Origin of the sequence: Chryseobacterium sp. MYb7 (genome assembly GCF_002979455.1) — a bacterium.
Taxonomy (GTDB): Bacteria; Bacteroidota; Bacteroidia; order Flavobacteriales; family Weeksellaceae; genus Chryseobacterium.
In genome coordinates this window covers 1-57,671 of the sequence record NZ_PCOU01000024.1, presented here as the reverse complement: position 1 = coordinate 57,671, position 57,671 = coordinate 1, and the positions used below count along the sequence as shown (strand labels likewise).

Annotated in this window: 56 protein-coding genes (1 of these 56 running past the window's edge); 28 read left to right on the top strand and 28 right to left on the bottom strand. The window is 36.3% G+C overall.

Annotated elements, in window-relative coordinates; genetic code table 11:
* From CQ046_RS17540 to CQ046_RS17510, 7 genes are all read left to right on the top strand, one after another.
* Positions 1 to 1,522, top strand: partial view of a reprolysin-like metallopeptidase gene (locus CQ046_RS17540; RefSeq protein ID WP_105703521.1) — the end only. 1,544 nt of this gene lie to the left of the window's left edge; the window shows 1,522 of its 3,066 coding nt (coding positions 1,545-3,066); the start codon falls outside the window, past its left edge; the stop codon is at positions 1,520 to 1,522.
* Positions 1,523 to 1,660: 138 nt separating this feature from the next.
* Positions 1,661 to 3,781 carry a methylmalonyl-CoA mutase gene (gene scpA / locus CQ046_RS17535; protein ID WP_105703520.1) on the top strand — a complete coding sequence of 707 codons (2,121 nt, stop codon included), beginning with the start codon at positions 1,661 to 1,663 and terminating at the stop codon, positions 3,779 to 3,781.
* Positions 3,782 to 3,823: 42 nt separating this feature from the next.
* The gene (locus CQ046_RS17530; protein ID WP_105703519.1) at positions 3,824 to 4,810 is read left to right on the top strand and encodes a M28 family peptidase; all 987 of its coding nucleotides are present in this window, start codon (positions 3,824 to 3,826) and stop codon (positions 4,808 to 4,810) included.
* A gap of 408 nt (positions 4,811 to 5,218) precedes the next feature.
* The gene (locus CQ046_RS17525) at positions 5,219 to 5,953 is read left to right on the top strand and encodes a hypothetical protein (RefSeq protein ID WP_105703518.1); all 735 of its coding nucleotides are present in this window, start codon (positions 5,219 to 5,221) and stop codon (positions 5,951 to 5,953) included.
* Positions 5,954 to 5,980: 27 nt separating this feature from the next.
* On the top strand, positions 5,981 to 7,372 hold the full coding sequence (locus CQ046_RS17520; protein WP_105703517.1) for an RtcB family protein: 1,392 nt from the start codon (positions 5,981 to 5,983) through the stop codon (positions 7,370 to 7,372).
* Between the two features lie 67 nt (positions 7,373 to 7,439).
* Positions 7,440 to 8,138 (top strand): peptide chain release factor H, encoded by a 699-nt coding sequence (gene prfH / locus CQ046_RS17515; protein ID WP_105703516.1) that lies wholly within the window; start codon positions 7,440 to 7,442, stop codon positions 8,136 to 8,138.
* On the top strand, positions 8,125 to 8,631 hold the full coding sequence (locus tag CQ046_RS17510; protein ID WP_105703542.1) for a tetratricopeptide repeat protein: 507 nt from the start codon (positions 8,125 to 8,127) through the stop codon (positions 8,629 to 8,631). The genes prfH and CQ046_RS17510 overlap by 14 nt, the downstream gene beginning before the upstream one ends.
* Before the next feature lie 49 nt (positions 8,632 to 8,680).
* Here the strand turns inward: CQ046_RS17510 and CQ046_RS17505 are convergent, their stop codons facing one another.
* Positions 8,681 to 8,968: a c-type cytochrome gene (locus CQ046_RS17505; RefSeq protein WP_105703515.1), complete on the bottom strand. Its 288-nt coding sequence runs from the start codon at positions 8,966 to 8,968 to the stop codon at positions 8,681 to 8,683.
* 21 nt (positions 8,969 to 8,989) lie between these two features.
* Positions 8,990 to 9,283 carry a c-type cytochrome gene (locus CQ046_RS17500; RefSeq protein WP_105703514.1) on the bottom strand — a complete coding sequence of 98 codons (294 nt, stop codon included), beginning with the start codon at positions 9,281 to 9,283 and terminating at the stop codon, positions 8,990 to 8,992.
* Between the two features lie 199 nt (positions 9,284 to 9,482).
* Here CQ046_RS17500 and meaB point away from each other — a divergent pair, with 199 nt between their 5' ends.
* A complete protein-coding gene (meaB, locus tag CQ046_RS17495) occupies positions 9,483 to 10,475 on the top strand; it encodes a methylmalonyl Co-A mutase-associated GTPase MeaB (RefSeq protein WP_105703541.1) in 993 nt (330 codons plus the stop codon).
* On the opposite strand, the gene CQ046_RS17490 is transcribed toward meaB, so the two are convergent.
* On the bottom strand, positions 10,472 to 11,020 hold the full coding sequence (locus CQ046_RS17490) for a DUF4251 domain-containing protein (protein WP_105703513.1): 549 nt from the start codon (positions 11,018 to 11,020) through the stop codon (positions 10,472 to 10,474). The genes meaB and CQ046_RS17490 overlap by 4 nt on opposite strands.
* 105 nt (positions 11,021 to 11,125) lie before the next feature.
* On the opposite strand from CQ046_RS17490, the gene CQ046_RS17485 reads away from it, so the two are divergent.
* Entirely contained in the window at positions 11,126 to 11,932 is an 807-nt protein-coding gene (locus tag CQ046_RS17485) for a M48 family metallopeptidase (RefSeq protein ID WP_105703512.1), read from the top strand.
* Positions 11,933 to 12,018: 86 nt separating this feature from the next.
* A complete protein-coding gene (locus CQ046_RS17480; protein ID WP_105703511.1) occupies positions 12,019 to 12,330 on the top strand; it encodes a hypothetical protein in 312 nt (103 codons plus the stop codon).
* A gap of 37 nt (positions 12,331 to 12,367) precedes the next feature.
* Here the strand turns inward: CQ046_RS17480 and CQ046_RS17475 are convergent, their stop codons facing one another.
* From CQ046_RS17475 to CQ046_RS17420, 12 genes are all read right to left on the bottom strand, one after another.
* Complete coding sequence (locus tag CQ046_RS17475; protein ID WP_105703510.1) at positions 12,368 to 12,979, bottom strand: outer membrane beta-barrel protein; 612 nt, start codon at positions 12,977 to 12,979, stop codon at positions 12,368 to 12,370.
* Positions 12,963 to 13,778, bottom strand: a complete 816-nt coding sequence (locus CQ046_RS17470; RefSeq protein WP_105703509.1) for an ABC transporter ATP-binding protein — start codon at positions 13,776 to 13,778, stop codon at positions 12,963 to 12,965. The genes CQ046_RS17475 and CQ046_RS17470 overlap by 17 nt, the downstream gene beginning before the upstream one ends.
* The gene (locus CQ046_RS17465) at positions 13,778 to 14,530 is read right to left on the bottom strand and encodes an MlaE family ABC transporter permease (protein ID WP_105703508.1); all 753 of its coding nucleotides are present in this window, start codon (positions 14,528 to 14,530) and stop codon (positions 13,778 to 13,780) included. Before CQ046_RS17465 ends, CQ046_RS17470 begins: the two co-directional genes overlap by 1 nt.
* A gap of 103 nt (positions 14,531 to 14,633) precedes the next feature.
* On the bottom strand, positions 14,634 to 16,004 hold the full coding sequence (locus CQ046_RS17460) for an exopolysaccharide biosynthesis polyprenyl glycosylphosphotransferase (RefSeq protein WP_105703507.1): 1,371 nt from the start codon (positions 16,002 to 16,004) through the stop codon (positions 14,634 to 14,636).
* A gap of 42 nt (positions 16,005 to 16,046) precedes the next feature.
* Positions 16,047 to 16,676: a 7-carboxy-7-deazaguanine synthase QueE gene (locus CQ046_RS17455; protein WP_105703506.1), complete on the bottom strand. Its 630-nt coding sequence runs from the start codon at positions 16,674 to 16,676 to the stop codon at positions 16,047 to 16,049.
* A gap of 7 nt (positions 16,677 to 16,683) precedes the next feature.
* A complete protein-coding gene (locus tag CQ046_RS17450) occupies positions 16,684 to 17,568 on the bottom strand; it encodes a bifunctional 5,10-methylenetetrahydrofolate dehydrogenase/5,10-methenyltetrahydrofolate cyclohydrolase (RefSeq protein ID WP_105703505.1) in 885 nt (294 codons plus the stop codon).
* A gap of 20 nt (positions 17,569 to 17,588) precedes the next feature.
* Entirely contained in the window at positions 17,589 to 18,413 is an 825-nt protein-coding gene (locus tag CQ046_RS17445) for a class I SAM-dependent methyltransferase (protein WP_105703504.1), read from the bottom strand.
* A 3-nt stretch (positions 18,414 to 18,416) separates the two neighbouring features.
* Positions 18,417 to 20,057 carry a glucose-6-phosphate isomerase gene (pgi, locus tag CQ046_RS17440; protein ID WP_105703503.1) on the bottom strand — a complete coding sequence of 547 codons (1,641 nt, stop codon included), beginning with the start codon at positions 20,055 to 20,057 and terminating at the stop codon, positions 18,417 to 18,419.
* 207 nt (positions 20,058 to 20,264) lie between these two features.
* Positions 20,265 to 20,870, bottom strand: a complete 606-nt coding sequence (locus CQ046_RS17435) for a hypothetical protein (protein ID WP_105703502.1) — start codon at positions 20,868 to 20,870, stop codon at positions 20,265 to 20,267.
* Positions 20,860 to 21,294 carry an RNA polymerase sigma factor gene (locus CQ046_RS17430; protein ID WP_410493691.1) on the bottom strand — a complete coding sequence of 145 codons (435 nt, stop codon included), beginning with the start codon at positions 21,292 to 21,294 and terminating at the stop codon, positions 20,860 to 20,862. The genes CQ046_RS17435 and CQ046_RS17430 overlap by 11 nt, the downstream gene beginning before the upstream one ends.
* Before the next feature lie 99 nt (positions 21,295 to 21,393).
* Positions 21,394 to 22,269 (bottom strand): TraB/GumN family protein, encoded by an 876-nt coding sequence (locus CQ046_RS17425; protein ID WP_105703500.1) that lies wholly within the window; start codon positions 22,267 to 22,269, stop codon positions 21,394 to 21,396.
* A gap of 156 nt (positions 22,270 to 22,425) precedes the next feature.
* The gene (locus CQ046_RS17420; protein ID WP_105703499.1) at positions 22,426 to 23,337 is read right to left on the bottom strand and encodes a DUF4349 domain-containing protein; all 912 of its coding nucleotides are present in this window, start codon (positions 23,335 to 23,337) and stop codon (positions 22,426 to 22,428) included.
* 208 nt (positions 23,338 to 23,545) lie between these two features.
* Between CQ046_RS17420 and CQ046_RS17415 the strand changes: the two genes are divergently transcribed.
* The gene (locus CQ046_RS17415) at positions 23,546 to 24,904 is read left to right on the top strand and encodes an acyl-CoA dehydrogenase family protein (protein WP_105703498.1); all 1,359 of its coding nucleotides are present in this window, start codon (positions 23,546 to 23,548) and stop codon (positions 24,902 to 24,904) included.
* Positions 24,905 to 24,964: 60 nt separating this feature from the next.
* On the opposite strand, the gene CQ046_RS17410 is transcribed toward CQ046_RS17415, so the two are convergent.
* Complete coding sequence (locus CQ046_RS17410) at positions 24,965 to 25,342, bottom strand: DoxX family protein (RefSeq protein ID WP_105703497.1); 378 nt, start codon at positions 25,340 to 25,342, stop codon at positions 24,965 to 24,967.
* A 151-nt stretch (positions 25,343 to 25,493) separates the two neighbouring features.
* On the opposite strand from CQ046_RS17410, the gene CQ046_RS17405 reads away from it, so the two are divergent.
* Positions 25,494 to 25,748 (top strand): bacteriocin-like protein, encoded by a 255-nt coding sequence (locus CQ046_RS17405; protein WP_105703496.1) that lies wholly within the window; start codon positions 25,494 to 25,496, stop codon positions 25,746 to 25,748.
* A 123-nt stretch (positions 25,749 to 25,871) separates the two neighbouring features.
* On the opposite strand, the gene CQ046_RS17400 is transcribed toward CQ046_RS17405, so the two are convergent.
* Positions 25,872 to 26,984 carry an AI-2E family transporter gene (locus CQ046_RS17400; protein ID WP_105703495.1) on the bottom strand — a complete coding sequence of 371 codons (1,113 nt, stop codon included), beginning with the start codon at positions 26,982 to 26,984 and terminating at the stop codon, positions 25,872 to 25,874.
* A gap of 205 nt (positions 26,985 to 27,189) precedes the next feature.
* Positions 27,190 to 29,595: an endopeptidase La gene (gene lon, locus CQ046_RS17395; RefSeq protein ID WP_105703494.1), complete on the bottom strand. Its 2,406-nt coding sequence runs from the start codon at positions 29,593 to 29,595 to the stop codon at positions 27,190 to 27,192.
* A gap of 260 nt (positions 29,596 to 29,855) precedes the next feature.
* Here lon and CQ046_RS17390 point away from each other — a divergent pair, with 260 nt between their 5' ends.
* From CQ046_RS17390 to serS, 11 genes are all read left to right on the top strand, one after another.
* Complete coding sequence (locus CQ046_RS17390; protein ID WP_105703493.1) at positions 29,856 to 32,009, top strand: SurA N-terminal domain-containing protein; 2,154 nt, start codon at positions 29,856 to 29,858, stop codon at positions 32,007 to 32,009.
* Between the two features lie 129 nt (positions 32,010 to 32,138).
* Positions 32,139 to 33,089, top strand: a complete 951-nt coding sequence (locus CQ046_RS17385) for an MlaD family protein (protein ID WP_105703492.1) — start codon at positions 32,139 to 32,141, stop codon at positions 33,087 to 33,089.
* An 8-nt stretch (positions 33,090 to 33,097) separates the two neighbouring features.
* Positions 33,098 to 34,435: a (Fe-S)-binding protein gene (locus CQ046_RS17380; RefSeq protein ID WP_105703491.1), complete on the top strand. Its 1,338-nt coding sequence runs from the start codon at positions 33,098 to 33,100 to the stop codon at positions 34,433 to 34,435.
* A gap of 89 nt (positions 34,436 to 34,524) precedes the next feature.
* The gene (locus CQ046_RS17375) at positions 34,525 to 35,310 is read left to right on the top strand and encodes a (Fe-S)-binding protein (RefSeq protein WP_105703490.1); all 786 of its coding nucleotides are present in this window, start codon (positions 34,525 to 34,527) and stop codon (positions 35,308 to 35,310) included.
* 20 nt (positions 35,311 to 35,330) lie between these two features.
* Positions 35,331 to 36,467 carry a hypothetical protein gene (locus CQ046_RS17370; protein ID WP_105703489.1) on the top strand — a complete coding sequence of 379 codons (1,137 nt, stop codon included), beginning with the start codon at positions 35,331 to 35,333 and terminating at the stop codon, positions 36,465 to 36,467.
* A 108-nt stretch (positions 36,468 to 36,575) separates the two neighbouring features.
* Positions 36,576 to 37,064, top strand: a complete 489-nt coding sequence (locus CQ046_RS17365; RefSeq protein WP_105703488.1) for a hypothetical protein — start codon at positions 36,576 to 36,578, stop codon at positions 37,062 to 37,064.
* Positions 37,065 to 37,162: 98 nt separating this feature from the next.
* Entirely contained in the window at positions 37,163 to 38,293 is a 1,131-nt protein-coding gene (locus CQ046_RS17360; RefSeq protein WP_105703487.1) for a glycosyltransferase, read from the top strand.
* A gap of 9 nt (positions 38,294 to 38,302) precedes the next feature.
* Positions 38,303 to 39,556 (top strand): polysaccharide biosynthesis C-terminal domain-containing protein, encoded by a 1,254-nt coding sequence (locus tag CQ046_RS17355; RefSeq protein ID WP_105703486.1) that lies wholly within the window; start codon positions 38,303 to 38,305, stop codon positions 39,554 to 39,556.
* 66 nt (positions 39,557 to 39,622) lie between these two features.
* A complete protein-coding gene (asnB, locus tag CQ046_RS17350; RefSeq protein WP_105703485.1) occupies positions 39,623 to 41,521 on the top strand; it encodes an asparagine synthase (glutamine-hydrolyzing) in 1,899 nt (632 codons plus the stop codon).
* 38 nt (positions 41,522 to 41,559) lie between these two features.
* Positions 41,560 to 42,078 (top strand): hypothetical protein, encoded by a 519-nt coding sequence (locus tag CQ046_RS17345; RefSeq protein WP_105703484.1) that lies wholly within the window; start codon positions 41,560 to 41,562, stop codon positions 42,076 to 42,078.
* A gap of 66 nt (positions 42,079 to 42,144) precedes the next feature.
* Positions 42,145 to 43,413 (top strand): serine--tRNA ligase, encoded by a 1,269-nt coding sequence (gene serS, locus CQ046_RS17340; RefSeq protein WP_105703483.1) that lies wholly within the window; start codon positions 42,145 to 42,147, stop codon positions 43,411 to 43,413.
* A gap of 56 nt (positions 43,414 to 43,469) precedes the next feature.
* Here the strand turns inward: serS and CQ046_RS17335 are convergent, their stop codons facing one another.
* From CQ046_RS17335 to CQ046_RS17295, 9 genes are all read right to left on the bottom strand, one after another.
* A complete protein-coding gene (locus tag CQ046_RS17335) occupies positions 43,470 to 44,207 on the bottom strand; it encodes a hypothetical protein (protein WP_105703482.1) in 738 nt (245 codons plus the stop codon).
* A gap of 18 nt (positions 44,208 to 44,225) precedes the next feature.
* Positions 44,226 to 44,951 (bottom strand): sulfite exporter TauE/SafE family protein, encoded by a 726-nt coding sequence (locus tag CQ046_RS17330; RefSeq protein WP_105703481.1) that lies wholly within the window; start codon positions 44,949 to 44,951, stop codon positions 44,226 to 44,228.
* On the bottom strand, positions 44,942 to 45,394 hold the full coding sequence (locus CQ046_RS17325; RefSeq protein ID WP_105703480.1) for a FixH family protein: 453 nt from the start codon (positions 45,392 to 45,394) through the stop codon (positions 44,942 to 44,944). The genes CQ046_RS17330 and CQ046_RS17325 overlap by 10 nt, the downstream gene beginning before the upstream one ends.
* Before the next feature lie 10 nt (positions 45,395 to 45,404).
* A complete protein-coding gene (gene ccoG, locus CQ046_RS17320; RefSeq protein ID WP_105703479.1) occupies positions 45,405 to 46,859 on the bottom strand; it encodes a cytochrome c oxidase accessory protein CcoG in 1,455 nt (484 codons plus the stop codon).
* A gap of 94 nt (positions 46,860 to 46,953) precedes the next feature.
* Positions 46,954 to 47,835, bottom strand: coding sequence for a cbb3-type cytochrome c oxidase N-terminal domain-containing protein (locus CQ046_RS17315; protein ID WP_105703478.1), 882 nt, complete (start codon positions 47,833 to 47,835; stop codon positions 46,954 to 46,956).
* A gap of 10 nt (positions 47,836 to 47,845) precedes the next feature.
* Positions 47,846 to 48,046 (bottom strand): cbb3-type cytochrome oxidase subunit 3, encoded by a 201-nt coding sequence (locus CQ046_RS17310; RefSeq protein ID WP_002983870.1) that lies wholly within the window; start codon positions 48,044 to 48,046, stop codon positions 47,846 to 47,848.
* Positions 48,047 to 48,062: 16 nt separating this feature from the next.
* A complete protein-coding gene (gene ccoN, locus CQ046_RS17305; RefSeq protein ID WP_105703477.1) occupies positions 48,063 to 50,324 on the bottom strand; it encodes a cytochrome-c oxidase, cbb3-type subunit I in 2,262 nt (753 codons plus the stop codon).
* Between the two features lie 21 nt (positions 50,325 to 50,345).
* Positions 50,346 to 50,558 carry a cbb3-type cytochrome oxidase assembly protein CcoS gene (ccoS, locus tag CQ046_RS17300; protein ID WP_105703476.1) on the bottom strand — a complete coding sequence of 71 codons (213 nt, stop codon included), beginning with the start codon at positions 50,556 to 50,558 and terminating at the stop codon, positions 50,346 to 50,348.
* Positions 50,559 to 50,667: 109 nt separating this feature from the next.
* A complete protein-coding gene (locus CQ046_RS17295) occupies positions 50,668 to 53,046 on the bottom strand; it encodes a heavy metal translocating P-type ATPase (RefSeq protein WP_105703540.1) in 2,379 nt (792 codons plus the stop codon).
* Positions 53,047 to 53,135: 89 nt separating this feature from the next.
* Here CQ046_RS17295 and CQ046_RS17290 point away from each other — a divergent pair, with 89 nt between their 5' ends.
* The 5 genes from CQ046_RS17290 to CQ046_RS24065 all read left to right on the top strand — a co-directional run bounded on the left by CQ046_RS17290 (position 53,136) and on the right by CQ046_RS24065 (position 56,090).
* Positions 53,136 to 53,849 carry a Crp/Fnr family transcriptional regulator gene (locus tag CQ046_RS17290; RefSeq protein ID WP_034692595.1) on the top strand — a complete coding sequence of 238 codons (714 nt, stop codon included), beginning with the start codon at positions 53,136 to 53,138 and terminating at the stop codon, positions 53,847 to 53,849.
* A 61-nt stretch (positions 53,850 to 53,910) separates the two neighbouring features.
* Positions 53,911 to 54,726 carry a 3-methyl-2-oxobutanoate hydroxymethyltransferase gene (gene panB, locus CQ046_RS17285; RefSeq protein ID WP_047377336.1) on the top strand — a complete coding sequence of 272 codons (816 nt, stop codon included), beginning with the start codon at positions 53,911 to 53,913 and terminating at the stop codon, positions 54,724 to 54,726.
* Positions 54,727 to 54,729: 3 nt separating this feature from the next.
* A complete protein-coding gene (locus CQ046_RS17280) occupies positions 54,730 to 55,044 on the top strand; it encodes a hypothetical protein (protein ID WP_105703475.1) in 315 nt (104 codons plus the stop codon).
* Positions 55,045 to 55,055: 11 nt separating this feature from the next.
* The gene (locus tag CQ046_RS17275) at positions 55,056 to 55,733 is read left to right on the top strand and encodes an RluA family pseudouridine synthase (RefSeq protein WP_077419486.1); all 678 of its coding nucleotides are present in this window, start codon (positions 55,056 to 55,058) and stop codon (positions 55,731 to 55,733) included.
* A gap of 246 nt (positions 55,734 to 55,979) precedes the next feature.
* Entirely contained in the window at positions 55,980 to 56,090 is a 111-nt protein-coding gene (locus tag CQ046_RS24065) for a hypothetical protein (protein ID WP_410493690.1), read from the top strand.
* A 40-nt stretch (positions 56,091 to 56,130) separates the two neighbouring features.
* Here the strand turns inward: CQ046_RS24065 and CQ046_RS17265 are convergent, their stop codons facing one another.
* Positions 56,131 to 57,096, bottom strand: a complete 966-nt coding sequence (locus CQ046_RS17265) for a helix-turn-helix domain-containing protein (RefSeq protein WP_165790544.1) — start codon at positions 57,094 to 57,096, stop codon at positions 56,131 to 56,133.
* Positions 57,097 to 57,671: the final 575 nt, after the last annotated feature.

Genomic DNA, 57,671 nt, shown 5'->3' with positions numbered 1-57,671 from the left:
AAGTTTTCCTCTGGTAATGAATGGTATTCTTACCAATAAAACTGATGCAGCAAATAATCCAAACCCAAATTGGGAGACCGTATCTTATATTCCTAGAACTGTACGTTATGCTATCACTGTAAGGGATCAAAACGCACAAAGACCAATGTTGTCTTCTTCAGAAGTGAATACAGTTATTGGAAATGATGGTCCTTTCAAGTTTAATGGACTTACTACATCATCAGTATTATATAAAAATGCTAATAACATTATTCAGTGGGAAGTAGCGAATACCAACACAGCTCCTTATAATTCACCTAATGTAAAAATAGATTACACATCTGATAATGGAGTAACCTGGACAGATTTGGTAGCTTCTGCTCCTAACACAGGTAGCTTTACAGTGCAGATGCCAAATACTATTACAACACCAATAAAGTTGAGAGTTTCAGCAATTGGTAACGTTTTCTATGCTGTTTCTCCTCTGGTTACAGTTGCAGATGCACCTACTTCTACAACGGCAGCTCCTACCGGGCTTACAACCATAAGTACAGAAGTATTCAAGACAACAGCCAGAGCATCTTGGAATAATGTACCTGGTGCAACGTATTCTGTTAATTATAGAAAACAAGGCGCTTCAAGTTGGTCAAATACAACAAGTACAACGAACTCAGTTGTATTAACAGGTCTTGAAGATGAAACAAATTATGAAGTACAGGTTGCAGCCGTTGTAAATACTGTACCTGGAACATTCTCTAATAATTATACATTTAAAACGAATGGTTTAAAAACAGGTATTGATTACTGTATATTAAATAGCGGAATTTCAGACTATGCAACGGTATATCAAATATCATTGAATGGTACTGTAATTCATACAGATGGTTCTTACAGATCTTATAAAGACCTTAGTGAAAATCCGGCTAAGACCCTTAATTTAGTAAAGGGAACTCAATATAGCTTAGATCTTAGAACAGTAATTTCAAGTGCTTATGGACAAATGCCATCAAAACCGGTAAGAATCAATGCTTGGATAGACTATAACAGAAATGGTGTTTTTGAAACTACTGAAAAAATTTATGGATTAGGAAGTAGTAACGTTTCTGTAAATAGTGCTGTGGGAGCAGCATCAAACTTTACAGTGCCAGCCACTGCTTATGCGGGAGATAAAACCTTAAGAATGAGAATTGTTACTAAATATGGAAATTCAGATTTAGTAGATACATGTGGTGAAATTCCTTCAGGTGCTGGAGGTGTAATGGATCTTCCTGTAAAAATTTCTGAAACGCTTGCCGTAAACGAAACAAATGGAGTAAAATCATCTGAAATTTCAATTTATCCGAACCCAGCAGATACTTTCGTAGAAGTGAAAAATCTGAAAGGAAAAGCAGATTATAAAATCTATACTGCGGACGGAAGATTAGCTCAGGAAGGACAGATTGATGGACAAAGAATCAACGTTGCTTCATTAATCAAAGGTATGTATGTGATCACGATCAAAGATGACAAAAATACTTACAATACGAAGCTTATCAAAAAATAAGCAGACGATATACCAATAAGAAAGGCCGGGCATTTGTCCGGCCTTTTTCTTTCGATAAAATATAGAGAAACAGAACGTTAACATAAGTTTCATGTTTCGCTCAAAAAAATTAACTTTACGGAGACAAAAATAATTGGAATGCGAAAGACAATTTCTGTGAAAAAACCGGATTTTAGTGTATCAGCTCAGGAAAGAGAGATTTACAATTTTGAAAAAGACGGACTTGAACTCAAATCATCCTATGAAAAAAAAGATGTAAAAGATGAATCATTAACGCAGACTTCTCCAGGAATTGCACCCTATCTGAGAGGACCGTATTCCACCATGTATGTTCAGAAACCATGGACAATCCGTCAATATGCAGGATTCTCTACCGCAGAAGAATCCAATGCTTTCTACAGAAGAAACCTTGCCGCAGGTCAGAAAGGACTTTCCGTAGCATTTGACCTTGCAACACACAGAGGATATGATTCTGACCATTCAAGAGTAGTAGGAGACGTAGGAAAAGCAGGTGTGGCTATTGACTCAGTGGAAGACATGAAAATCCTTTTCAATGAAATTCCATTAGATCAGATTTCAGTATCTATGACCATGAACGGAGCTGTACTTCCTATCTTGTCTTTCTATATCGTAGCAGCAGAAGAGCAAGGAGTAAAGCAGGAATTACTGTCTGGTACCATTCAAAATGACATTCTGAAAGAATTCATGGTAAGAAATACCTACATCTATCCGCCGGCACCTTCCATGAAGATCATTGCAGATATTTTTGAATACACTTCGCAAAACATTCCAAAATTCAACTCTATTTCTATTTCCGGATACCATATGCAGGAAGCAGGTGCTACCCCTGTATTAGAAATGGCTTATACTTTGGCAGATGGCCTGGAATATGTAAGAACAGGAATAAAAGCAGGAATGAACGTTGACGATTTCGCTCCAAGACTATCTTTCTTCTGGGCAATCGGGATGAATCATTTCATGGAAATTGCGAAAATGCGTGCCGCAAGATACATTTGGGCAACCCTTTTAAAACAGTTTAATCCTCAGAACCCAAAATCTCTGGCATTAAGAACCCATTCACAAACTTCCGGATGGTCTTTAACAGAGCAGGAACCTTTCAATAATATCACAAGAACAGCTATAGAAGCATTGTCTTCAGCATTAGGAGGAACACAGTCTCTCCATACCAATGCACTGGATGAAGCTATTGCCCTTCCTACAGACTATTCAGCAAAAATTGCAAGAAATACGCAGATCATTCTTCAGCAGGAAAGCGGAATATGTGATGTGGTAGATCCAATGGGAGGTAGTAACCTTGTGGAAAGCCTTACTCAGCAGATGATTGAAGAGGCGATGAGGTATATTAACGAGGTAGAGCAGGAAGGAGGAATGACGAAAGCGATTGAAGCCGGAATTCCAAAAATGAGAATCGAAGAAGCTGCTGCTAAAAAACAGGCTAAGATTGATAGTGGTGAAGAATTCATTATCGGAGTGAATTCATTCAAATCCTCATTAAAGCAGGATCAGATAGAAATCTTAGACATTGATAATACAGAAGTTCGCAGAAAGCAGATTGAGAGATTGAATACCATCAAAACTGTTAGAAATGCCGATGCTGTTGAGCAGATCCTGAATGAAATCCGCGAAAGCGCCAAAACAGGAAAAGGAAACCTGTTGGCATTATGTATTGAAGCTGCAAGAAGAAGAGTTACCCTTGGTGAGATGAGTGATGCTATGGAAGAAACCTTTGGAAGATATAAAGCAAATATTAAAACAATCTCAGGTGTATACGCAATGAATGCCGGTAAAAACGAATACTTCGAAAAAGCCCTTAATCTGACTCAGAAATTTGAAGAAGAAGAAGGACGCCGCCCAAGACTAATGGTTGCTAAAATGGGACAGGACGGGCACGACAGAGGAGCAAAAGTAGTAGCAACAGCATTTGCTGATATGGGATTTGACGTAGATGTTGCACCATTGTTCCAGACACCGGAAGAAGTAGCTAAACAGGCTGTAGAAAACGATATTCATATTTTAGGTGTTTCTTCATTGGCTGCAGGACACAAAACACTAGTTCCGCAGGTAGTGGAAGAACTGGCCAAACTGGGAGCTGATGATATCACGATTGTTGTAGGAGGAGTAATTCCACAACAGGATTACGAATTCCTTTATGCCAACGGTGCCGACTTTATTTTCGGACCCGGAACCAACCTTCCGAAATGTGCAGTGGAAATTCTGGAAAGATTTTTAGAAAAATAAACATAAAAGCTTTAATTTCAGCACTGAAATTAAAACATCACTATGAATCTGAAAAAAATTATAAAGCCTACGAGGAACAAAATATTCCTTCTCGTAGGCTTATTTATTGTTATATGCTTCTTCCTGATAGGTTCGGGGAAGAATAATCTATCGGCACAAAGCTATCCCGTTGTAGCAGACACTGCTTTGGTAAAAAAGCATTTGACAGCACTTACTCAAACTCCCCAATTCCGGAATCATAAGAATATTGACCAGCTGAATACCATCGCAGACTATATTCATCAGAATTTTGCTGCTTACAGTGACAGTACCTCTTTCCAGGAATATAAAGTAGAGGGGAAAGTATACAAAAACGTCATTACTTCCTTCGGAACAGAAAATACCAAACGCATCATTATTGGTGCTCATTATGACGTTTGCGGAGACCAGCAGGGAGCAGATGACAACGCAACCGGAGTTACAGCCCTTCTGGAGCTCGCAAGAATGTTGAAAGGACAGAAGCTTAGCTATAGAGTAGATCTTGTAGCCTACACGCTGGAAGAACCTCCTTATTTCAGAACCGAAAATATGGGCAGCTATATTCACGCAAAATATTTAAAAGACAACAAAATTGACGTCTATGGAATGGCAAGTGTAGAAATGATTGGCTATTTCCGTGACGAAAAAGGTTCTCAAACTTTTCCTGTAGGTGTTCTTTCCTGGATATATGGTGATCAGGGAGATTTCATTACTTTAGTTAAAAAGATCAGTGGAGCAGGCCCTTTTGTAAGAAATTTTATAGGAAATTTCAAAGATTCCGGGCAGATCAAAACAGAAACATTCTCAGCTCCCAAATTTGTAGCCGGAATAGATTTTTCAGACCATCTGAATTATTGGAACTTCGATATCCCTGCCCTCATGATCACCGATACTTCTTTCTTCAGAAATAAAAATTATCACGAACCTACCGATACTTTGGAAACGCTGGATACAAAACGAATGACAAAGGTAATTGATGCCATTTTCCTTAGCATTATTCACCTTAAGTGAAAAAAATATTTTGATTATCAGAAAAATGTATATATTTGCACCTGAAAATCAAGTTTAACCAATTAAAAAACAACGAAGCAATGTTCAATACAAAACAGAATTCTACAGTTGGATTGCCACTTATGGTGGTAAGGCTTCGCGGTTTGGTACATTCTTAGAATAACAGTACAATGAAATATCAAAACCCGAAGTCGTAGAGATTTCGGGTTTTTTATTGCGCAATATTTCAAACTTCAAGTTTCCCCGAAATCTTTTTTAGTGTCATTAAAGACAATACAGAATGAGGTTTACTCTTCAAAACTGTTAGTGTCTATTATTAATCCATTCAACTAGTATTTTAGTTGATTAAAAGTTGTGTGAGATAAAACAATTAAGTTTCTATGATCTCACATCAGACTTCTGTTCACAATGGAAAATGATAACCTTCTGCATTTCCGCCTGAGAAGCGTAAGAAGCAGAAAAAGAACAATTAGAAAAGATGTAGAAAAGCAGATAAGAACAAAATACAAACGTAGTAGAGAACTCTGGAAAATAAGAAGAAATCTTCCGTTGATACCATTAGATAAACCTTATCAAAAAGGATTTGTAAGATTCTTTGTCGTAAGGGATGATGTAAAACAATCCAGGGACGGAGATTTTTTCGAAGGAATTTTAAAGAAGATAAATACCTATATGTATTCTGATAACCGAAAATTTCTAAAAAAGAAAAGAAAGTTCGGAAGAAAGATATATGTAGTAAGAGAACAGAAGCTCAGGTATATTACTTCATTTTCCTGGAATTATCCAAAATGGGAATTTACCGACAAAGAAAGACAATACTTTGAAAAGAAGGATGACTATTGTCCTGTCCGTAAAATATTCGGAACCTACTACAAATTTACCGAACCATGGAGATTTACTCTGAGAGTAAAACCCAACATGATTACCCATTACAAACCCTTGGATCTGGAGCTGGAAAAAGAATATGCAGCACTGAATTCCTATTTGGGACAGCATAAGGTAATAGGGATTATGCATAAAACGATTTTATGTAAGTCAAATACATGGAAAGAAAGGTATCAAAGAGAACTTATCAAAAGCAGGAAATATACACCCTGCACAATGTCTGCAACGGAGATTGCAGAAAGCTTACAGGACCTATGAGTCCAACTGTTATTTAAAACAAAAACAATGGGAAATTTAAAACTAAAAGGAAAAGATATATTAAAACTGGGATATCCAAATAACCAAAGCATAAACGTAGCATTGGAAGTCATGAAAAGAAATTTTGCAACGAAAAATATCCATCACGTAAAATCTCTTTTAAAGGAAATCCTGCTGAATCCGGAAGAATTTGAAAAAGATCTCACCTTCGGACAAATTGCAGAAACCCTGCTTTCATCCAAAAAAACAGAAAAAAGAATGCTGAATTCACAGCGTGCTTCCTTTCAGATTTTTGGAAACAATATTTCAGAAGAGGCAAAAAATCAGTTGTACACTGCTTTGAAACTGCCTATTTCTACTCAGGGAGCATTAATGCCAGATGCCCACAGCGGATATGGACTTCCAATAGGAGGTGTTCTGGCAGTGGAAAATGCGGTAATCCCCTACGGAGTAGGAATGGATATTGGCTGTAGAATGAGCCTCAGTATTTTGGATACACCCATTTCATATCTTGAAGGAGCAAGAGATAAATACGAAAAAGCACTTGCTGAACATACAAAATTCGGAATGTATGAAATGCATAAATCTCACATAGATCATGAGATTTTCGAGAGAGATACATTCGATATGATCCCGATCTTAAGAAGATTGAAGGGAAAAGCCATCAAACAGATGGGATCCTCAGGCGGAGGAAATCACTTTGTTGAATTCGGAGAAGTAGAAATCACCGAAGAAGATGAACAAATTGGCCTGCCAAAAGGAAAATATCTGGGAATACTTTCTCACAGCGGTTCGAGAGGCCTCGGAGCAGAAATCGCACAGTATTATTCAAGAGTGGCAACAGAACAGTGTCCGTTACCGAAAGAAGCTCAAAACTTCGCATGGCTGGACCTTAGTACCCACCTTGGTCTGGAATACTGGACGGCAATGAATCTTGCCGGGGATTATGCTTCAGCGTGTCATGATGATATTCACAGAAGGCTGGTAAAAGCAGTCGGTGGAAGAGTAAAAGCAAGAATTGAAAACCATCACAACTTTGCATGGAAAGAAATCCATAACGGTAAAGAAGTGATTGTTCACCGAAAAGGAGCTACTCCTGCCAATGAAAATGAATTGGGAATAATCCCGGGATCTATGACGGCAAAAGGATTTATCGTTCGTGGTAAAGGAAATCCGGAATCCCTGAATTCGGCTTCACATGGAGCAGGAAGAGCCCATTCAAGAGGAGAATGCAGAAGCCTTTTCACTCAGCATGATATCAAAAAAGAATTGAAATTGAAAAATATCGCGCTCATGGGCGGGAATGCAGAAGAAGCACCTATGGCCTACAAAGACATTAACGAAGTGATGAATGCACAGAGCGAATTGGTAGATATTCTGGGAACATTCCAGCCAAGAATTGTGAGAATGGACAAATAATTAATCTCATACTTTACAACCTTATAGGTTTCAAAAGCCTATAAGGTTTAAAATGTTCAATTAAAAAATGGAAAAATTAATACAGATCACTTCGGGAAGAGGACCTTTAGAATGCCAATGGGTTGTAGCCAAGGTTCTGAAGACCCTTCTTGAAGAGGCAAAACAAAATACAATAGAATACGAAATCATTCATCGTGAAAATGGGGATGAAAACCTGACATTAAAGTCAGTAACCCTTCTTTTAAAAGGAAAAGAACTGTCCTCGTTTTTAAAAAGCTGGCTGGGAAGCGTTTGCTGGATTGGGAAAAGTACATTCAGAAAACTGCACAAAAGAAGCAATTGGTTTATCAGAATTTTTGAATTGGAAAATGTAAAAATGATTGATTTCAATGAAAAAGATATCCGTTTTCAGACTGCGAGAAGTCAGGGGAGTGGAGGACAAAACGTGAACAAGGTGAATACCGCTGTGCGCGCTACTTATATTCCTACCAATGAAACTGTTTTTGTACAGGATTCCCGTTCACAGCTGGAGAATAAAAAACTATCCGTTATCAGACTTAAAGAAAAGGTAATGGCTGTTTATATTCAACAATTGGAAAGAAAGCTGAAAGATACATGGTCTCTTCAGATGCAAGTAGAGCGCGGAAATCCGGTTCGTACATTTTCAGGAACAGATTTTAAAAAGAATTACGAAGACAAGACATTCAAAAAACAAAGAAATGCCTTGAAAAATGAACTCAAAAACTACAGAAATGACCTTAACTAAAAGTAAATATTATTTTGAAGCGCTGGACTACTTCCCATTCAATCTTTCTGAGTGCATGGATGCGCTGAACTATGCCTTATCCTACGAACCCGAAGACGCAGACAGTCTTTGTCTGATGGGAAGAGTGTATTCCGAAGAATTGAAGGACTATGAAACCGCAAAAAGATACTTTGATGAAGCCATGCAGAGTAATATCGGAAATATCAATACCCCCAAATATTACATTGAATGTCTTTTGAGTAATGAAGATTACAAAGAAGCAGAAAAATTAATTGAGTTTGCTCTAAAGCTAAAAGGAATTGACAAATCAGAAATCCTGAACTGTCTGTCCCTTCTTCAGGAAAGAAAATTTGAATACAAACAAGCTTTGGCAACCCTTAAAGAAGCTAAAAAATTTGCTTATAACCGCGCTTCCCTTGAAGTCATCGAAGAAAGAGAAAAGTTGGTTAAAGGAAAAGTAACCAGAACAAGAACTATAAAAAAGACAGAATAATCTGTTTTTGAGTTACTTAATTAAAAGAAATAAGCTTTCGTTAGAAAGCTTATTTTTTATTCATAGAGATCAGATAATCATACACCATTTGATGCTGATCATCAGTAAGCTTAGCCTTTGGAGCCATTCGGCTTAAAGTGTTGATCCATCCCTTATCGTCATGTTTGGTTGGTTCTGGAAGCTTATGACACTTTGCGCAGGAGTTCTCAAAAATGGTCTTTCCTTGTGTCAATTGCTCAGATGAGGTATACTTTGGGCCTGTTACAGCCACACTTTTTGGTCCGCATGACACCAGAAATGCTGATACTGCAATGCCGCTTAAGATAAGTTTTTTCATACCTATTTTTTTGTTTGATGGTTATTTCTTCACAGAAACAATGTAATCATAAACCCATTGGTGCTGCTCATCCGTCAGTTTTGCTTTTGGAGCCATAGAATTCATGATTCCTACCCATTGTACAGGATTGTGTGACGTAGGATCCGGAAGTTTATGACATCTTCCACAGGAGTTTTCAAAAATTGTTTTCCCCTGAGCAATCTGTTCTGCAGTAGATGTAGAGGTTCCTGCAGTAGCAGCGGATGTAGAAGCTTTCGGCGTACAGGAAACCAGCAAAATAGCAGTAAACGAAGCCGCAGCGATGAGTTTTTTCATGTTTCTTCTTTTTGAGATATAACAAATGTAATAAATTCCTTAAGCCGTTGATACAGGGCATTCTAGTTTTAATTTAGAAGAAATAAAAATTAAATTCATGAAAAATTGATAATCTCAAACAAAGACAATTTAGGTCTTTTGTATCATCATTATGATCGAAGTATTGACCATTCCCTTTTTAATTATTAATTTTGAATCAATGAAATTTTCTACAGAAGAGCTAATAGACGGAATACAGTCAGGAAACAAACGCCTGATTGCAAAAGCTATTACATTGGTTGAAAGTAAAAAAGCAGAACACAGAGTACAGGCAGAAGAGCTTCTTAAGAAGATTATGCCCCTTACCGGAAACTCTGTGAGGGTAGGAGTAACGGGAGTTCCCGGAGCCGGAAAATCCACTTTTATAGAAAATTTCGGACGATTGGTTATTGCTCAAGGCAAAAAAGTAGCGGTTCTGGCGATAGATCCAAGCTCAGCCATTAATAAAGGAAGTATTTTGGGTGATAAAACCAGAATGGAAGAATTGGCCAAAGAAGAAAACGCATTTATACGCCCTTCTCCAAGCTCAGGATTTCTGGGTGGAGTAGCCAATACTACTTTTGAAACGATGATGATCTGCGAAGCCGCAGGTTACGATTATATTTTAATAGAAACCGTGGGAGTAGGACAATCAGAAGTTCTTGTGGCCGATATTACCGATGTTTTCTTATTTCTTAAAATTATTGGTGGCGGAGACGAGCTTCAGGGGATAAAAAGAGGGATCATGGAAATGGTAGACCTTATTTTCATCAACAAAGTAGATCAGGACAATCTCCAGAAAGCAAAAAATACAAGACTGGAATTAAAAAGAGCCTTAGACTTTATTCCACCTAAAGAAAAAGATTGGAAAATTCCTGTTTTATTGGGCTCTGCTTTGTTTAATGAAGGATTGCAGGAAGTGTATGATACCATCTTCGAATTTATTGATCTGAAAAAGAAAACCGGGCGTTTTGAAGAAATACGTGTTCAGCAGGCCGAAAAGCGCTTCGAATATTGGGTTCAGGAATATATTTTATCCCTGATGAAAAAGAGCAATGCGGTAGAAGAGGCATATCATATGCATAAAAAAAATGCTTCAGCGATGGTTTCTAATCCAAGCACTGAAGCAAAATTATTTGTAGAAAAGTTTCTATCTAACGAAAACAGACATTAAGGTTTCTCCTTTTCCGGTTTTACTTCCGTTTTTGAAACATATCCGTCATATGTGATCGGTTGTCTGTCGTTACTTCTCATAGAAACGAAAGCTTTACCATTTTTAAAGATCTCGATATTCACTTCATCAATGGTTCTTACATCGTTCGGTTTGAACTTTAAAGTCCATGTTCCTTTTTTATTTTGAGTTTTATTAACTGTAAAATCTTTTGATGTGAATCTGTAACTGTTATCTCCGGCATTTCCATAAGATGGGTTGAAAACCCTTCCGAAATAAGGCAGCACTACATCCAGAGTATTTTTATTGACATCAATGGTATAATCTCCGTTCAGATTCAATATTCTTGTAGCGGTAGCATTAGGCATTGAATTCATGACATTGATAACATCATAATTCGTAGGATTGGCTCTTTCTGCGTGAAATGTAAACTCCTGAGAATTTACTAAAGTGTCCACTGTTTTTGGATCTAATGAGCCTTGTGATGCACAACTTTGAAAAAAGAACAGGAATCCAAAAATCATCAATAAAGAAATATACTTTTTCATAATGAAATAATTATTACATTTAAACAGCAAAATGTATGCAAATATATTCTTTCTGAAATATTTTGGAATAAAAATTGTTAAGGTTGAGTTAATAACACACAAACTATGAAAGTTACACATCTATTAGGAATGGGGGCTATTGCTCTTTCGGCTGTTGCCTGTACTACAAACCCGATTACAGGAAGGTCTTCTTTACAGCTGGCCAACAATTCGGAGATTTTAACGATGTCTTCTCAGGAATACAAGACGACATTGTCTAAAGGTAAAGTGATTACCGGTACGGCAGATGCAAAGAGAGTGGTAAATGTAGGAAACAGAATCAAAAGTGCGGCGGAAAGATATTATCAGAGTATAGGAAGATCAGCAGATCTTGCCAGCTACAACTGGGAATTTAATCTTCTGCAGAGCACCGAGTTGAATGCCTGGTGTATGCCTGGTGGTAAAGTAGCAGTTTATACCGGAATATTACCGGTAACAAAAGACGACAACGGACTTGCCGTAGTAATGGGACATGAAGTTTCTCACGCATTGGCAGGCCACGGAAATGAAAGAATTTCACAAGCAATGGTAGCTCAGTATGGAGGTGCTATCCTTGGAGGAACAATTTCAAATTCACAATGGGCAAGTGTTTTCCAGAAGGTATATCCTATCGGTTCACAGGTTGCTTTATTGAAATACGGAAGAGGTCAGGAATCTGAAGCTGATGAAATGGGGCTTTACCTGATGTCTATGGCAGGATATGACCCGAGAGCAGCAATTCCTTTCTGGAACAGAATGGAAGCAGCATCTACAGGATCAAGACAACCTGAGTTCTTATCTACCCACCCTAACCCGGAAACAAGAATTTCAGATATTAATAAGGATCTTCCGAAAGCTTTAGAATATTATAAGGCTGCGGGAGGAAAAATATAATTAGAATTTTAATCTTGAATAAAGCCTTATTAAATTTTTAGTAAATTTGGTAAGGCTTTTTTATGTAACCACCTAAACACAATATTATGAAGAGTTTATCAATTACCGGACTTATACTTTTAGCCGTTTCTGCATTGCTTTTTTATCTTACAACTGATTTTGCCGTAGAACAAATAAAAATTTCCCACATTATGGGAATGATGGCTGGAGTTGGAATAGGACTTATCATTGGGGGAATGGTAGGATATCTGAGCAAAGGAAGCGCTATGAAAGCGGAACAGAAGAAAAAAGAATTCAAACAGCTGCAGAAAGACAAAGAAGAGCTTGAAAAGCAAGCTGCAGAAATTGCAAAACGCCAGGCTGAGCTTGAAGAACAAAATAAAAACCCTCAAATTTAAATTTGAGGGTTTAAAGTTGTTATTTTCGAAATTTAATTTAGAATTTATATCCTAAACCTACCATAAACAGGTTAGGTCTGTTATCATATCTGATTTCCGAACCGGAAACTTTGTTGATAAAATTTCTTTCGTCTTTACTGAAAGCACCCTCATATCTTGCATTGACAAGAAACTTTTTGATTTCAAGCTGAGCACCAAACTGATATCCTACTGTAAAGTCATTTTTAGCATTCTCTTTAAAGTCGTTGTAAGTATTGTCCTTGTTTAAGTTAAAACTTCCCACAGGTCCTACAAAAACTCCCAGCATATTTCCTAAAAGGTTGTATCCTAAAAGAACAGGAACATCTATACGGTTGCTTTTTACATCAAAAGTAGTATTCTCCGTAGTGAATTCGTTTTTGAAATGAGTATAATAGATCTCCGGCATCACAAACAATGAAGTAGGAAGACCTACCTTTAATGAAAGTCCTACATTGAAACCAACATTGTTTTTCCCTTTTCCATCAATAGCGTCATTCACTGTTCCTTTAATATTGGACCATGAAGGAGAGCCAGTTGGAAAAATGATGTTGGCTTTACCTGCCAGTGAGATCTGTGCAGAAGCCCACATTGAAAACCCTAATAACGCTATACTAAGTACCTTTTTCATTATCGTCTATTTTTGTATTTGTATTTTCAATCGTTTTATTATTCTCAAGTAAATATTCTCTCAGTTCTTTAAACAGTTCTGAAGAATAAACGAAATCAATCAGATTTTTATTGCCTGCGGTAATAAGAATGTCTTTGTTCCCTTCCCATTCTTTGATTCCCAGTCGTAGGTATACAATTTTCTCGCCAATCGTCATCACAGAGTTCATATCGTGTGTATTGATGATGGTGGTTGTATTATATTCTTTTGTGATTTCGTAAAGAAGATCATCAATGATCTTCGATGTGTAAGGATCTAGCCCGGAATTGGGTTCATCACAGAACAGATATTTGGGATTGTTGACAATAGCTCTGGCAATAGCCACCCTTTTCTGCATTCCTCCTGAGATTTCGGAAGGGTATTTTCTGTCCGCTTTATCAAGATGTACTCTTCCTATTACTTCAAAAACCCTTTTCTTTTTCTCTCTGTAGGTGAGATTGGTAAACATATCAAGAGGGAACATAATATTTTCTTCCACCGTTAAGGAGTCGAATAAAGCACTTCCCTGGAATACTGTCCCGATTTCTGAACGGAGATGTTGTTTTTCTTCCCTGTTCATGGTGTTTACATTCCGTCCGTCAAATAAAATTTCACCGGAAGACGGCATATAAACATTCAATAAACTTTTTAAAAAAACGGTTTTTCCAGATCCACTCTGCCCAATGATTAAGTTTACTTTTCCTTTATCAAATGAAGTTGAAATTCCCTTAAGTACTTCAACATCATCAAAACTTTTCTTAAGATCTTTTACCTCAATCATTAGCTTAATATTAATTGGGTTAAAATTAACTCGGAAATGATAATAAATACCATTGTCCATACCACAGCCTGTGTACTGGCTCTACCTACTTCCAGCGACCCTCCTTTTACATTGTATCCGAAATAAGACGGTACAGTAGCAATGATAAAGGCAAAAACGATTGTTTTGGTAAAGGCATAGTAAATGAATAAATTAGGCATATACATTTGAATACCAACGATGTAATCATTTTCTGTCCAGTTTCCAGTTAAAATCCCGGCAATATACCCCCCGCCAATACCAAATACAATACTGATGGCAATAAGAAGAGGATTAAAAAGCATACAGGCAATGATTTTTGGAAATATCAGGAAATTGGGTGAGTTTACTCCCATAATATCCAACGCGTCAATCTGTTCGGATACCCTCATTGTTCCAATACTGGACGCAATATATGAACCTACTTTACCTGCCAGAATCAAACTGATAATAGTAGGTGCGAATTCTAAAACAAGAACCGCTTTCGTAGCATATCCTACAAATGAAGGGGGGATAGGAAAGGAAGAAGCATCAAAGTTATTGAACATCTGAATGGCTACTACAGCTCCCACGAAGATAGACGTGAAGATGACAAGTCCGAAAGAATTTACTCCCAAATCATTAATTTCTCTCATAAACAGCTTCCAGAACACTCTCATTTTCTGAGGCTTCTGCAGGGATTTCCCTAAGAGGATCATGTATTCCCCTATGGCTGTGAAAAACTTTTTTAACATAGTGCTAAATTAGACTTTTTTATTGAATTGGGCTAGAGTCGAGAATAAGACTAAAGCATAGTTTTGTGTTAAAATTATTTGAATATTGGCCTTGCTTTGTTCTTTATTTTGCATTTTTATCTCCGCCTATCACCAATAAAACGGTTTTTAAAATAATTACAAGATCAAGTACAAAACTCCAGTTTCTTACATAGAAGGCATCTGCCAGAACCCTTTTTTTCATTTCTACTTCCACGTCTCCAAAGTCACCACGCAGTCCGTTTACCTGTGCTAATCCTGTGATGCCGGGGCTTACCATGCTTCTTAAGCTGTATCTCCCGATTTTCGGTTTATAATAATTATCTACCGAAAGCATATGGGGACGAGGGCCTACTACAGACATTTCACCTTTTAATACATTAATGAATTGCGGAAGTTCATCAAGACTGGTTTTTCTTAAAAATTTTCCCACTTTGGTAATTCTGGAATCATTTACCGATGTTGTTTTAGTAGTAGACTCATCATTCACAACCATTGTTCTGAATTTAAGACAATTGAATACTTCTTCATGGAAACCATATCTTTTCTGAAGGAAAAATACAGGGCCTTTGGATGTTGTCTTAATTAAAATTGCAATAATAGGAAATACCCATGAGCAGACTAAAACCAGTATAATAACCGAAAAGAAAATGTCAAAAGTTCTTTTCATCAGAAAATTAGAGTAATAGTCCAGTGAATATCTTGCCTGGTTAAGTACCGGCTGGGTTTGTATATATCCAAGATCATACAGGAAAAAATCACTTTGTGTGATACTTGGAATCAGTGAAATATGAATCTTATGATCCTCTGCCAATTTGAAAATTTCATTTTCAAGCCGTTCATCATAAGAGTTTTCCATAGATAGAAAAAGGGTGTGAATTCCGTTTTTCTTCCAGAAAGTAACCAATTCATTGATATTGATGTTTGAGCTTTCATATTCAAATATCCTGTATCCATAGTCTTTACGATCTATGAAGATATTCTTCAGGATCTCCGTAGACTGATGATCTCCTAAAAACATTACATTTCTATAATTGGCTCCTAGTGATCGTAAATACTTGATGGCGAAATAGATCAACGATTTCGCGAGAAAGATAAAAATAAACAGATAAAGAGAAAGCCAATAGATATCCGAATTGAAAAATACATTATTACTTACCTTTCCTATAAGCAGAACGCCAAGTATGAAAAAGAGGAAATGGATTAAGAGGCGTTCAAGAAACAGTGTATATGTAAGGTTTCTCGGAATATTGTAGATTTTTGTCCTACCGCTTAGAAGCACCCAGAACAAAAACAACAGAATCAGAGAAAAAGTATTCTGGTACCAGGTTTCTTTATCATATGTTAAACTTTCGTTTCTGCTTATAAAAAAGAATATGAAGATAGATGCAATAACCATGAGGTCAAGCAACATAATGATCGATTTCAGGTATCTGGAGTATCGAATTCTCTGCATCTATCGGTATTCTAACGGTAAGACCAGCTAATTTACGTTTTTTTATGGTATATTCAGATATTTGTGGGTCTGAACGGAAGCCTGCCATTCCGGATGTGCAAGAATGAAATCTGTGATCTGAGGATACATATTATCTCTCTTGCTCCATTCGCTTTGAAGATAAAGCTTACAGTTTTCAGAAACTTTTGCTGCCTGTTCCTGTGCAAAAGTAAAGTCATGCTGATTGAAGATAATCACTTTAAGTTCATGGGCTTTTTGATAAATTTCTTCTTTAGGCAGTCCTGTTTTCTTCGGCGAAAGAGTGATCCAGTCCAGCTGTCCACTCATAGGATAAGCCCCTGAAGTTTCGATATGCACGGTACACCCCAGCTCTTTCAGTCTGGAAGTCAGGATGTCTAAGTTCCACATCAAAGGCTCCCCACCCGTAAGAACGATCGTTTTACAATGTTTTGCAGCCATTTCTGCAATTTCTACTGTATTCATCAGAGGATGAAGTTCCGGATCCCAGCTTTCTTTTACATCGCACCAGTGGCACCCTACATCGCAGCCTCCCAGCCTGATAAAATAAGCTGCTTTTCCGGTATGAGCTCCTTCTCCCTGTAAAGTGTAAAAATGCTCCATTACAGGGAGCATTTTACCTTCTTTTAATAAAATATCTTCTTCTTTATTCATTTTAAAATTAGTCGTTATAGACCGAAGTTTTGTAAGCAATGATGGTGTTTTTCATCAACATTGCTCTTGTCATTGGGCCTACTCCTCCAGGTACCGGAGTAATCCAGCTTGCTTTTTCTGCACAGCTGTCAAAATCTACGTCACCTGCAAGGTAATATCCTTTTGGAGAGTCATTATCTACTCTTGTAATACCCACGTCTACGATTACTGCTCCTTCTTTGATCATATTTCCTTTTAAGAAATGAGGATCTCCCAAAGCGGTAATTACGATATCTGCTTTTCTTGTATATTCTTCGATGTCTTTTGTGTATGAGTGTGTAAGGGTAACAGTAGAGTTTCCAGGGAAATCTTTTCTTCCCATCAGGATACTCATTGGTCTTCCTACAATTTTACTTCTTCCGATAATTACACAGTCTTTTCCTTTGGTTTCAATATTATATCTTTCCAATAATGTTAAAATACCGAAAGGAGTTGCTGGTAAGAAAGTATCCATCTCAAGCGCCATTTTTCCGAAGTTTTCAGGGTGGAAACCATCCACGTCTTTTCTTGGATCAATTGCATTGATAATTTTTTCCTGATCAATCTGGTCTGGTAGAGGCAACTGAACGATAAATCCGTCCACTGCTTTAGATTTATTAAGTTCATCAATTTTTTCCAATAGTTCAGATTCCGAAACTGTACTTGGAAATTTGACTAAGCTGGATTGAAATCCTACTTCCTCACAGTCTTTCACTTTAGCATTTACGTAAGCTTTGCTTGCTCCATTATTTCCTACAAGAATAGCAACCAAATGAGGTGCTCTTCTTTTGCTTGCGAGAATCTTTTCTACTTCAACCTTGATCTCTGCTTTAATTTCTTTGGATACTTTAAGTCCGTCAAGAATTTCTGCCATTTTTACTTTTTTACTTTTATTTAGATTTTATTGAATACAACGATATCCTGAAATTCATCAGCCCCTTCTTTCTTTACATCATTTCTCCAGAAACCTCCTTTTATTGTGGTTACTTTCAGTCCGGCTTCATTAGCCATTTGATTCAGTAATGGTATACTTACAGCAATGTTTGCCGCAGTTACCTGATCATCCATTAATTTATAACCTTCATATTGATGAGGAAAATGCATGCTGCCCGCTTCAGTTTTATCATCATCATAGAGAAAAAATGTGGCTAAGCATTGTCCGTCATTTTTTAAGACCCTGCTTATTTCTTTCAAATACTGTTTGATCTCGGGGATTTGCATGTGAGTAAAAACCGAGAACAGAAAAGCTTTATCAAACAACGCATTTTCATAAGGAAATGTAAAATTCTCAGCCTTTTGACTGAAAGTATTATACAAATCATTATAGATTGGGGTGAATTTAAAATTGAAATTAGGATACTTGCTGTGAATGTGCTTATCACACCAGGAAATTCCTTTGGCAACAGCATCAAACCCATCATAAGTTCCTTTGTCAATAAATCCGGTTAAAGCTACAGCGGTTCTTCCAATTCCGCATCCGATATCCAATACATGATCTGTATTGCCGAGTGAAATGTATTTTTTCAATGCATTCATCTGTCGGATCCCATGAGGAATAAAGTCACTGCCCCCTACATAAATATCTCCCTTTTTAGGCTCATTTTTAGCCCTTTTTCCAATGATTCCTTCATAAAGATCTATAGGAAAATAAAAAATTTTTCTTCCTAAAAGTCTAAAACCGGGAGGTAGTTTATAATAATATGATCTTAATGCAGACATCTGCTATTTATTTTCTTTATAGTAATTGATCAATCCATTGGTAGAACTGTCATGAGAGCTTATTGCTTCATTGTTCTCCAATTCAGGAAGGATTTTATTGGCTAATACTTTTCCTAATTCCACTCCAAATTGGTCAAAGCTGAAAATATTCCAGATTACTCCCTGAACGAAAATTTTGTGTTCATATAAAGCAATCAGCTGACCTAATGAAAAAGGAGTTAATTCTTTGAATAATATAGAGTTAGTCGGAGTGTTTCCGTGAAAGACTTTGAAATTAAGCAGTCTGTCTATTTCTTCGTCAGATTTACCGGACTTTCTAAGTTCATTTTCAACTTCCTCTTCCAATTTTCCGAAGGCTAGTGCTTCAGTCTGAGCGAAAAAGTTTGCTAATAATTTATCCTGGTGATCCGAAACTTTGTTCGGGCTCTTTGTGTAAGCAATAAAATCTGCCGGAATCAATTCTGTTCCTTGGTGGATTAATTGATAGAATGCGTGCTGACCATTTGTACCAGGCTCTCCCCAGATGATAGGTCCTGTTTCATATTCTACAAATTCTCCGTTTCTGTCTACACATTTTCCGTTACTTTCCATATCTCCCTGTTGCAGATAAGCAGCGAATCTGTCCAGATATTGAGAATAAGGTAAGATCGCATAGGTAGTAGCTGCATAGAAATTGCGGTACCAGATTCCCAAAAGTCCCATTAATACAGGAACGTTTTCTGAGAAATCTGCAGTCTGAAAATGCTGATCAGTATCAAAAGCACCTCTTAGAAGCTGTTCGAAGTTTTCATATCCTACAGAAAGTACAATACTTAATCCGATAGCACTCCAAAGAGAGTACCTTCCGCCTACCCAATCCCAGAACTCGAAAATATTTTCTTCCGCGATTCCGAACTTTTTAACTTCTTCAATATTAGTAGATAAAGCAACGAAATGCTTCGCTACATCTTCCTGTTTTCCAGCTTTCAGGAACCAGTCTTTAGCAGAGTTGGCATTGGTCATTGTTTCCTGAGTGGTAAATGTTTTGGAAGCAATGATGAATAAAGTAGTTTCAGGATTTAAATTCTTCACTACTTCTGCGATATGATTTCCGTCCACGTTGGAAACAAAGTGAGCGTTTAATCTTGTTTTAAAATGCTTCAAAGCAGAACAAACCATTACAGGACCCAAATCTGATCCTCCAATCCCGATGTTCACTACATCTGTAATTTCTTTTCCGCTGAAACCTTTATGCTCTCCTGAAATTACTTTTTCAGAAAAAGATTTCATATGTTCAAGAACTCTCTTGATCTGTGGTTTGATGTTTTCCCCGTCTACAATAATTTCACGGTCAGAAAAATCTCTTAATGCAGTGTGTAATACGGCTCTTCCTTCCGTTTCATTGATTTTATCTCCTGAGAACATTTTGGAAATAGCATCTTTTAGCTGGCTTTCTTCTGCCAATTGTAGTAAAAGATCCTTTGTTCTGGAATCAATTAAATTTTTAGAATAATCAAAAAGGTAGTTGTCCTTTTGAAGGGAAAACTCGTTAAAACGGTTCGGGTTATATTGGAAAAGGGTTCTAAGATCAAAATCGTTCCCCCCGAAGTGTTCGTCAAGTGCCTTCCAGCTGTTAGTTTGTGTTGGATTTATTTTTGATAGCATATTGCAGAATTTTTATCTCTCAGAAAATGATGTGCAGGACTAAAAATAACTGACAATCCGTAATCATTTATTTCTGATTTGCAAATTTACGGAAAAATAAAACCTCAGATAAATTTGAAGACGAGAAATAACATTTTTTTAAAAAACAAAACCCCAGAGTTGATCTGAGGTTGTATAAAAAGTGTTTGGTGATAAGAATTTAAGATTTTATTCTTCCATTTCGTTCAGAATCTTTTCCAATTGTTTGGCACTTCTTCCATAGATGTATTTTGTCCAGAGAACAATGCTTGTTATAATCCCTAAGGTTCCTATAAGCACGGCAATAATTAATCCCTGCTGATGAGAAGAGGTGAGTTCTGCTAGAGATTTCCCCTGCTCTTCCATTGTGTTATAAATGAAAAGCCCTATTGTTACCAGAAAATGAGGAAGCAGCAAAAATCCAAAAGACTGGTATCGTTCCATATTCAGACGTAGTTCGTGGTATATTTTCCAAAGGCTGTTTTTGGTATTTCCGGTATAGAGCTCTGTCTGTTTGTAGAATTTATAAAATCCTAACAGATAGTATGATGAAATAACCACCATCATGGTATAAGATACATAGTAAATAATGTATTGTGAAGAAGGAAATTTAAACTGAAGAGGGAAAAAAGCGATCAGAATGATGGCAACAATCTGCATCGGAAATTCTTTTTTCATATTTTTCTGAATCTTTTCTATAGGATGTTTACTTTCTTTTAATTGCTGTATGGTATCAGGAATATGGACGTCGCTGTCTTCTTTATTCCACTGTTCTTTTAATTGATCAAAATTCATAGCCTGATTTTTTTATGATTTGCTGTATTTTTTCTTTTGTTCTGTTGAGTTTTACGCGGGCATTGCCTTCACTAAGTCCTAAATTGCTTCCTATTTCTTTGTGAGACATTCCTTCCATGAAATAAAATATGACGGCTTTTTCTAATGAGTTCAGCTCCTGAACGGCATTGTAAAAAATTTCCAGCTGCCTGTCTTTTGTAGGATTGTAATCCTCCTGCTGTACTTCAAAATGAGTGGGAGCCTCTGCATGATTAGTAGATCTTTGCTTTTCCTTTTTTAAATAGGTAATTGCCGTATTGATCGCAACCCGATACATCCAGGTAGAAAATTCACTGTTCCCTTTGAAGTTTTGGTAGGATTTCCAAAGCTGGATAAGAATCTCCTGCTGAAGGTCTTCCCGGTCCTCTACGGAATCTGCATAGATCCGAGAGGCTTTGTATAAAATCCCTTTGTGCTGGTTGACGAGCTTTAAAAAAGCAGTTTCAGTTGGATTACTCACAATAGTTTCATGGTTTGGTTACGATTATAAGCTTGACACAGGTTTTACGGTATAGCCTTTTGCCTTTAAAAGAGGGATAATTCCATTTCTACCCATAAGATGGGAACCTCCAACGGCAAAGAAAGACCCTTCTTTTTTCATGATTTCCGGCATTACTTTTACCCAGTTTTCATTTCTGTCGGTCAGCATTGCTTTTTCCTGTTGAGCATTCATAAATCTTTCATCCTTGAAAAGACTATAAAGTGACTGTGCGTTTTCATTTTTAAAAGCCTCAATCATCTGTCTGAACAATATTTCATATTCCTTATCCATTTTGAGTTGGGTAATGGTACTTTTCAGGTCGTAGGCTTTGGTGATGGCTTTCATTTGATGCTCTACTTTTTCAAGTCCTTTGATGCTCTTCTTGTCTTTTATTGCTTTCTGCAGAAGTTCCATTTCGTAAAGCTTTATTTCAGTCTTGGGACAAGGAATCGCTTTGGTTGAAAGCAAGGTATAAAGTGCCTGAGGACTTGAAGAATCAATGCTTTTCAGATCCGTTCCGTAATTGGCGAGAATGGTATTCAACTCTTTAGCTTCTTCAGGAGAGAGCTGATCTGATATTTTTTTATCGGTCTGAAACATTTTTTGCAGTGACATCATTTCAGCAGGATCTGTATAATTGATTTCCATGATAAAGTTGTCAGATTTTTCAAGAGCTTTCAATACCTTAGGTTTAATCTCAAAATCTTTACTGCATAAGATATGAAAAGTTCCGGTAATGTAAGATGGTTTAGTGAGGTCGTTCCCTGAGACTTCCCAAAGCAGGCTGTTGTCTTTTCCGGTGTTTGAATCCTGTGCTTTTGTGGTCATGGTGCTCATTGATAATAATGCTGCGAATCCAAGTTTTATTAAATTTTTCATGGTATTAATTTTTTTGATTTTCTGTTCTTTTAAAGAGTAGGTAAAGCAGGTATTACAATCGTTACAGTTTTTTTCAAAAAAAATAAAAACCTCCCGGAAATAGGAGGTCGTAAAATCTAAAATTATGATGATAACCAATTGGTTAGGATAGCTTTTTTATTCCTGGTTTTTTGGCTGTGCATGTTTTGAAACTTTTCTTTTTCTTAAAAAATAGATAATTATTGCAGCAATTAGTACAAGAGGCCATACATTGATGAGAGCCACTATGCTTCTCTGAATCAGATAGAATCCGTATACAAAACCATCTTTTGCATCGTAAATGAAATTGTATTTATATTTATTATCAATGCTTGTTGTGTTGGTGACAGCTATTTCAGCAATGCGCAATTGAGGCTCTTTAATGTAAATGTCAATCGTGCTGTATTTCAAATCATCTGTCATGTTCATGCTGGAAAGCTTTTGAAGGTTTCCTTCGGACATATTTTTATCGTCCAGAGTTACTTTATCCTTATTTGTTTTTAGCTTGCTGATATTTTCAGAAGTCTTTTGATTTCTTTTTCCTTCCAGTTCAGAATATTTGATGTTAGCGGTCACGTCTTCCGCATTAATGGATCTAGAATTAAGAAATAATTTATTGGTATTGATTGCGGTTAATAGTTCACCGAGCTTTTCCGTAGGAATGCGTACCTGCATTCTGTTTTCAGTCTGATACTTTTTTACCAGCATAGCCTTTTCATTGGATGTATTGTAGGTGTTTTCAGAAACCACGTTACTTTGAAGATTGCTATTCGTAACAAAACCTCCAAGATCCTGTACAGATTTTTCAATGGCAATAGTGGCGTTATATACATCTTTTACTTCCATATTCACATCCGCAGTTTTGATGAATTGTTTGTCTTTTACTTTCATATCTGCAACGGAGGAGATGCTGTCTGATAGAACCACTGCTGCAGAGTCTGTAGTAGCATAAGCTTCAAGTTCTTTAGAGGAGACTTCTCCCTTTTTACATGAATAAATTCCTAATAAAAGAACAGCAGATAGAGATAATGTAATGTAAGTAGTTTTCATAGCGTTGATTTTTGTTGTTTTCCTGAAGTCAAAGTTCAGTCAGTATCTTTTGTAACGCTTGAAAATCAAAAGTAAAAAGCTTGTAAATAAAATGTGATCTTTTAATTTATTGAAATTGAGTGTTTTGTAAAACGGTGTTGACCTTTGAGCTTTGTTTTCGGAGCAATTTTTGCTTATCTTTTACAAACCAAAACTACAATCTATCACTATGTCAAATACTTTTTCAAAAATCAGAAATGCAATAGGATTATTCACATCCATAGATTTCGATCAGCTGAGTGCTATTTCTCAAAAAGTAGATCTGCCCAAGCTGATGCATAATTTCTCAAAACTGGATGATAAACAGCTTTCCGGACTCATGAAAATGCTTGATCCGGAAAAGAAAAATAAAGAACTTCCACCCATTGACGGCGATTTTTACGATATCTACCACACTCTTACCCCTGAACAGCGTGAAATTCAGTTGAAAGTAAGAGCATTCATGGAAAAAGAAGTAAAACCTTTGGTAAATCACTACTGGCTTAGGGATGAATTCCCTTTTGAGCTAATCCCAAAATTCCAGAAACTGGATATTTGCGGGGTTACCTATGAAGGGTATGGCTGCCCGGGAATGCCTTTCCTGATGGAAGGGGTTATTGCGATGGAAATGGCCAGAATAGACGCTTCTATTGCTACTTTCTTTGGAGTACAATCCGGATTGGCAATGGGTTCTATTTATATCTGCGGATCTGAAGAACAGAAGCAAAAATGGCTTCCACAAATGCAGAAATTTGAAAAAATAGGCGCTTTTGGGTTGACAGAGCCGGAAGTAGGTTCAGGAGCAGCAGGCGGACTTACTGTAACCTGTAAAAAAACACCGGAAGGCTGGGTTCTCAACGGTCAGAAAAAATGGATCGGTAATGCTACCTTCGCTGATCTCATCATTATCTGGGCAAGAGATCTGGACAGTGGAGAAGTGAAAGGATTTATTGTAGAAAAGGATAATCCTGGATATTCTGTCGAAAAGATCAAAGGAAAAATGGCTTTAAGAATTGTACAGAATGGATTAATCACATTGAAAGACTGTCTTGTTACCGAAGAAAACCGTTTGCAGAATGCCAACTCCTTTAAAGATACAGGAAAAGTACTGAGAATGACCAGAGCAGGAGTAGCATGGATGGCTACAGGCTGCGCACGTGGAGCTTACGAAAGTGCATTGGATTATACCCGAAAAAGAGAACAGTTTGGAAGGCCTATTGCTTCATTCCAGATGATTCAGGGGCATTTGGTAGAAATGTTGTCAAACCTTACCGCCATGCAGACTATGGTTTTCAGATTATCCGAAATGCAGGATGAAGGAATTTTAAAAGACGAGCATGCTTCTTTAGCTAAGGTTTTCTGTACACTTAGAACAAGAGATATCGTTTCCAGAGCAAGAGAAGTACTGGGAGGAAACGGAATTCTGCTGGAATACGATGTAGCCAGATTTGTTGCTGATGCAGAAGCTATTTATTCCTATGAAGGAACAAAAGAAATCAATTCATTGATTGTAGGGCGTTCCATTACAGGATTCAGTGCCTTTGTATAGGGAAGAGGTAGCGGATGGCAGGTAATAGGTTGTAGGTACTGCAACCTATTACCTGCCATCTTATGAAACTAAGTGTTTATATTTTTCCTTGTTGTCAATAATCATCCAAAGATTAATCAGGAACATTACTCCGGCAATCCCCATTCCCATCGGAGATTTATCCATAGTGAATACGTGGGTCACAATTCCTACCATGACAGGTAAAATAACAATGGCTCCCAGCGCTCGTGTTTTTGGAAAGATAAATAATAATCCGCCAATGACTTCTACAATCCCTACTAATGGCATCAGCCAGCTGATTTCTCCAAAAGCAGCAAAGAGCTTCATTTGCTCCGGAGTAGGTTTTTCCATCGGCATATAATTAAAAAACTTGTTTAATCCGGCATTAACAAACATAAGCCCGAAAAGTAAGCATAAAATGAATTTTATTATTTTCATGATTGATGATTTTATATCAAATGTAAAATAAAAATAGGATTTATTGATTTATTTTTTATAAAAAATATACAATTAATGTTAATGATAGGTTAATGTTGGTTTTTGAATAATTTTATTTTCTATATTTGATTTACAAATTAAACTAATAATTATGTTGAAAAATCTTAAAAAATTAAACCGTACAGATTTAAGAGAAATCCAAGGTGGAGGTGGAATCGGAAAATGTGATATAGGACCTATTGGATGTCCTTGTAAAATCCCACCTGGGGATCCTTGTTTAGGAGGCGGTGGCGGAGGAGGAACCACTCCAACGCAGGATTATGGATACTGCCCGGATAGTCAAACTTATATTCTGTGCACAGAAACCTGTCCGAATGGAATGAGTCCTTTGTGTGCTCTTCCTTAAATACAATAAAAAAAGACTGTCTTGAAAAAGACAGTCTTTTTTTATTTAAAGTTTAAGATTTAAAGAATCAAAGCAACGAGTATGTCAATTATTACTCATTGCCAATTACTGATTACTTATATCTTAGTCCATTTCTTTCAGCGTAATATTCTTGGATATCTTATAACTTTTTTTCTTTTTATGAGGTTTCTGTTCTTCTCCGAGCAATCTTCCCCATGGTTTGAGATCTTCCACTCTTTCACAGATGATTTTTATAATTGCAATGGCCGGAATACACAGGAACATTCCTGCAATTCCCCAAAGATGTTCCCCTAAAAGAATACCAATAAAGGAAAATAAAGCATTGATTTTTACCTTTGAGCCTACCACAAATGGCAATACGATATTACCATCTACAGCATGAATGGCAATATAGCCGAAAGCAACATAAATACACGTTGAAGGAGCCGTAGTGGCAAACGCTATAAAACAGGAAATTAAAAGAGAAATAAAAATTCCCAGATACGGAATAACGTTCAATAATCCTGTTAAAACTCCTAAAAGAATAGCATATTTTACCCCTAAAATGGTAAGAAGAGTTGAAGTCAAAATAGATACGATAACCACCTGAAGAAATAATCCGAAGATATATTTCTTGGTCATGACACGAATCTCACTTACCGCTTCCTGTACACTTGCTTTATGTCTTTCGTTGAAAACAGTAACGATAAAATTATTTAAAAGCCTTCTGTAATTTAAAATAAAGATAAAAAACAGTGTGAAAAATATAATAAACCCGAATCCTGTTGAGAATATACCGAATGTAAAACCTAAAATCATTCCCGAGGAAGACAAAAGTTTATTCAGCCCCTGATTGATGTAATCTACTTGTTCATCTACTTTTACATTGAATGTTTTGGAAACCCAGTGCTGCAAACTATTAAAAACAGTAGTGAACTGTTCTTTAAGGTGGGGAAGATCTTTGCTGAAATCAGAGAGCTGATTGGTAAAGAAATAAATAATACCCCCTAAAATCATCAGCATAATAAAAACGGAAGTCATTGTAGACATAGATCTTGGGAATCTTAACTTTTTTTCCATGAAAGTGGCAGCCGGTAAAAACAGCATAGCCATCAGGAAAGCAAGAAAAAACGGAGCTAAAATAGTCTGTCCTAATGCCAAAAGATAGCCAAGACCAATGATGGAAATCACCACAAGCGTAAGCTTGACAAGGAAAGGAAGTCTAAGAAAATTCATAATCTAAAAATATGCGGTGTAGAATAAAAATAAGAAAACCCCTCTGAATTGAAAAATTTTTTATTCAATCCTTCGGAATTATCTTGTATTCAGCAAATTTTATTCCACCTGATAATAAAAGCTAAGCTTTTTGTAATAAAACAGAAACACGCCCTGAATATCAGAACGTGTTTCCTTATTGAGAAGTTAATATGTTATAAGTTGTTTATTCTTCAATGGCAATATCAATCACCTCTTCCATTCTGTTGACATAGTGTACTTTAAGGTTTTTTAAATAATCCTTTTTGATCTCTTCTACGTCTTTTCTGTTGGCTTCACAAAGAATTACATCTTTAATTCCTGCTCTTGTTGCCGCAAGAAGTTTTTCTTTAATTCCCCCTACAGGAAGTACTTTTCCTCTTAGTGTAATTTCCCCTGTCATGGCAAGGTGAGGTTTTATCTTTTTGTTTTTGAAAGAGGATACCATAGATGTAAGCATTGCAATACCCGCAGAAGGTCCATCCTTAGGAGTTGCCCCTTCCGGAACGTGAACGTGAATGTTTTTCTTGTCCAGTTCTTCCTGAGGAATTCCCAGTTCATCATGCTTTGCTTTAATATATTCCAGCGCAATCGTAGCAGATTCTTTCATCACTGTTCCAAGATTTCCGGTCATGGTTAAAGAACCTTTACCGTTGCTTAGGATACTTTCAATATAAAGAATATCTCCGCCTACACTGGTCCAGGCAAGACCCGTTACCACACCAGGAACTCCGGTAATTTCGGATAAGCTTTTCGGTCTTGGAACGCCAAGAATTTCATCTACTTTTTCTACTGAAATTTTTGAATCATATTCCTTTACCAAAGCAGTCTGTAGTGCTACCCATCTTGCAACGGCAGCAATTCTTTTCTCCAGTGTTCTTACACCGCTTTCTGAAGTATGTGCTTCTACAATATGTTTAAGTTCTGCATTGCCAAGTTTGAATGATTTTGCATCCAGACCATTTTCCTCCTGTTGCTTCTTGATTAAATGTCTTTTAGCAATCTCAATCTTTTCCTCCAAAGTATAACCGGCAATCTGAATGATCTCCGTTCTGTCCAAAAGAGGAGTCTGTATTGTTGAAAGAGAGTTAGCCGTAGCAATGAACATTACTTTTGATAGATCGTAACCCATCTCAAGGAAATTATCATAAAAAGACTTATTTTGTTCAGGATCAAGAACTTCTAAGAGTGCTGAGCTTGGATCTCCATGAAGACCCTGTGCGATTTTATCAATCTCATCAAGAACGATTACCGGATTTGAAGTGCCGGATTTTTTGATAGACTGCAAAATTCTTCCCGCCATAGCTCCGATATACGTTTTTCTGTGTCCTCGGATTTCACTCTCATCATGAAGACCACCTAATGATAGTCTTACATATTTTCTTCCTAAAGCATCAGCAATTGATTTTCCTAAAGAGGTTTTACCAACACCTGGAGGACCTACCAATAAAAGGATAGGAGATTTCATGTTGTTTTTTAATTTTAAAACAGCCATATGCTCCAGGATTCTTTTTTTGATGTCTTCAAGCCCGAAGTGCGCCTTGTCAAGCACTTTTTCAGCCTTAGCAATATCAAAAATGTCTTTTGTATAAGTCTCCCAAGGAAGATCCGTAAAGAAATCCAGATAATTTCTTTGTACGTTATAGTCCGGAGAATTAGGATTCTGACGTTGCAGTCTGCCAATTTCCTTCTGGAAATGTTCTTCTACTTCCTTGTTCCATTTTTTTGTTTTCGCCTTTGCAATAAGATCTTCAACATCGCTCTCAGGGCCACCACCCAGTTCTTCCTGAATGGTTCTGATTTGCTGATTCAGAAAATACTCTCTCTGCTGTTTGTCCAGATCCTTGGAGGTTTTCTGATGAATCTGATTTCTCAGTTCCAGTTTTCTGAAATCCTCATGCATCATTTCGTAGCACTGGTTGGCTCTTATCATCAGACTTTTCTCTTCAAGAAGCTTTTGTTTTGCAATGGAAGAAAAATTGGCATTTGTACAGATGAAATTCAGAAGATCATCATTATTATTAATATTTTTGATTGCAAAATTGGCAGCATTAGGAATATTAGGATCCAGTTCAATAATTTTTAAAGCAAGATCTTTGATGTTTTCCAACAGTGCTTCATATTCATCCTGATTTTTAGGACGTGTATCTTTTAATTTTGAAATTTCTGCTCGGAAATAAGGCTGGTTTTCAATGATTTTTTTAATCTTAAATCGGTGGAACCCTTTAGTAATAGCAGTAATATTACCTTCCGGAAGCTTGATGATCTTAATGATCTTTGCCAATGTACCGGTAGAATAAATATCTTTTTCGGAAGGTTGTTCCATATCCGAATTTTTCTGGCTTACTATTCCAATAAAATCACCGTTCTTCTGTGCTTCCTCAAGAAGCTGTATAGAGGTTTTTCTTCCGGCAGTAATAGGGATTACCACGTTAGGGAACATAACCATATTTCTTACGGGAAGTATCGGGAATATTTTCTGTTCGGAATTTTTATCAGTCTCTGCGAAGTCGGAAAGATTGATTTCTTCAGCTACGATATCAAATCCATCGCTGATCATTTCTTCTAAACTTATATCTTCAAATTCTGTCATAGTCAATCGAATGACAAATTGTCATTTTCGTTTTTTATCGTTAAAAGGATTTTTTATAATATGTTCTGAAAACGTGTGTCATATTATAATATTCTAAAAATGCACAATACTTATGCCATTTGTTTTTTACTTAAAAATACGGTCAAAATTTCCTTTTTTAGATAATCTTTACATTAAAAATCAAAATAAAGCAGTTCTGTTTCTGTAATTTCTTAAAAATGTGTATTTTCGCAAACTGATAAAAAACTATAATTTATAAAATGGCAATTTTAGGACAGATTAGGAGTAAGCCTTGGCTTTTAATGGGAGTAATAGCCTTAGCGCTTTTGGCGTTCCTGGTGAACCCCGATAGTATCGACAAGGTTTTTGGTAAGAATCCTGACGTTTTAGGAAAAGTAAATGGTGAGAAAATCACCCGCGAAGAGTTCAATGATCAGCTTTTCGTGTTGCAGCAACAGGCTGATCAGCAAGGGCGTCCGAAAAACGGTCTTGAAGAGCAGGCTTGGCAGTTACTTGTACAATCTAAACTTATCAAACAACAGTTTGAGAAATTGGGCTTTGAAATGACTGATGATTATTTCTGGAATCAAATCCAGTACGATCAGATGTTTGCTCAGAATCAACAGTTCTTTGATGAGAAAGGTAATTTTAAAACTCAAGAGCTTAAAAAAGAAATTGAAACATTAAAAAACACCAATCCTGAAGGATATAATCAATGGTTGAAAACTAAAAAGACTATTGAGTACAGACTAATGGCAAGACAGGTGTTTACCAATATTTCAGCAGGTATCACTACCGGTAAGAAAGAAGCCGAAGAATTGATGAAGCAGAGAGATCAGCTTGCAGATATCGACTTTGTGAAAGTAGATTATGCAGCGTATCTTCAGAAAACGAAGATCAATGTTACAACACAGGATCTTGCGAACTACATCAAGGATCACCCTGTAATGTTCAAAGCTGAGCCAAGCAGAAATATCGGTATCGTATATTTTCCATCAAAACCGAGTGCAGCTGATGATGCTGCAACGCTGAAAGAAATTACAAAATTGTATTCAGGAGGTACAGATGCAAGTGGAGGTACAGAAAACTTCCAGAATACGAAAAACGACTCTATGTTTGTTACGGCAAATTCTGATGCGCCATTCAACCCACAATATGTGAATCCTGCACAATTGCCTCCAACGATCAAAGATCAAATTGCTACAGCTGCAGTAGGGCAAACTTTTGGTCCTTACAAGGAGCAAGATCTTTATGTAGTATCTAAATTGGTAGGTAAAAGAGCTTCAGACTCTACATTGTCAAGACATATCCTTATTGCATTCAAAGGAAGTCCTGCTGGTCAAGGAGTAACAAGAACTAAAGAGCAGGCTAAGAAATTAGCAGACTCTATCGGAGCTATCGTAAAAGCAACTCCTGCTAAATTTACAGAATTCCTTAAGCTTTCAAGCGATCCGAATTCTGCAGCACAGGGAGGTAGCCTAGGATGGACAACTCCTGAAACACCTTTCGTTCCTGAATTCCTTACTTACCTTGCAAACAATCCTAAAGGAGCTACAGGTGTAGTAGAAACTCAATTCGGTTATCATATCATCAATATTGAAGATAAGAAATCGGGATCTATGGGGTATAAAGTTGCCAACCTAGTGAAAGGAATCAAACCTTCAGATGCTACTGAGGCTGAAACAGATAAAAAATCAAGAAAATTCATTCAGCAGGTTCAGGGGAAATCTTTCAACGATTTCGTGAATATTGCTAAAAAAGGAAATTATCAGTTCTCTAATCCAAAAGCAGCAAAAAGATTTGAAGGTCAGCTTCAGGGCTTAGGTACTGAAAAAGATCTGGAGATCCTTACTTGGGCTTTCGATAAGAAAAGATCAAAAGGAGATACTGAATTATTTACTGTAGAAGGAACAGGTGATAAAATTGTAGTGTATCTAAACGGAAAACAAGATGCAGGTCTTGCAGATCCAGAATCTGTAAGAGATCAAATCGAAGTTTTAGTTAAAAATAAATTGGCTGCAAAGCAAATCTCTGATAAAATTACTGCAGCAAAAGCTTCAAGTTTAGATCAGGTTGCTAAATTATTTGCAGCTCCAAAACAGTCTGCTCAGGTAAATCTACTGAACCCTTCAGTTGCTGGTGCAATGGAACCTAAAGTTGCCGGTGCTGCATTTGGTGTTGCAAAAGGTAAGCTTTCCAACCCGGTTGAAGGAGGAACAGGTGTTTATGTTTTGATCAAAAAATCAGAAACAGTAAACAAACAGCCTGGAGATCTTAAGCAGTTTACAGAGTCTCTTACTCAGAGAAATTCTGGGATGTTCGGACAGGCTTGGATGAAGAGTCTTCAGGACAATGCAGATATTGAAGATTTCAGAATTGAGATCTGGAATAAGCTGGGAAATCAACAACATTAAGAAATTCATTTCAAGAATATAAAAAGCGACAAAATTTTTTGTCGCTTTTTTTTGTATTTAACGCAGAATAATAAAGGAAAAGATTTGTTTAAAATGTATTATATTTGCTTATTAGAAAAAAATTAGCAAGTGAAGTTCAGTAAAGAATTAAAAGCTGGTGTGATCACACTTCTGGCCATTGTAGGTTTTGTGGTGTTGTTTCAGTTTATGAAAGGGAAAAGCCTTTTTACTACCGATAATATATTTTACGCAAAATATGACAACGTAGAAGGCCTGGCGCAGTCTTCGGCTGTTTCTATCAACGGTCTTAAAGTAGGGCAGGTGGATAAAATTATTCCTCTTACTTCAAAAGACGGGAAAATTAATTTTGTCGTAAAAATTACAGTAGATAATAAATTTGAATTCTCAAAAAATTCATCATTAGAAATTTTTGAACCAGGATTAATGTCTGGTAAAGAAATGAGAGTAAACCTTGCATACGGAGGTCAGACGGCCAAAGATGGAGATACTTTGAAAGGAGCTTTCAAACTGGGAACACTGGGAAGTCTTTCTTCTCAGGTAGGTCCGGTAAAAGATCAGCTGCAGGTAGTTCTACACAGAGTAGACTCTCTAATGGCCAATGCCAATCTGCTTGTAGATGCTCAAAACAGAGCTGAAATAAAAGCTTTATTATCCAATCTTAACAAAACAGTAGGAGCATTACAGACTACAGCAGGAAGTGTAAACAGCCTGGTGGGACACAATGACCCTAAATTACAGAAAGTATTGGACGATGCAAGCCTTACCATGCAGAGTGGAAAAGTGACTTTGGACAAATATGGAAATTTGGCTCAAAGTATTGATACTAAACAGTTGAATTCAACAATTGCCAATTTAGATGCAACTGTAGGAAAATTGAATCAGGTGATTGGCGGTATTGACAGAGGAGAAGGAAGTTTAGGTAAAATTATGAAAGACGATCAGCTTTATAACAACCTGAATTCGGCTTCTACTAACTTGAATTCATTAATCGAAGATATGAAAGCGAACCCGAAGAGATATATCAACTTCTCGGTTTTCGGTAAAAATAACAAAGACTAATACACCTTATGCAGTACATTGGTAATATTATTTTCCTGATTTTATTAGTGGCAGGATTCGGGCTGTTTGCTAAAAGCCTGCTGAAGATCTACAGAAATATCAGGTTAGGTCACGAAATCAATAGAAACGATAGAAAATCTGAACGCTGGAGCACCATGGCACGAGTTGCTATGGGACAGAGTAAAATGACAGCACGCCCTGTTGCCGGAGTTCTACACCTTTTTGTATATGTAGGTTTTGTGATTATTAATATCGAATTAATAGAAATCATTGTTGATGGAATATTTGGGACGCATCGTTTTCTGGCTTCGGTTTTCGGACACGTATTCTACAGTTTCTTTACAGCAACATTAGAGGTCCTGGCACTTCTTGTGGTAATAGGAGTGGTAGTTTTCTTTATCAGAAGAAATTTCTATGGCGTCAAAAGATTAACGATGAAAGAACTTTTCGGTTGGCCAAAAAATGATGCAAACTGGATTTTGATTATTGAATTTGCCCTGATGGTGGCTTTCTTTAAAATGAATGCATCAGATTTTATTTTACAGTCGAGAGGTGTTTTACCAGTACATGGAAGCTTCCCGATCAGTGAAATGACATTGGTTCCGTTTTTAGAAATTTTCAGTTTTGATAACGGATTTTTGATGTTCACTGAAAAAGCGGCATGGTGGTTCCACTTTGTAGGTATCCTGTTCTTCATGAACTATCTTTATTATTCAAAACACCTGCATATTATTCTTGCATTTCCAAGTACATGGTATGCAAATCTTGATAAAAAAGGAAAATTCAACAATCTTGAGTCTGTAACGAAGGAAATCAAATTGATGATGGATCCCAACGCAGATCCTTATGCTGCTCCGGCTGAAGGTGCTGAAGCGGATGTACCTTCTAAATTTGGTGCTGAAGATATCTTTGACCTGAATCAGGTACAGTTGCTTAATGCTTATTCTTGTACAGAATGCGGACGTTGTACCTCCGTATGTCCTGCTAATATTACCGGTAAAAAGCTTTCTCCGAGATTGATTCTGATGAAGACCAGAGACAGATTGGAAGAAGTAGGAAGAAATATTGATCAAAACGGAAAATTCGTTGACGACGGAAAAAAACTGTTGAATGATTATATTACAAAAGAAGAACTTTGGGCTTGTACTACATGTAATGCATGTACAGACGCCTGCCCGGTATTGCTTGATCCACTTTCCATTATTTTTGAAATGAGAAGATTCCTGGTGATGGAACAGTCTGCTGCTCCACAGGAACTGAATCTGATGATGACCAATGTGGAAAACAACGCAGCGCCTTGGCAGTATAATCAGGCTGACCGTCTGAACTGGGCTACAGAAAACTAGATAACTAATCAATTTGTAAGTTTGAAATTGATTACAGTCTGCAACATTTTCAAATTTCCAAATTCTCACATTTTCAAATTGAAAAAGAAATGGATTTCAATATAAAAACAATGGCAGAATATGCTGCCGAAGGAAAAGCCCCGGAAGTTTTATTTTGGGTTGGATGTGCGGGAAGTTTTGATGACCGTGCTAAAAAAATTACAAAAGCATTTTGCAAAATATTAAATAAAATAGGAGTTGAATTTGCCGTTTTAGGACAGGAAGAAAGCTGTACCGGAGATCCTGCAAAAAGAGCCGGAAATGAATTCGTATTCCAGATGATGGCGCTTACGAATATTGAAGTCCTGAATGCTTACGAAGTAAAGAAAATCGTAACGGCTTGTCCACACTGTTTCAATACCCTGAAAAATGAATATCCAAGCTTAGGTGGGCACTTTGATGTAGTACACCACACTCAGTTCCTTAAAACTTTGATGGAAGAAGGAAGATTGAAAATAGAAGGCGGAGCATTCAAAGGAAAAAAGATTACGTTCCATGATCCATGTTATTTAGGCCGTGCCAATGACGAATATGAAGCTCCAAGACTATTATTAGAGAAGCTGGATGCAGAGCTTGTAGAAATGAAGCGTTGCAAAACCAAAGGTCTTTGCTGTGGAGCAGGAGGTGCACAGATGTTTAAAGAACCTGAAAAAGGAAATAAAGACATCAATATTGAAAGAACGGAAGAAGCTTTGTCTTTTGAGCCTAAAGTAATTGCTACCGGATGCCCTTTCTGTAATACCATGATGACGGATGGTGTAAAACACTTTAACAAAAATACTGAAGTAGCCGTAAAAGATATCGTTGAACTTCTTGCTGAAGCAGAAGACTTATAATTGAAATCTTATAAAGGTTTATGAAGTTGAAATGGAGACTCTCCTTTTTGTTGATAATTTCGATACTTTCACTTCTTACATTCTGGAATTATCAAAACAGAGTATATGATTGGGATATGCCGGGCTATATGGGAAGCATGTATACTTCCGAGTTTCCGGATTCACCGGATAAAGTCCGAATCATTACCTATGAGGATATAAAAAAAGAGGCTCCTGAAGCTCATTATACAGACATCATCGGAATAAAGCAATGGGATATTCCAAGGCAGTATTTCGTGAAAAATACACAGTCTTTTACAGAACAATTACCCTATTTTCAGATCAAAGTAGGGTATATTCTTGTCATAACACTTTTTTATAAGCTTGGGTTTACTGCGCCAATGGCAGTTCTGTTTACCAGTCTTATATCTTACTTTTTTTCGGGATTATTATTATTTTATATTCTAAAACTCTTGTTTCCGAAGAAATACTGGCTTGCCATAATAATAACGATCGCTGCAATGCTATTGCCGCCAATGACGTATATGTCCAGGGTTTCTACACCAGATATGTTCATTTTTCAGTTTATGCTGATCTTTATCATCGGTTTAATAAAAAATTGGGATAAATGGGCAATGTTTGTGCTTCTGTTCGCTATTACTTTTATACGGCCAGATTATATTACTTTCACCCTGACGTATATTATAGCTGTTTTCTTTTTTCATTATTTTAAAGAAAAAAAGATTGACATTTCTTTCATTGCCCAGGGAACAGCAATTTTAATAATGTATCTGGTAATCATTAAATATTATCATTATCCGGGATGGAAAGATGTCTTTTATGATACTTTCATTGATAGGAGACCTTTTATTTCGAATCATCCTATAGACGTTAGTTTAAAGCAGTATCTGAGTATTATTTACATCAAAATTATTTACTTTAAAAAAGTAACTTTATCTGTAGCCATCATGATTGGCGTTATTTTCTGGCGTTCTAAAGATGCATGGGTAAGAATGATTTCAGTTCTTTTCCTGGTGAATGTGTATATCAAATTCTTTTTCTTTCCACAGTCGGCAGCATTAAGATTTTTCTTCCCGTTTATTTTTCCACTTTTCATGATGATGCTTTATGTTTTGAGCAAAAAATACAATGATCTTAAACTCGAGAAAATTGCGTAATTTTGCACTTAAGATGATAAGGATTTAAAATCATTATTCAAATCATACTTTTTTATAATGAGATTTGAGGGATGCTATTTAAACCTTTGATAAATAAATATTTACATTATGAAAATCGAAGAATCTAATATTGTAGAAACCAACGACTACAGAGTCATTATATACCCGGCTTCAAGACCTTTTGAAACAAAAGAAGCAAAAGCCATTACCGAAAAACTTTTTGATTTCCTTGCTACATGGGCTGCTCACGGAAAACCTCTTTCTTCTTCATTTAAAATTGAAAAGAATCAGTTCATCGTAGTATGTGTAGATGAAGAAAAAGAAATGGCTTCAGGATGCAGCATTGATGCTTTAGGAAAGATTATGAGAGAGATTGATGAAGAATATCAATTGGGGCTTTTTGACAGAATGAAAGCGAGTTTTGTTGAAAATGGTGAAGTAAAGACTCTGAAACTGATAGATTTTAAAACGAAGTTAAGAAGCGGGGAACTTTCAAACGATATCCAGGTTTTTGACTTCTCAAAAAATACGTATCTGGACTTTTTAAGCCACTTCCTTCTTCCTTTGGAGAAGAGTTGGGCAGCTTCAGTAAAATAATCGCTGTGTAGCTTATGCAGCCGAATAATCATAAAGTGAGAATGTGTTTCTCACTTTTTTGTTTTAATGTATCTTTGTGTAGATTCGAGTAAAAATCAATGCCTAAAGTACTTTTTTTAACGACATCCCACAGCTATAATGATGACCGGATTTTTTATCATCAGGCGAAAACTCTTAGAGATAATGGGTATGAAGTGAAAATATGCAGTTTGTACGCTGATTATAAAGGTACTATTGATGGAATTGAAATAGAATCTTATGGTATTCTGGAAGAAAGCATTGAGAATAAAATGGAGACCTTCCGGAAGGTCTGTGACAGTTTTCAACCCCGGATCATTATCTGTTCCGAACCGCTGGCAGTAGTGGCTTCAAAGAAATTTGTAAAAGAAAATAAGGTAAGTTGTATTTATGATGTTACGGAGTGGTATCCTTCCATGTCAATGCTTCAGAATTATCGTTTTCCTGCTAAAATTTTTCAAGCCGTAAAGTTTTCTCTTATTCAGTTGTATGCTGGCTTTTTGAGCACTCATTTTATTTTTGGAGAAACGACTAAAAAATTTCCATTAGCTTATTTTTTCGGATTTAAAAAACAGATGATTCTTCCTTATTATCCAGATTCGGCGTATATCAAAGAAAGCATCAAGGAACTTGAACCCAATACAATAACACTCTGTTACACAGGTCAGATTTCTAAAGATAAAGGAATTGAAAATTTCTTCAATGCAATAGATAAACTTCGCCAGAAACTGCCTGCAATTCATATCAGGATTTTGATTATCGGATCAACTGTACAGGAAAGTGATGAACTCTATTTTTCATCGTTATTGAAGAAATATTCTTTTGATGATATTGAGATCAGAAAACCAACCCGTTTTGAGCGGTTTACAGAAGCATTTGCAGACGCAGATCTATGTTTCGATCTTCGTGAAATTAACTTTGAAAATAACCATTCTCTGCCCATAAAACTGTTTTACTTTATGGGAGCAGGAAAACCGGTGATTTATTCAAATCTGAAGGGTATCCGGAAGCATATGAAGAAACTTTCATTTGGAAGTCTGGTAGATCCTAATAATGTGGAAAATATTTCCAAAATTGTCATCAATTATATCAGGAATCCGGAGTTATACCATTCTCATGCGCTTAATGCCCGAAAAGAATTTAAAGAAAAATATAATTGGAATGTCATAAAAACCGCTTTTATTGATTTTGTAAAAAGATCTATAGATTAAATAATCACTATGCAGTTTACTATCATTAAAACATTTGTCTCACGTTTTCTTATTTTGATCCTAAGTTTCGGATTGGTGATTTATTCTACGAATATGTGGGGAAGTGAGGGAAAAGGAACCATTTCGATTGTGGTTGCCAACGCGGCAGCAGTGAGCTTTTTCAGCAGTATCTTTTCCGGAAGCAGTGCCTCTTATTTTGCATCAAGATTTAAAATAGAGAAAGTTTTGTTGTATGCCTATCTGTGGTCTCTCCTGACAGGGCTCTTGATCCCGTTTTTATTCAGTCTGGCATCTATTCAGAGTGAATATTTATTTTATCTTATCGGAATCTCTGTTTTTTCCTCATTACTATCTACCAATATCAGTTTGTTTATTGGGACACAGGATATTAGAAAGTTTAATGTTTATACGGTTTTACAGCAGTTAGTACATATTATCTTTATAGGAATATTAGTATATCTCTTCGGAAAGAAAGATGTTTCAGTATATTTCCTTGCACAGATTGCATGTCTGGCGCTTCTCTTCCTTACCAGCTTTTTTCAGATCATTAAAAAATGTACTATTTCCGAAATTTCATTCTGTAAAGAGGTGGCTAGGAATATGTTTGAGTACGGCTGGAAAACCCAGCTGAGCGCTTTTGTACAGTTTCTGAATTACAGGCTTTCATTTTATTTCTTGGAATATTTTGAAGGCATTGCCAGCGTTGGAATCTTTTCTATCGGGGTCACTTTTTCGGAAGCTATATGGACGATTACGCGCAGTATTGCTGTCATTCTATACTCAGATGTAGTCAACAGTAAAAGCAAAGAAGAATCTATAGAGAAAACCAAAGAATCTTTAAAACTGACTTTTTTTCTGATGATAGGTTTCGTTTTGGGAATCATTATCATACCATCTCAGGTTTATGAAATAATTTTTGGGAAAGAATTCAGAAATACCAAAGAAATTATGCTCCTTTTATCACCGGGAATTTTTGCCATTGCTGTAAGTGATATGGTGGGGCACTACTTTTCTGGAATGAGAGAACTCAAAATTCTTAATGTAAAATCAATTGTCGGATTGGTTGTAACAGTTGTATTTTCCTTCATTGCAATACCCAGATGGGGAATTTTGGGGGCTTGTATCGCTACTACATCATCCTATTTGGTTTCAGCTTTTCTATTGTTCAGAAAGTTTTTTAGTTCTACACCATTCAGTTTGAAAGACTATATGGTTTCAAAAGAAGAAATACAGCTTTTAAAAGAAAAATTTTTGAAGAAATAATTACTCCATACATGGACGGAAAATAAAGACATTTCCCTATTTTTACAAATCTATTAAGTCTTTACTATGTGCGGAATCAGTGGCTATTATTCATTTCATAAAAGTATTTCCTCAACAAATATTCTGGAAATGAATCAGTCGATTAAACATCGTGGACCGGATGATGAAGGTTTCTGGCTATACAATGTGAATCAGGGAGTTTCCTTTTCCGGGAATGATTCTACACAAAAAATTAAAGAACAGTTTCCGGTTTTACAGGACCGTAATTCTGAGATTGCTTTAGGCTTCCGTAGATTATCAATCATTGATTTATCTGAAAAAGGACATCAGCCCATGCTTTCGGAGAATGAGCAAATTATTATCACCTTTAACGGAGAGATTTATAATTTTAAAAAATTAAAGAAAGAACTTGAATATTTAGGTCATTCTTTCCACAGTACTTCTGATACTGAAGTTATTCTCAAAGCTTATCAGGAGTGGGGAAACTCAGCCTTTGCAAAGCTGGATGGAATGTTTGCCATCTGTATTGTTGATCTCTCCAGCCAGAAACTTATACTGGCAAGAGATAGAGTAGGAATGAAGCCTCTTTTTTACCATCAGAGCAAGGAGGGGTTGGTTTGGGCCTCAGAAATAAAAGCATTGCTAAAAAATGAATTTGTAAAAGCTGAAATCAACTGGGATGGAGTCTATACCAATTTTCTTTTTCAGACAACACTTGCCCCTCAAACCTGTTTTCAGCATATTTTTTCCCTGGAACCTGCTTCCTTTATGACTGTTGATTTAAAAGATCAGAAAATTACCAAAGAAAAATTTTGGGAGCTGCCTTCATGGTCTGAGAAAAATATTTCTGAAGAAGAAGCGGTAAGAAGAATAGATGAGCTGCTTTCCGAAAGTATTTCAGAACAATTATACGCAGATGTTCCTGTCGCTGTTATGATGAGTGGAGGAATAGATTCTACCTTAATTGCTTCAAAATCAAAGCCTTTTAATGCCAATATTAATACATACACAATATCTTATCCGTTTTCTGAGGAAGAAGTGAAGAATGCTTCTCTTGCTGCCAGGCATTTTGGAGTTTCTCATGAGATAAAAAACGTAAGTGACGAAGAAGCTCTGGAGCAGCTTAAGGAAAATATCCAGCATTTTGAAGAACCTTACAGCAGCTTTGAAGTTCTGATCAATGCTGCAAAATATGCACATGACCGAAATTTTAAAGTCGTATTAAGCGGAAACGGTGCAGATGAGCTCTTCGCAGGCTATTCCCATACATTGAAGCTGAATAGATGGCTTCTGATGAAAAATTTTAATTTTATAAAACCCTTTATTTTCACTAGGGATAAATTTTCCCAACGGGTAAAAAATTATTTCTCCCAAGATAGTATGTTTGATTTTTTCAGGCAAAGCCAGGTCAATATGATGCCTGTGGAAGTTAAAACTCTTGTCCAGCCTGATATTTATAATAAAATTGATGTAAATCTTTCAAAATATCATGTTTCGGAAACAAAAAATTATTCAGGATATTTTGAATACGATATGAAATATTCTCTGTCTTCCCACCATGTTTTCCGGGATGATCTGAGTGCAATGAAATGCAGTGTGGAATTTCGTTATCCTTACCTGAGTAACAGTCTGATAGATTATGTATCGGCACTTCCGGAGAATATTAGGTTTAATGGAATTCAGAATAAACCTTTATTGCGGAAAACAGCTGAAAAATATCTTCCTCAGGAAGTTTTGAATATGCCTAAAAAAGGATTTTCATTTCCTGTCAATTATTTCATTAAAAATGAAAAAAGGGTAAGAGAATTTATAGCTGAAACTCTTGAAAGTTTAAAAAAGAGAAATTTTTTCAATGCTGTAGTAATTGATGAGTGGTGGAATCATCAGGAACATGAATACGATTGGGTGAAAATATGGCAGCTGGTTACTTTTGAGCTATGGTATCAGAAATATTTTGATAAATAAAGAAGCAGCCTAATGATTAATATTTTACCTTTGTAGCTATGATGAAATATTTTTGGAGCATATTTGTTGCGGTTTTTGCACTGGTAAGTTGTAAAAGTGACGATGATTCTTTGCAGAGAGTGGATCAGGTGCTTAATATTTATATGAAGAACAATGCTGGTCAGGATCTTCTGAATAATAAACTCACAGGATCTTACACCGGATTTTCCGTGAATGATGTCTTTGGAACAAAAGATATTGCTCCGGTAAGTATTCCTTTAAAACAGTCTCCGGAATCATTATATTATATGGAATATATAGCAGGTGCCAAAAGAAGAAGACTGGATTCTATCAGCCCGGATCAACCAGGTACAGGAACATCTCTATATTCCAGAATGCTGATTACGTTTACAAAAAGCACCAATGCAAATGATAACGTAACAGGATTGCTGGAAGTTCAGTATCGTAATACTCCTACAGCATTTCAGGTTTCAAAGGTATTGTATGATGGAAACGAAGTGTTTTCAAAAAATGCTAATGCACCAACTTCCACAAATACTGTTACGATCACAAAATAATTTTTAAATTTGTACAACTGTTAGCTTATTATGAGCTAAACATCTAATATTTAACATCTAAATAAAATGTTACAAGTCAATTTTTTGCGCGACGATAAAGAACGCGTTTTAGAAGGTCTTAAGAAAAGACAATTCAAAAATCTTGAGTTGGTAGACGAGGCTATCGCTGCCGACGACGAAAGAAAAAGAATCCAGTTTGAACTAGATTCCCAGCTTGCCGAAATCAATAAAATTTCGAAAGAAATCGGACTATTGATGAAAGAAGGGAAAAAAGAAGAAGCGGAATCTGCAAAATCTAAAACAGCACAATACAAAGAGTCGAGTTCAGAATTGAAATCCCAGTTAGAAGTTAAAGAAAATGACTTACTGAATATTCTGTACCAGCTTCCGAACATTCCCAATGAATTAGTAAAAAGCGGAGCTTCTGCTGATGATAATGAAATGATTTTTCAGTCTCATCCGGTAGAAGGTCTTGGTGAAGGAGCTATTCCTCACTGGGAACTGGCAAAAAAATACAACTTAATTGATTTTGAATTAGGCGTAAAAATTGCCGGTGCAGGTTTCCCTGTTTATTTAGGGAAAGGTGCAAGATTACAAAGAGCTTTGGTTCAGTATTTCTTAGATAAAAATGTGGAAAAAGGCTATACAGAAGTGAATCCTCCTCACGTTGTGAATGAGGCATCTGGTTTTGGAACCGGACAGCTGCCAGATAAAGAGGGACAGATGTATTATATCAATGAAGATAAATTATACCTGATTCCTACAGCAGAAGTGCCTGTAACGAACCTTTATCGTGATGTATTGCTTGAGGAAAAAGATCTTCCGATCAAAAATACGGCATTCTCTCAGTGCTACAGAAGAGAAGCCGGAAGTTACGGAGCTCACGTAAGAGGATTAAACCGTCTTCACCAGTTTGAAAAAGTGGAGATTGTAAGAATTGAAAAACCAGAGAACTCTTATGCTGTTTTGGAAGAAATGGTAGAGCACATCAAAGAAATCCTTACAGACCTTGAACTTCCGTTCAGAGTATTGAGACTTTGTGGTGGTGATACTGGTTTTGCATCAGCCATGACGTATGACTTTGAAGTATGGAGTGCTGCTCAGGAAATGTGGTTAGAAGTAAGCTCTGTGTCTAACTTTGAAACGTTCCAGGCAAACAGACTGAAGTGCCGTTACAAAGGAGATGGTAAATCTCAGTTGGTTCATACCTTAAACGGATCGGCAATGGCGTTACCAAGAATTATGGCTGCATTGCTTGAAAACAACCAGACAGCAGAAGGAATTAAGCTTCCAAAAAAGATTGCAGAATATGCAAGATTTGATGTAATTAACTAAACGATCAGAAGTTTAGGTCAAAATAAAAGCCCACTGAATTTTCAGTGGGTTTTGCTTTATTCTGTCACGATGATAATCTTTTTATCTGCGTTTTTCAGTTGAGTATCTTTATCATAAATGGCTTTCAAATCGTAATCTATTCTTATCGAATGGTTATCAATCTGCTTCACCCAGTCATGTTTCCCTGAAATGGATTGTATGGGTTTCTCAAACCTTAAAGTGGTACCAATCTTTTTAAAAAACATTGCCATCATACCAGCTATTTTTTCAGATTCTTCCTTCGAGGTTTTAGAGCGGATTGATTCTTCAATGTTTTTAAGATTAAAGTTTCCTGTATCGATTGTGAGGGTTTTTCCATCCCAATTATTATAAATATTCTGATCCAGAGGAATTTTTTCAGTTTTTGTAAAACTTTTCAGAATCAGATAATCTTCCGGTTTAAAATGTTCCATTTTAAAAGAAAATCCTGCGAGCTTATTATCTTCTTTCGTAGATTTCATGAAGATTTTTTTCATGATTCTGATGGAGTCCGGATTTTCAGTTTTTAATTTTCCTTCCTTTTTGGAAAGATCATACATACTTGTCCATGTGGTTGGAAGTTTATCCATTTCTCCAAATTCCTTTTGCTTTAATGAATCCGGAGTCATCGCTATCATTTCAGACATAAACTCTCTTGTATCAATATCCGTAACGGAAGTAGAGGCGGAATCTTTATGATAGACAATTTCAGAATTCACACTGCAGGATTGCAGTATAAAAAGGCTTATCAGGAATAAAACAAAGATTTTCTTCATGGTTTATTTACATACAAATTAATGACAGTTAACAGCCCCGTTCTGATCTTTAACAATCGTCATCGCTTCTGCTTTCGGAGAAACATAGGGAATTCCCAGTTCAAGACCTCTTAGAATGAATAATCCTCCCAAAATAATCATGATAACGGGAACTGCTTTTAGAATCTTGACCCGGAAGGCCTGATTCATGAGGTTTCCGGCTAAAACGATAGCAAACATGAACGGAAGGGTTCCAAGGCCAAATAAAGCCATATATAAAGCTCCCTGCCATATTCCACCTCCTGCGAGGCTTGCGGTAAGAGCCATGTAAACCATTCCACACGGTAAAAAGCCGTTAAGAACTCCAGTGGAGAATCTTGAACGGTAATCTGCTTTCTGAAGAAGTTTTCCTAAATTTAATTTGACAGAGTATAAAAATTTGGAAAGGAAAGGTATTTTTGAAGCAAAATCTTTTCCTCCAAATGAAAATACAGCCATGATAATCAGAAGAACTCCTGCTGTTATAGTAAGATATTTCTGAAAGCCTGCCATTTCAAATCCCTGCCCGATAATTCCAAGAAGCGCACCCAATAATGAATAGGTGAATATTCTTCCGAATTGATAGGTAAGATTCTGAAGATAGAAGTTAGCGGCCTGTTTTTTGGTCAATCCCATCGACAAGGCAATTGGGCCGCACATTCCGATACAGTGAAAACCGGAAGCAAAGCCTAAAGCAATAGCCGATACAATAAGTCCTATTTCCATATCACGTCATAATCCATTCGATAGTCTGTTTTATCTTTTGTCCAACTTAATCTTAATGTGTAGTTTCCTACTTTCAATACCTGTGCTGGTATTGTGAAAGACTGGCTGGCATCAAGCTGTACAGATTTTTTGATATCTAAATTCTGGTCGTCGGTTCTGTTTAAAACAAATTTTACCGTAGTATTTGAGTTGTTATATTCTTTTGGAAAAGTAATTTTAATTCCTTTGGTATCCTGGCTGTATACAGGTTTTTCCTGTAAGTCATCTGCTTTTTTCTTTGCATCAATGACATCCTGATATTTCAACTCCTCTTCATAATAATTATCCGTTACCATTTCAGAGTTCTTCTGACCGTTCGGGAAAAGAAACATCATGGATAATATAAAAACTATGAATGCAAGTAATGCAATTACAACACCGTGTCCCCAACTAAAGTTCTTCATTTTTTTCTAATTAAAATTGCAGTTTAAATGGTCCTTCAAAATAAGTCTGATAAGAATCAATCAATTTACCCTTCATATCATAAACACCAATCGTGATATTCTGTTTAGACAGTTTCATTTCATCTTCCGGGAAGCTGATATTGATTGTTCCTTTTGAAATTTTATCTCTATCCACCTGAATCTTACTTGATGCACTATAAGTAATCTCACCATGTGCCGGCTCCATTACTTTGATGGTAACGATTTTTTTGTCGTTCGTTTTATTAAGGAAAGTATAATTATAAGTATTGGTAATTTTACCATCTCTTACAAAGAATGTGCTCCCTGCCGGTTTGATGAATTTAGCTTCCATCTCACCGCGGCTGTATAATAGATACCCCAGGAATCCAACTAAAAGTAATAAGAATATGGAGAATCCTTTCATTCTTCCGGTAAACTTGAACTGAGTCTGCTGCTCAATTTCGTTCTCAGAAGCATATCGAACCAACCCTTTTGGAAGGCCTACTTTTTCCATGACTTCATCACAGGCATCAATACATGCTGTACAGTTGATACATTCCAACTGCTGTCCGTCTCTGATGTCAATTCCGGTAGGACATACCACTACACACTGCTGGCAGTCGATACAATCTCCTTTTCCAGCTGCTTTACGGTCTTCACCTTTTCTCCATTTTGATCTGTTTTCACCTCTTTTAAAATCGTAGAAAACGTTGATGGTATCTTTGTCAATCAATACTCCCTGCAGTCTTCCGTAAGGACATACCAATGTACAAACCTGTTCTCTGAACCAGGCAAATACAAAATAGAATGCAGCTGCAAGAAGGATCATTACAATAAAATTGGTAGGGTGTGTAAATGGCCCTTCACCTACAATTTTAAATACCTCTTCATAGCCTACAATATACATAAACATGAAGTGAGTGATGATCAATGAAATAACAACATAAACAGTCCATTTCAAGCTTCTCTTCCAAATCTTCTCGCTGTTCCACTCCTGTCTGTCCAGCTTCATCTGCTTATTTCGGTCACCTTCAATCAGATATTCGATTTTACGGAAGATAGATTCCATAAAAATTGTCTGAGGGCAAATCCACCCGCAGAAAATTCTTCCGAACGCAATCGTAAAAACAATAATAAAGATTAAAGAGGCGATAGCACCTAAAGTAAGGATAAAAAAATCCTGTGGATAGAAAGGCTGTCCAAAAATGAAAAACTCCCTGTCTATGACATTGAATAATAATAATGGGTTACCATTGATTTTGATGAATGGTAAGGTAAAATAAATAATTAATAATAGATAACTTACAATGTTTCTATAGTTGGTGTACTTCCCTTTAGGTTTTCTTGGAAATACCCATCTTCTCTTTCCGGATTGCTCCATTGTCCCTATAGAATCTCTGTAAGTCTCAGGGTCCAGAACCTGTCCCTGTCCGCCGCGTACTTCTATTTCTTCTATGTCTGACATATGTAATAGGTTTTAAAAAAGAAAAAACATAATTCGTTACTATTTTAATCTAATAACAAATTATGTTTTTTTCATATGTTTCTAATTTTTTAAATTATTCTTTTTCCCAATGTGCTTCAGTTCCTTGAGGAGCTGCTCCTCCTTGAGCTTGAGTCACTGGTGGTTGTTCCTGATTGATGTGATATACATACGCTGCAATCTTCTCAATCTCTGCACCTGAAACTTCTCCGTTTTTACCGAATGCTCTCATGGCAGGGTTAGTAGGAGAACCATTCCAGTCCATATGGAATACGTTTTTGAATAACGTTTTCTCAGGCTGGTTGATCCAGTAGTTATCAGTAAGGTTTGGTCCGATACCTCCACTACCGTCTTCTTTGTGACAAGATGCACAGTTTGTTTTGAATAATTCTTTACCTTCCGCAATATTATCCGCTGAATACTTAGCTGTTTCAATAGTTACAGGAGGCTGAGATTTCTGGTATTCTTCAATACTAGCTAACTGTTCTTTATATTCTTTTTCATATTCGCTTAACGGGTGAGCGAAGTCTGTGAAAGAGTATGCTGCGATATATACAATACAAAAAGCAGTCCCAAAATAGAATAAACCTACCCACCATTTTGGTAATTGGTTATCCAGCTCCATGATTCCGTCGAAACCGTGGTCAATAAGGATGTCTTTTTCTTCAGTTTCAGATTGCTTTTTGAAGGCTGCATCATACATTCTTCTTAAGAAAGGAACCTTCTTTTCAGCCAAATAAGCTGCTTTCTCTTCCGGAGATAATTTTTTGAACTTGTTGTTCTCAATAAGGTCTCCAATAGCACTATGAATATAGGCAAGGATACCAGCGATTACAACAGTTCCCCAGAAGTAAGGCGAAGCTAGGAACGCGTAGCTCTGTACAAACAAATAATAAAAAACTATTAAAAGCCCAATTATTATTAAGATGTTTACGACAACAGGTGTTCTTTGTTTCATAAAAAATAGTTTAATTTTTTAAATTAAAATCGTCATCCTCATCATCCCCAAGTGGTGCTTCTTCTTCTTCTTTGTAATATTTCTTAGGCCTGCTAAAAACATAGATTACTAAAGCTATGAAGAACAGCATAAAGAAAATCAGAGCCAGCGTCTGGTAGAAACCAGCGTTTTCTGTATTGGATAATATATCTTTAAAGTTCTGAGGAATCATATGAACCTTTTAATGTTTAGTTATTACTTGCTGTTTTGATTTCAGTTGTTTTGATATCTGTACCTAATCTCTGAAGATAAGAAATAAGAGCTACAATTTCTTTTTTCTCTAGTTCTCCCTGAGGTCTCTTAGCATAAGCCACTTTAAGGTCATTTGCTTCAGAGAAGATATCTTTTACAATTTTTGCCGATTGGTTATTAGCCCATTTGTCTGCAGAGTCGATTTGAGCCTTAGTATAAGGTACATCGAATACATTCTTCATCAGCTTCATTTTGTCTACCATCTTAGTTCTGTCTAAGTCAGTAGCAATTAACCAAGGGTAACGAGGCATGATAGAACCTGCAGAAGTAGATCTTGGGTTATACATGTGTTTGTAGTGCCAAGAACTTGGGTTTTTACCACCTTCTCTATGTAAATCCGGTCCTGTTCTCTTAGAACCCCATAGAAATGGTCTGTCGTATACGAATTCTCCAGCTTTGGAGTATTGTCCGTTTTTACCGTTGAATCTTGTAATCTCATCTCTGAACGGTCTGATCATCTGAGAGTGACAAGCGTTACATCCTTCACGGATATAAATATCTCTACCTTCAAGTTCAAGCGGTGAATAAGGCTTCACTGCAGAAATCGTAGGTACACTTTTCTTAAGGGATAGTGTAGGGATGATTTCAATTGAACTACCAATAGATATTGTGAAGAAAGATAAAATACCTAATAATACCGGAGTTCTTTCCAGCCAAAGGTGAGTGCCTTCTCCTTCTTTTCTGTTTTTACTGATGTTTGCCAACGCTGGAGCTTCAGCAGGAACTTCTTTCTGGAATGATCCTTTTCTTACTGTAGCAATTACGTTTACAATCATTAGGATAGATCCTGAGATATAGAATAAACCTCCTACGAATCTCATTTTGAAGTAAGGAATAATTGCCGTTACAGTATCCAGCCAGTTTTTCCATAATAAGGTTCCGTCCGGGTTGAATTGCTTCCACATTAATCCTTGTGTAAATCCTGAAATATACATTGGAACTGCATAGAAAATGATTCCTAAAGTACCTAACCAGAAATGCCAGTTAGCTAATTTTACAGACCAGATTTTTGTTCTCCACATGATTGGTACCAGATAATAGATAACCCCGAATGCCATGAAACCATTCCATCCAAGAGCTCCTAAGTGTACGTGACCGATAACCCAGTCTGTAAAGTGACCAATTTTGTTGATGTTTTTAGTTGCCAAAAGCGGACCTTCAAACGTTGCCATACCATAACAAGTAACAGCTACTACGAAGAACTTAAGGATAGGATTTTCTCTTACTTTATCCCAAGCTCCTCTTAGTGTAAGAAGACCATTTAACATACCTCCCCAAGATGGTGCAATAAGCATGATAGAGAATCCTGTTCCTACCGCCTGAGCCCAAGCTGGAAGAGCTGTATACTGAAGGTGGTGAGGACCAGCCCAGATATATACGAAAATTAATGACCAGAAGTGAATAATGGATAATTTATAAGAGAATACCGGTCTGTCTGCAGCCTTCGGAAGGAAGTAATACATTAAACCTAGAACCGGAGTCGTCAATACGAATGCAACCGCATTGTGTCCATACCACCACTGTACAATAGCATCTTTTACCCCTGCATATGCTGAATAAGATTTCCAGCCTGTGAAAGATAAAGGTACTTCAAGGTTGTTGAAGATGTGAAGCATTGCTACTGCAATCCAAGTACCAATGTAGAACCAAATCGCTACATAAAGGTGTCTCACTCTTCTCTTAGAAATAGTCAGGAACATATTGATACCAAAAATGATCCATGAGAATGCGATCAATATGTCGATCGGCCACTCGTGTTCAGCATATTCCTTAGAGGTATTGATTCCCATAAAGAACGTAACGAACGTAGCAACAATCATAAACTGCCAAGTCCAGAAATGTAACCAAGACAAGGTGTCACTGTACATTCTTGTTTTTAATAATCTCTGTAATGAGTAATAAATACCCGTGTAAACGATGTTACAAACGAATGCAAAGATTACGGTGTTGGTGTGCAGCATTCTGATTCTACCAAAACCAAATGCACCATGAGTGTTTATTAAACCTTGAATGTTACCCGATGCCAAACTCTTAATGGTTGTGTCATCCGTCCCGAAAAAGAATTCAGGTAATTCAGGGTAGAAAAGCATTAATGCCGCCGTAAGCCCGAACGTAAATCCAATGAGACCGAAAACTAAGGTCGCATAAAGGAACGCACGGACAATACTATTGTCATAACTAAACTTCTGTGTTTCCATATCAACTATTCACTATTTTTCTCAATTTTTATTATTTTCTCCTATTTCTTTCTCGTCTTTATCTTTGTTGCCTTGTTCATCATTTTCTTTGATTTTTTCATCATCAAAAAGGATTCTGACAGCCGGAGATTCATCATCTTCAAACTGTCCTTTTCGGGCATACACTATAAATACGACCAAGAAAATCGCAGCTAAAGAAACACTGCAGAGGATCATTAAATATAGAATATCCATTGGACAACAAAATTAACCTATTTTCGGGGTTCAAATTTAGTGAAAAATAATGACATTCATCACGAAATGCCAATTTCAGCTAATTTAAAATCAGTCTAAATAAGGGCTTCTACACCTGTTTTTTGAAATGTTTCCGGCCTAATATCCAGGTTGAAAGTGTCGTAAAGGTAACCACCGTGATGGAACTGATTGGCATGATGATTGCAGCGAAGAGCGGGTGCATATGCCCAGTAACAGCGTAACTTAAACCAACAATATTGTACAGAAAACTGATTATAAATGTCATTTTCACAATGGTAATAGAGCCTTTACAAACGTTCAGATAATTGTCCAGGGTAACCACTTTATCTCCATTCATAATGACATCGGAAGATGGGGTAAAACTGTTTGTGTCATCAGCAATCGCAATTCCAACATTACTTTGTTTTAAAGCTCCTGCGTCATTAAGACCATCTCCAAGCATTGCTACTTTCATGTGCTGATCCTGAAGGGTTTTGATGTAGTTCAGTTTATCTTCCGGGCTCTGGTTAAAGGCCATTCCTTTGTAGTTAGGAATAAGCTCTTTAAGCTGGTTCTCTTCTGAGGAATTATCTCCGCTCAGTATAAATATTTTGTAGTTGGTGAGTTTTGTAAAAAGTTCTCTCAGCTTCGGACGGTATTCATTTTTGAAAATAAATTTTCCTAAATATTCTCCATTTTTGCTGATATAAACTGCTGTTTCGAGATTTTTAGGCTCCTGGTTGTTATAACGTGCAGAACCAATTTTATAAATGTTTCCTCTTACGCTGGCTTCATATCCTTTTCCGGAAATTTCGACGAAATTTTCTACCGGGAAATAATCATCATTGACTTCAATGAATTCATATAATGATTTTGAAAGCGGATGGTTTGAGTTCTTTAATAAGGTCTTAATGTTCAGAGAATCAAATTCGTTGATCTCAGATCCTTCGTATTTGATATTTGATTTTTTTCTGTGGGTAATGGTTCCCGTTTTATCAAAAACAATGGTATCAAGCTTCGCGATTTTTTCAATCGTTAAAGTATCTTTTACATAGAACTTATTTCGGCCTAAAATCCTCATAATGTGACCAAAAGTGAACGGTGCAGACAAGGCAAGTGCACAAGGACATGCAATAATCAGAATCGCAGAAATAACCTGGAACATAATTTTTAAATCAATAAAATACCAATACGTTCCTGCGACTAAGGCGATGCCTAAAATAATGAATGTGAAATATTTGCTGACGTTATTTGTAAGTGTATCAAGACCTGTTTCGTGTTTTTTAAATGCTTCTTTATTCCAAAGCTGAGTTAAATAACTTTGATCTACGTTTTTAATCACTTCAAGCTCTAATGAAGATCCTACCTGTTTTCCTCCTGCGAAAATTTTATCACCAGGCTGTTTGCTGATACTTTCACTTTCTCCCGTGATGAAACTGTTGTCTATATTTCCTTCTCCGTTGATCAGGATAGCGTCTACCGGAATGATTTCCTGGTTTCTAACCAAAATTCGGTCTCCTACTTTTACCTCTGAAAGAAGAATATTATTCTGTTTTCCTTCGAAATCTACTTTCGTTACGGCAATCGGATAGAAAGATTTGTAATCCCTGTCATAGGAAAGAGCATTGTATGTTCTTTTCTGGAAAATTTTGCCGAGGAGCATAAAGAATAAAAGTCCGCAAAGGGTGTCGAAATATCCTGGACCATAATCTGTTACCACTTCGTAGATGCTTCTTCCGTAAAGAACAAAAATTCCTAAGACAATCGGAACATCGATGTTGACGATCTTATTTTTTAAACCGTACCAAGCAGATTTATAATAATCAGAAGCAGAATAAAATACAACAGGCGTTGCCAAAAGGAATATCAAGGTTCTGAATAAACCTCTGTAATGTTCCATCCAATAATCTTCCCCTCCGATATATTCAGGAAAGGCAAGGAACATTCCGTTACCAAATGCAAAAGCAGCGATGGCAAATTTCACTAATAAAGATTTGTCAAGATGATCTTCATTTTTGTCAGCAGTTTCAAGGCTGATAACCGGTTTGTATCCTAGGTTGGTTAAAAATTTAGCTAGTTCGCTCAATTTCATGTCATTATGATTGAATGAAATCTGTAAGGTCTTCCTTGTGAAATTAACCTGCGAATATTTAATGTGCTTGTTTAATGTGTGAAGGCTTTCCAATAGCCAGATGCATGAAGAACAATGGATTACAGGGATTTTGAATGTAACAAGACTGGTGTTTCCTTCAGAAAAATCCGTAACTTTTTCAAAAATTTCCGGTGTGTCCAAGTAGTCAAATTGTGAAGAATTTTCATCATTTGGACGAATTCCCGCTCCTTTATTAAGCTCATAGAAGTTGCCTAAATGATTTAAATTTAGAATCTCGTAAACAGACTTACATCCGTTACAGCAGAAAGTTTTTTCATCAAATAAAATTCTCTCTTTTTCTATCCCTTGACCACAATGAAAACAGTTCTCGCTCACCCCCATAAAATATTGAACTACAAAATTATAACAAATTTTTTTGTTTATCGCGTTAAAAAGTTCTATTTTTGTGATAAATATCATATAAAATGCCGCAGGAACAACAGATAGCAATTGAAGAGAGGTTCGCCAGAGTTTTTAATGATAAATCATTTAAAGAAAGACTTTCTAGCGCAGATTTTGAGAAGTACATTAATGGCAAAAAGAAACTGAGTTTTCAGAAGCACGATACCATTTTCGAGGATGGCGAAACTCCAAAAGGAGTTTTTGTTCTGGAAAAAGGGGCTGCTAAACTTTCGAAATCAGGAGCGTTCGGGAAAGATCAGATTTTAAGATTTATCAAAGAGGGGGATATCATCGGCTATCGTTCTTTGCTTTGCGGGGAAAATTTCCAGGCCAAAGCAGAAGCAATGACAGATATTGAATGTGTGTTCTTACCAGCAGATATCTTTATGTATCTTTTGGAAGTAGATCCACAGCTGTCTTTCGTAATGCTTCAGAAAATCTCATACGAATTAGGAGAATCTTCCAATACCATTACTTTCCTTGCTCAGAAGACAGTAAGAGAAAGGCTGGCAGAAATTCTGTTGCTTTTGGAACAGAAGCTGGGTGTAGATCCTGAAGGTTTTATCAAGATCTCATTAACGAGAGAAGAAATTGCCAATATTATCGGTACCGCTACAGAAAGTGCCATCCGTCTGATCTCAGAATTCAAACAGGATAGCCTGATTGAAGTAGACGGAAGAAATATCAAGATCTTAAATCACGACAAACTCATGAAACTCGGTCACGTAGTTTTATAAAATCATACAAAACTTAAGTCGGCTGAAGGCCGACTTTTTAACTTTTAAAAATAGATAAATTATGTCTGTTCACTCTGAAATTAAAAAAGTTACGACTGAAACCTTGCGTAAAATGAAATTCGACAAGGAAAAAATAACCATGCTTACAGCCTATGATTTTACTACAGCGAAAATGGTAGACGCAGGCGGAGTAGATGCTATTTTGATTGGAGACTCTGCAGCAAATGTAATGGCAGGTTTTGAAACCACCTTGCCGATTACGCTGGATCAAATGATCTATCATGCTCAAAGTGTGGTAAGAGGAACCGACAGAGCTTTGGTGGTAGCAGATTTACCTTTCGGAACTTATCAGAGTAATCCTGAAAAAGCACTGGAGTCTGCGGTAAGAATGATGAAGGAAGGTGGGGCACACGCTGTGAAAATTGAAGGTGGAAAAGAGATTTCCAAGTCTATCAAAAAGATCATCAATGCTGGAATTCCGGTAATGGGACATTTGGGATTAACACCACAGTCTATTTATAAATTCGGAACGTATAAAGTAAGAGCTAAAGAAGAAGCAGAAGCTGAAAAACTAATCGCTGATGCACAACTTTTAGAAGAGTTAGGATGTTTCTCCATTGTTTTGGAAAAAATTCCGGCAGAATTAGCGAAGAAAGTAACTGAAAGTATTTCTATCCCTACCATCGGAATCGGAGCAGGTTCAGATTGTGACGGACAGGTTTTGGTGTATCACGATATGGTAGGAATGAACAAAGGTTTCAGCCCGAAATTCTTAAGAAGATATCTTGATCTTTATACAGAAATTACAGGAGCTGTTGCTCAATACGTAAAAGATGTGAAAAGTGTAGAGTTTCCAAATGAAAACGAAAGCTATTAATCCATGCAGAATCAACAATCAATCCAGGGAATATTATCTATCGCAGCTTTGATTTGTCTTGCTGTAGGATGGTTTAATCTATTTTCTCCGGAAATCAATCATTTACTTTCAAGAAAAGTTTTTTATGTGCTGATAGGAGCAAGCTTCTTTATTCAGGCTCCGCTGCTTACGAATAAGAACTTTGTCTATGCAATGTACGCTGCTGCTGCAATCTGTGTATTCGGAGCATTCATTCCGGAAGATTCAAAACTTTCAAATATTAAAACAGCAGGTCTTTTGGCGGGGATTATTCTGTCATTATCCAATAGAAGAAGATAGGCTGAAGAAGTATGAAGGAGCAGATTATATATGAAGACAACCATCTTCTGGTGATTAATAAAAAGGTGGGGCAGCTTGTACAAGGTGACAAAACCGGAGATGAATCACTATTAGAATCCATCAAGAATTTTATAAAAATAAGAGATGCTAAGCCGGGAAATGTTTTTCTCGGCTTGGTTCATCGTATAGACCGTCCTACATCCGGGCTTGTGATCTACGCAAAAACGTCCAAAGCTCTTTCCCGTCTCACCCAGATGGTGAAAAATCGTGAAGTGAAGAAGACGTATTGGGCAGTTGTAGGGAAAGAAATGATCCCACAAAGTCAGAGGCTGGTTCATTATTTAAAGAAAAACGAAAAGAATAATAAAGCCATTGTTTTTCCAAAAGCTACGGAAGGAGCAAAAGAAGCGATTTTGACTTATAATGTTATCAAGACTCTGGATAATTACCTACTTCTTGAAATTGATCTTGAAACCGGTAGACACCATCAGATCAGAGCACAATTGTCCAAAACAGGAATTCCCATCAAAGGAGATCTGAAATATGGAGCACCACGTTCCAATCCTGATGGAGGAATCAATCTTCATGCAAGAAAACTGGAGTTTATTCATCCGGTAACCAAAGAAAATATTGAAATTATAGCTCCTGTCCCGCAGAATGATGCGATCTGGAGAGCTTGTGAAGAATAAATTATTTAATTTCAAATGCTTATATTATTAAAATTAAAGCTATCATTATTGTCCTCCGGTATTTGTTAAAGTGGGTAATAGGATTTTTTCTTTTTTCATAATACTAATCTTATAAGTCAAAATTAGAATTGATTGATCTTAAGATACTTTAGCAATCAACTTTATAACTTTTGTCTATGGATGTTTTTAACAAAAGAACAGAGTAGAAAAATATACAAGCTATAAAGAACAAAAGACATAGTTCTTTTGGCTAAAAATCTATGGAAACTTGGATGTCGTTATAGAAAAAATAATAAGTCTGTTTTTGGCAAACCGAATCTCACATTCAAAAAAATTTGTAATTTTTGTAGACCGTGAATATTTTTATGGGAAGAATTAGGAGGGAAAGTTACCTATGCTATTTATTTAAATTTAGTAAATACTCACTGGGTGTCATTCCTGTAAAGTTTTTGAATGCTTTATTAAAAGTTGATTGATTAGCAAATCCTGATTCGGTGTAGATATACATTAGGGTTACTTTTTCAAGATTATTTTTTTCAATCAGTTCTTTTGCATAGTTAATTCTATGTGAGTTTATATAGGCGTTGAAGTTCGAATAGCCATGTAATCTTATTGCTTTTGATGTTTGACTGCTCTTTTTTCCCATTAGAGCAGTAAGCTGAGAAATACTAAACTTTGGATTAATAAAATGTCTATTATTAATCATCTCATTTTCTATTTCTATAAATAATAACTTAGCATATGATATTTCTTCTTCATCTAATGTGTTGGGGAGAGTAATTTTTGCACGCTTTTCTATAGTTGAGAAAAGTTCTTGATCTCTAATCTTATCTTTATGGTGAACGAATAAATAAACAATTGAAATATTACAGCCAAATACTAAAAAATCTGTACAACGATATATGCTTTCATTTGCTAAAATATTTGATTGAAATTGAAATGTAAATAAATGAGTAGTTAAAAATGTTACTGAAGCAATTGAAAGGCTGTAACAAGAAAAAAATAAGCCGTACTTTTTCCCAAGAAAAATATAGGCTCCTAGAGGAATTGGTACAAACCAGCATAAATTAACAATTGAAACTTTCCAAAAATAAAAGGTTACGAAAAATGCGTAGATTGGTGCAGTAATAAGATAGCTGAAAACTAATTTTTCTAAACTAAATAAATGTATAGGAAATTTAAAAATAGATATCATAATGAGTACAAAGATCATACCTGCTAAACAGTAATAACCCATGATTATGTCCTTTATTATTAATAAATGTATAAGTGCAAAGGCGAAGAGAATTGTTGCCATAAGAGTATGATATTTTATATACAGTTCTTCTTTTAACGTTGAGATTTCTCGATTTCTAAATTTCATATTACTCATAATTTTTCGATTAATTATTAATACATTTACTTAATGTTCTAATTATTAAGTGCTTGTATGTTTTTAGTCTTCTAATTATTACAATTATAAACTTCAAATGAATTCTTATCAATCATTTATGATTTGCCTTATTTTATTTTACAGACAATTGCTATTAATATAAATTTGCTAATACCTATTGAAGATTATTAGTAATAAAAAAATATAGCAAAAAATAAGAGCTATGCTTCGAAATTAAGTTGGGTGCCAACTGGAAAGCAGTAAATTGAATAATGCAAATTTAGTAAAAAATTCTAATTCATTTTGAAGACCAGCCTTTTTGATAAGCTTCCTTATTTTTCAAGTTAGTTCAATTTATTACAGAATGTAGAAATTGAAGTCCCCATGCTTTGTTCGATTTACAAATGATGGAAAAGAGTTATTAGACTTCTTTTCATAATAAAAATACAAAAACATAATAATTAATTTGATCGGGCGGTTATTTTCTATGAACTCATCTTGACTTTCTTTTTATGAATTTTTTACAAGCAATAACAATAAAAGCTAAATAATTGAATCCGATCCAG

Bases quoted from the DNA above. Each gene is read 5' to 3' on its own strand.
- CQ046_RS17410 (WP_105703497.1), bottom strand. From the start codon at position 25,342: ATGAAAATAATAAAATTCATTTTATGCTTACTTTTCGGGCTTATGTTT.
- CQ046_RS17445 (WP_105703504.1), bottom strand. From the start codon at position 18,413: ATGTCTGCATTAAGATCATATTATTATAAACTACCTCCCGGTTTTAGA.
- CQ046_RS17360 (WP_105703487.1), top strand. From the start codon at position 37,163: ATGCCTAAAGTACTTTTTTTAACGACATCCCACAGCTATAATGATGAC.
- CQ046_RS17310 (WP_002983870.1), bottom strand. From the start codon at position 48,046: ATGATTCCTCAGAACTTTAAAGATATATTATCCAATACAGAAAACGCT.
- asnB (WP_105703485.1), top strand. From the start codon at position 39,623: ATGTGCGGAATCAGTGGCTATTATTCATTTCATAAAAGTATTTCCTCA.
- CQ046_RS17500 (WP_105703514.1), bottom strand. From the start codon at position 9,283: ATGAAAAAACTCATCGCTGCGGCTTCGTTTACTGCTATTTTGCTGGTT.
- CQ046_RS17275 (WP_077419486.1), top strand. From the start codon at position 55,056: ATGAAGGAGCAGATTATATATGAAGACAACCATCTTCTGGTGATTAAT.
- serS (WP_105703483.1), top strand. From the start codon at position 42,145: ATGTTACAAGTCAATTTTTTGCGCGACGATAAAGAACGCGTTTTAGAA.
- CQ046_RS17450 (WP_105703505.1), bottom strand. From the start codon at position 17,568: ATGGCAGAAATTCTTGACGGACTTAAAGTATCCAAAGAAATTAAAGCA.
- CQ046_RS17475 (WP_105703510.1), bottom strand. From the start codon at position 12,979: ATGAAAAAGGTACTTAGTATAGCGTTATTAGGGTTTTCAATGTGGGCT.
- prfH (WP_105703516.1), top strand. From the start codon at position 7,440: ATGGAAAAATTAATACAGATCACTTCGGGAAGAGGACCTTTAGAATGC.
- CQ046_RS17480 (WP_105703511.1), top strand. From the start codon at position 12,019: ATGAAGAGTTTATCAATTACCGGACTTATACTTTTAGCCGTTTCTGCA.
- CQ046_RS17530 (WP_105703519.1), top strand. From the start codon at position 3,824: ATGAATCTGAAAAAAATTATAAAGCCTACGAGGAACAAAATATTCCTT.
- ccoN (WP_105703477.1), bottom strand. From the start codon at position 50,324: ATGGAAACACAGAAGTTTAGTTATGACAATAGTATTGTCCGTGCGTTC.
- CQ046_RS17490 (WP_105703513.1), bottom strand. From the start codon at position 11,020: ATGAAAAAGTATATTTCTTTATTGATGATTTTTGGATTCCTGTTCTTT.
- lon (WP_105703494.1), bottom strand. From the start codon at position 29,595: ATGACAGAATTTGAAGATATAAGTTTAGAAGAAATGATCAGCGATGGA.
- CQ046_RS17325 (WP_105703480.1), bottom strand. From the start codon at position 45,394: ATGAAGAACTTTAGTTGGGGACACGGTGTTGTAATTGCATTACTTGCA.
- CQ046_RS17455 (WP_105703506.1), bottom strand. From the start codon at position 16,676: ATGAATAAAGAAGAAGATATTTTATTAAAAGAAGGTAAAATGCTCCCT.
- CQ046_RS17425 (WP_105703500.1), bottom strand. From the start codon at position 22,269: ATGAAAAATTTAATAAAACTTGGATTCGCAGCATTATTATCAATGAGC.
- CQ046_RS17375 (WP_105703490.1), top strand. From the start codon at position 34,525: ATGGATTTCAATATAAAAACAATGGCAGAATATGCTGCCGAAGGAAAA.
- meaB (WP_105703541.1), top strand. From the start codon at position 9,483: ATGAAATTTTCTACAGAAGAGCTAATAGACGGAATACAGTCAGGAAAC.
- CQ046_RS17420 (WP_105703499.1), bottom strand. From the start codon at position 23,337: ATGAAAACTACTTACATTACATTATCTCTATCTGCTGTTCTTTTATTA.
- CQ046_RS17465 (WP_105703508.1), bottom strand. From the start codon at position 14,530: ATGTTAAAAAAGTTTTTCACAGCCATAGGGGAATACATGATCCTCTTA.
- CQ046_RS17345 (WP_105703484.1), top strand. From the start codon at position 41,560: ATGATGAAATATTTTTGGAGCATATTTGTTGCGGTTTTTGCACTGGTA.
- CQ046_RS17525 (WP_105703518.1), top strand. From the start codon at position 5,219: ATGGAAAATGATAACCTTCTGCATTTCCGCCTGAGAAGCGTAAGAAGC.
- ccoS (WP_105703476.1), bottom strand. From the start codon at position 50,558: ATGGATATTCTATATTTAATGATCCTCTGCAGTGTTTCTTTAGCTGCG.
- CQ046_RS17415 (WP_105703498.1), top strand. From the start codon at position 23,546: ATGTCAAATACTTTTTCAAAAATCAGAAATGCAATAGGATTATTCACA.
- CQ046_RS17470 (WP_105703509.1), bottom strand. From the start codon at position 13,778: ATGATTGAGGTAAAAGATCTTAAGAAAAGTTTTGATGATGTTGAAGTA.
- CQ046_RS17290 (WP_034692595.1), top strand. From the start codon at position 53,136: ATGCCGCAGGAACAACAGATAGCAATTGAAGAGAGGTTCGCCAGAGTT.
- scpA (WP_105703520.1), top strand. From the start codon at position 1,661: ATGCGAAAGACAATTTCTGTGAAAAAACCGGATTTTAGTGTATCAGCT.
- CQ046_RS17485 (WP_105703512.1), top strand. From the start codon at position 11,126: ATGAAAGTTACACATCTATTAGGAATGGGGGCTATTGCTCTTTCGGCT.
- CQ046_RS17405 (WP_105703496.1), top strand. From the start codon at position 25,494: ATGTTGAAAAATCTTAAAAAATTAAACCGTACAGATTTAAGAGAAATC.
- ccoG (WP_105703479.1), bottom strand. From the start codon at position 46,859: ATGTCAGACATAGAAGAAATAGAAGTACGCGGCGGACAGGGACAGGTT.
- CQ046_RS17365 (WP_105703488.1), top strand. From the start codon at position 36,576: ATGAAAATCGAAGAATCTAATATTGTAGAAACCAACGACTACAGAGTC.
- CQ046_RS17370 (WP_105703489.1), top strand. From the start codon at position 35,331: ATGAAGTTGAAATGGAGACTCTCCTTTTTGTTGATAATTTCGATACTT.
- CQ046_RS17390 (WP_105703493.1), top strand. From the start codon at position 29,856: ATGGCAATTTTAGGACAGATTAGGAGTAAGCCTTGGCTTTTAATGGGA.
- pgi (WP_105703503.1), bottom strand. From the start codon at position 20,057: ATGCTATCAAAAATAAATCCAACACAAACTAACAGCTGGAAGGCACTT.
- CQ046_RS17460 (WP_105703507.1), bottom strand. From the start codon at position 16,004: ATGCAGAGAATTCGATACTCCAGATACCTGAAATCGATCATTATGTTG.
- CQ046_RS17505 (WP_105703515.1), bottom strand. From the start codon at position 8,968: ATGAAAAAACTTATCTTAAGCGGCATTGCAGTATCAGCATTTCTGGTG.
- CQ046_RS17400 (WP_105703495.1), bottom strand. From the start codon at position 26,984: ATGAATTTTCTTAGACTTCCTTTCCTTGTCAAGCTTACGCTTGTGGTG.
- CQ046_RS17380 (WP_105703491.1), top strand. From the start codon at position 33,098: ATGCAGTACATTGGTAATATTATTTTCCTGATTTTATTAGTGGCAGGA.
- CQ046_RS17520 (WP_105703517.1), top strand. From the start codon at position 5,981: ATGGGAAATTTAAAACTAAAAGGAAAAGATATATTAAAACTGGGATAT.
- CQ046_RS17335 (WP_105703482.1), bottom strand. From the start codon at position 44,207: ATGAAGAAAATCTTTGTTTTATTCCTGATAAGCCTTTTTATACTGCAA.
- panB (WP_047377336.1), top strand. From the start codon at position 53,911: ATGTCTGTTCACTCTGAAATTAAAAAAGTTACGACTGAAACCTTGCGT.
- CQ046_RS17315 (WP_105703478.1), bottom strand. From the start codon at position 47,835: ATGAAACAAAGAACACCTGTTGTCGTAAACATCTTAATAATAATTGGG.
- CQ046_RS17280 (WP_105703475.1), top strand. From the start codon at position 54,730: ATGCAGAATCAACAATCAATCCAGGGAATATTATCTATCGCAGCTTTG.
- CQ046_RS17435 (WP_105703502.1), bottom strand. From the start codon at position 20,870: ATGAATTTTGATCAATTAAAAGAACAGTGGAATAAAGAAGACAGCGAC.
- CQ046_RS17265 (WP_165790544.1), bottom strand. From the start codon at position 57,096: ATGAAATTTAGAAATCGAGAAATCTCAACGTTAAAAGAAGAACTGTAT.
- CQ046_RS17355 (WP_105703486.1), top strand. From the start codon at position 38,303: ATGCAGTTTACTATCATTAAAACATTTGTCTCACGTTTTCTTATTTTG.
- CQ046_RS17330 (WP_105703481.1), bottom strand. From the start codon at position 44,951: ATGGAAATAGGACTTATTGTATCGGCTATTGCTTTAGGCTTTGCTTCC.
- CQ046_RS17510 (WP_105703542.1), top strand. From the start codon at position 8,125: ATGACCTTAACTAAAAGTAAATATTATTTTGAAGCGCTGGACTACTTC.